Genomic DNA, 57,671 nt, shown 5'->3' on the forward strand with positions numbered 1-57,671 from the left:
GTCATACTCATAGCGGTAGGCCAACGCGTCCAGCCTATCCTGAGAAATCACTTCCCCCTGAAGGCACGGGGGAAGAACAAAGCGGAGATTGCCGCGGTTGTCGTACACATAGTAGGTGTCGTGGTTCCCGTTGGCGCTGACACGGCGTTGCAATACCCTGCGACCCAGTTTGTCGGTAAATTGATAGGAGGAGTTGCCGTCCTCGTCGGTGGTCTGCAACACTGACAGTTCACCGGAGGCATAGCTGCCGGATGGCACCGGGGAATTGCCGTCGACCTTGTAGCGGATGCAGTCAAGGCGGCTGTCACCCGTCTTGTTTGTCAGGTAAACGGTCTGCACGCGCTTCCGGTTGTCGTGCCACAATTGTCCCGCGCCATACTCCTCGCAAAGGCGACGGTATACCGGCTCCTCATAGGAAGACATATCGTAAGGAGCGGTGTCGCCGTAGCTCGTCCGTGCCTGTGCGGTGACAGAGGAGGGTGCGGTATATGCCCCACCCGCACTGAAAGCCACCGGCAGCCAGTGCTTTTCCGGCACATCAAGGGAAGTGTACTCCTGCAGGCTCACCAAATCCTTTCCCGAAGGAGAGGCGCGGTAGTCTACTTGCTGCGCCGGACGTCCCAGACCGTCCGTATAACAAATGGAGACCTGGACGTTGCCGCTTTCGTAATTGCTGATTGTACCGTTGTTGCAAGCCACGGATGAGACCCCGTTGAGGGGAGTGAGCGTAGCCACATAATTCTTGTCCTTGCTGAAAGAAACTGTTGCGGGATCGGTGCTTTGGGAGTGTATTTCCAAAGAGATGCCCAAAGTGAATATCAATAGTATATATCTTAAAATCTTATTCATGGTCATGTTCTTTTAGGGATTAACGTAATTGTATTCATAGGATTGAAGCACTTTCTTGGAAGAGCCTTCCATGAGCCAGACCTCTGACAGACGACCGAAATTGTCGTAACCGTAATAGGTCGTCGTGCCCGCCGGAGATGTTTCGGTCAGCAGCCCCATTTGAGGCCTATGGGTATAGGTGGTGACATGTGCCTTGCCCAGTTTAGACCTAAGTCCGTCTATCTGTATCATATTAGGGGCAGCAGAGGAAGAAAGTGACTCGGGAGCGACACCTAACGCAGACTTGACTTCATCATACGTGGCATTCTCTATTTTTGCCACCGGATACATGCCTTGGTAACTCCAGAGAAAAGTCACATCTCCCGTTTCATCGGCAGAGACGTGCAGAGGATTGCCATAAGCGTCATATTTATGACAAGTGACACGGGTTTCAAGCGCTCCGCCCGCACCGGTATTCCGTTTGGCGGCAGAGAGACGAGGGATATTGCCAAACAAGGCATATTCATAAGAGACCTGTTTCAAACTTCCGTCCGACTCCTCATTTACCTCCACCGGTTCAAGGATGCGGTTATCATCGGCCAGACGTTTCATCACGGCATCCCCCGGCTTGTCAAACGGATAGGTGTACTCCGTACGTTTCAATGTCTCTCCATCCGAAACCAAAGTCTCGCTGGTATTCAGGAAGTGCACCGGGTCCTGTTCGTAAGTAGTCACAAGAGTAAACTGCCCGTTATCCTCATACCGGGTTTCCATCTTCTTATTCAGCATCTTCTGCATCGGACGGATGGCAGGATAGAGGTAGCCATTGGGAATCTTGGTATTCAATGCACTGCCGGCATCCGAGCCATAAATGTCGACAAGGGTTTTCATGGCATTTTCTTCGTAACAAACGGGAGAGTTCTCACGCCCGTTTGCCAGTATGGGAGCCTTTTGGATACCCCATATAATGTAAGGGCCGTCACCCAGTCCTCCATACGTATAGACCGTTTCACGCTTCTTGGTGTAACTGCCGTTCTTGTAGGCATATACCACCTCCTTCAGCAAAGTGCCGTTTTCCGAATATTTATAAGCGCCCACGCCCTGCGGGTTTTCATCCTTGGCTTCTATGCCCGTACCGTAGGGGAGTCTGTCGTCCCACCAGCTGTAGCATAAGTGCTTGTCGGGAATGTTCATGTAGTGGTATTCCTGCAGGCCAACCTTGTTTCCGTCCTTGTCAAAGTCTTCTGTGTAGACAGTGCTGTAACCCACGGAATAGCCGTCTTCCCGGAATCCGTTGATACCCGTAGAACGGTAGTCCTTCTTATAGCGCGGATAGGCCATCAGACGACCGGAGGTGTAATAGTCGGCAAACGAGTTGTTGGTGCTGTAATAATGCTTTTTCGTATGCAACACTTTATTGTCCGTATCCCGGTAGCAGATTTCTTTCACACGGAGACCTCCGCCAATGCTATAAGGGTGGGTGGCGATATAGTCGTCAGGATAAGTGACCAACTTTCCGGACGCCTCGACTGACTTCAACTGTTTCAACAGCGAACCACCCACATAAAGGACATAAGTACCGGCAGGCAGCGTGATATTGCTCCAATAATTAGTCACCAGAGTATCGCGTGTGGCATGCTGCGGGTTAGGCAGATTGGTAGAATTATAGCCATACTTCCACAAAGGAGATGCATCATTCACATTCCTTCGGATGCTTATCTCCAGTTCTGTAATGCCGCCATAGAGGCTGTGGTCTGTCAGCATCTTGATAGAGAGGGGGAAAGGCTGATTGTTTTTGGATATGGTGAACGAAGTAGTGACAAAGGGGATATTGTTCAACCCTTGTTGCTGGTTGCCCGATACCACGACTTCTTGCAAATGGTACATCAAATCCTTTTTATAGGGGTCTTGCTCAAAGTCGTCCGTCTTATATACATTCGATTCAAAAACGAATTCGGCCGTTCCTCCGGTCGGGTAGGTTATCTGCTGTAACTGGAATGCCTGTGCGTATGCCGGATTGGGTTCGCGGTCGGCACTGCTCCATAATTCAAGATGATGGAATTGTCCTTTTGATTGCTGTTATAGCAGTAGGTGGGAATCAGGCTTTTATTGTTTGCACCGTTATAATACCCCCAATGATCGCGGGCCGCCGACAGCTTGGTGGGCAAAGCTGCTTCATTGTAGGAAAAAGAGTAGGATTCGGGGGAAGACACACCGCTTGCCGTATGTTTAAGCCCGGTCAATTTCAGCCTTTTGGTGTTCCAGTCCTGTGTAAACATGCCGTTGTTCCAGGTCGAGTTGTAATAAACGTGGCTGGACAACCTGCGATTCAGTTGGTCAAGGGGGGGCACATCTGACCCGCGATTGGAATTGGAAACAAAATACCCTTGGGTCAACTCCCATTTGCTTAGATTGTTGCCCGAAGCATCATTGATACAAATGGCCGACAAACGCACTTCCGGACTATAATCCAAACGGTCGGCAGCATACTCAAAACTGATGCAGCCACCCGGATAACTGATTTTATCCAGATAGGCCACATCATAATAGGCCATATCGGTGGTGATATATTGCTCCATCAGGTCATCCTCAATATTGGAGAAAGAAGCCAAATAGCGTTTTTCAGTCTTGTAACTAAGTGTGGCAACAGCTCCGCCCGCAGTCTTTATCTGTGTCAGATAGAAAGCGCTGAAATAGCTTTCCGCACGCGGACGGTCCGCAAAAACAGTCTGCTCGGTCTGTTCAAAGCGATATTCAGTGCCATCGGGAGCAGCCATTATCCAGCCAATCAGTTTGGGATGGCCCATAGCATCATTTTCCTTAAGTGGCGTGATGCGCACATTATCTTCTTTTTCCTTCACAATATTGCCCGAATGAGAAAATATGAACTTTCCCGAATATCCCGGAAACTGATAGTGAAAGATGTCAGGAGCCAGTTCCGTACCGCCACACTCAACGTATTTCTCGCTCGTCAAGGCTCTGTACAGAGTCTCATGGCTCATGCCTTGGGGCAGGGCAAACGGCAAAGAAGTGCCTGCTCCCTGCGTAAGGTAGGTATCCATGTGATAGATATTCTTGATGTCTTGCAGTTGGTTATCCGGTGGGCTATTGAAATAAGCCCATTCGCAGAAGTCTTGATAGCGCCCTCTCACAGTATGAGTCACAACTCCACCGGCATTCAATGTCCAGCCCAGCCCCACCCGGGTGGCCTCCTCATTTACCTTGATGCCTGAGGCATTGTAGGAAAGAGAGACGGGAAAAGAAAAATCTTTCAGTCGGATGGTATGAAGGGGGATGGTAATGTCCGGTACCCCTGTATGCCTGGACACCGGAAAATGTCCTACCTTCAGCAGACTTTGTGCATGAGGGGAGGGTGGAGTCACATTAGAGATAAGAATATTGTCTGACTGCGCAAACGTGGCAATTGTATGCCATAGGCAGATAAATAGAATGTAAATTGTTTGCTTCATGTTTTTTTGTATTTTCCAATGAGTAAAAGTTTTGAGTCTTGCAAATCCAATGATTTGCGTTCAATGGAGGACATGCGAAACTTGAACGAATGTTCTTTTTTATAAAACTGCCCCGCTGATAGCTTTGCATGCCAAACTGTAGGCAGGGCAGTTGTCGTTCAGTTTCTTACAGCGGCATCGCCTGCACACCCAGCACGCTGGCGATGGTGGCAACGATGGTACCCACAATCTTCAGGATTTCTTTCCAGGTTTCTTTGCTTATTTTCATGATGAATAATGGTTAATGATTAATGGTTAATAAGGTCTTACAGCTCCTTCGCCACGTCGAAGCACGGGCACTGCTTCACCCACTCCCTCGGCTCCACCGTCCCGTCTCCGTCCAGGTCGGGGCTGAGGTCGCGGTGGCCGCAGACACGGGCGTTGCGGAACTGCTGTAGCAGCTGGTGCACCAGCAGGCGCAGGGCCGAGCGCTGTTCCGGGGTCCGGGTGTCCTTGGGGCGGCCCGCAGTGTCCAGTCCGCCTTCGTAGCAGATGCCGATGGAGTGCTTGTTGTAGCCTTTCGCGTGCGCCCCGGCAAGCTCCAGAGGGCGGGTGGGGACGGTGGCGCCGTCGCGGCGGATGTAGTAGTGATAGCCCGTCGTGCGGAAGCCGCGGCGGCGGTGCTCTGCTTCCAGAGCCTCGGGAGTAAGCGTGCAGCCCTCCCGCGTGGCGCTGCAATGCACCACGATGTAGTCTATTTTTCGCATGATATTCAGTTTGTGTTTAAACCCTCGATTCTCCGGAGGGGAAGGAGAAAACTCCCGCACATCTCTTACACGTGCTTGATGGGTGGGGATTATTCCCCTCTCCCTCAGGGGAATGGGGGAGAGAATGTGTTTGTGTTGTAAGGTTTATCCCAACGGGTTGTCCGTCTGGTCACCGTCTATGCCGCCGCCATCGGGAGTGTTGCCTCCGGCAGAGGCGGTGTCCTTGCTGTAGGGCACGCACTTCACACCGGTCATCAGCGCACGGGTGGCAGTGGTGCGGTCCTGGTTCTTGGTGCTCGTGGGGGTGAAGCGCACGGCAAGCAGGGCTTGGGCGGCGGTTACCTCGGCGGCGGTGGCAGCTCCCTTGCCGCGCGAGCGGAGCACGAGTCCGAAGGTGCCCAGCCCTTCCACCGTGACCGATTCGGAAGATTGCAGGTGCTTGGTCATCACCAGCACCAGGTTGTCGATGGTGTTCTTCACATCGCCGGTGGAGAGCGATGAGTATTCGGCTATCTCCTTGGCAAGCTGGATGGTGCCCACCGTGCCTACGTGTACCACACGGGGGTGGAAAAGTTTCTGGTTCTCTTTGTTCTCTTTCTTCGATTGGAATGTCTTGTAAAGTACTGGCATAATCTTTAGGTTTTAAATTGTGAATGATTTTGTGTTTTGTGTATTAAGCTTAACCACATTGCAAATATACGGAACAAATCCGCACCGGAAGAACGGATTCCGCAAAAGCGTTCAACAGAATGAAAACTTTTTCATTTTCCCCGCAGCCTGCCCGGCTATTTGCAGAGGCTCAGCAGATAGTGCCCCGGCAGGCGTATCTTGCCGTGGCTTTCGCGCAGGGCATTGAAGCCCTTCCACATGGGGTGGCCTATCACGCCGAAGTTGCTCTTCAGGATGATGGCATACTGCTCGCGGGGCGGGACGTTGAACTGGCGCAGGCTGATCCGCAGCCCGTCCAGGTTGCGCCGCTGGCCGTCGGAAGGGGCTTGCAGGCGGTCGATGTCGGCAAGGGTCCACTCGCGGGGAACCGTGCGGCGGGACTTGTCCGAAACGGGGTGCCCGGCATCGGTCGCTCCGGGAGGAGCCGTTACAGCGGGAACAGTCCCGAAAAAAGCCGTTCCGGCATCAGCTCTCCCGCCCAGGGCTTTTCCCGAAGAATCGTCCTCCCCCCTTCCGGCAGGCTCTTCCCTCCCCCTTGCAGCCGCAGGCCCACCGCCCCCGGTTTCGGGGGAGACGTTGAGGAGGGGGTGTTCTTTGCTTTGCTCTGCTGCGCTATGCTCTGCTTTGCTTTGCTGTTCTTTGCTATCCTGTTCTATGCTATGGGTACCAAAATGCGCTTTTCCGTCGTTTTCGGTCGAAAATGTGACGTTTTCGGTCTGAAATGTGACACTTTCGGGTCTGTTTTGTCCCATTTCATCGAGAACGGGTGTGACTTTTTCGGGCGAAGATGTGACATTTCCGGATACAGATTCGGAGGCAGATGTAACACTTTTCCCGGAAAATGTTACATCTTTTGAGACATTTTCCCCCGATTTTGAGACACTCTCCGGAGCAGGACAATCGCCTTCATCTTCGCTTTCACTTCCGCATTTGCTTCCGCCTTCGCCTTCCGTTTCGCCCTCGGCGGGCAGCAAGCGGTAGCGCGGGTCTATGCTTTCGGGCGTGCGCCTTCTCTTGCTGAAGAGGAATTGCCGTTGGATGTCGGCTGAAGTAAGGATGCCGTACCGGCTGAAGAGCGCGGCATCGAACAGTCCGTATTCCACGGCAAGGGCGATGATACGCTCCACGGCGTCCGGCTCCAGGCGGTAGAAGCAGTCGGCAAGGTCGTCGTAGAAGAGGGAGTCGGCCACAACGTAGTAGCCCTCGCCGGCATAGACGGCCGAATATACTTGCAACAGCGCGGTGGGAGCCACATCGCCCTCGCGCTTCATGATGCGCCGCATCAGGCGGCTTTGCAGGAAGTCTGTGTTGACGGGGAAGTAGTCGAGCCCCCGTTTCTTGATTTTTGCCATGTTGATAAGAATTAAGATTCCAAATATTCAATATGCGGTAACTGCATGTCCGCATGATTATGGGGTTTCAAACTCGCGCAGCTCGCGTTCGTGCAGTTTGTCCCGGTATCGCTTCTTACGCTGGCGGATGGTCTCCAAAGCGTTGATGATGAGAGGAAGCCGCTCGCTGCGGTTCTTCAAGTTGGTGATGACCACATAGCGGGGCTCCGGTGATGCGGCATCCGGGCATCCGCCGGAGAGTTCCTGGGAGAGCCGGCGGCGCTTGCGGTTCTTGCGGTTGGCGGCACGGCGGCACTCTTTGCAATAATGGTCGGCCACACGGCCTTGGCGGTCGGCATAGAAGGCTTCGGCAGGAAGCAGCCGGTGGCACCCGCCGCAACGGTGCAACGGCAGGGCGGGTTGACAGACACCGGATACTGACGTGTCAAAGTCCGGTACTTGACGTGTCAGAGTCCGGACGCTGACGGCTTGGAATCCGGTGTCTGACAACCCGGACGTTTCGGATAAGTGACCTTGTTCTCTTGTTTTTGAATAATTTTCCATAATATCATCTCTTTTTGTTTGCATAAAATAAACAAACCGATTATCTTTGTTGCGGCAAAGATAAAAATGTTTTCTTGATTAAAACAAATATTTTATAGGAATCCATTCAACGAAAACATCAACAGAGTAAGATACAACGGATTACAAGACAGACATTGAAACAATATAACGGTATGAGCGAAAACAACAAAGGCACGATGTTCTGCGCCGCAGACATCATCAGGCGCGCCAAGCGCGTGAACGATTTCAAGTCGGACAGCCAGTTGGCCGACTTCCTGGGCATATCGCGTTCCACCCTGAGTAACTGGGGCGCACGAAACAGCATCGACTTCCCCCTGCTGCTGGGCAAATATCCCGACGTGGACTACAACTGGCTGCTCACGGGCAAGGGAAGCCCCGCCCGCCAGCGGAAGAGCTGCAAAAGCGAACTGATAGACGGTGAAGTGGAAATACTTCACACACCGAAAACATCCGACCCCGTGGACGACCGCAGCGTCACCCTCTACGACATATCTGCCGCCGCCAACCTGAAGACACTGCTGGCAGACCGCCCGCAGTACGCCTTGGGACGGATTGTAATTCCCAACATCCCCGTGTGCGACGGTGCCGTCTACGTCTCGGGCGACTCGATGTATCCCATCCTCAAGGCGGGCGACATCGTAGGCTTCAGGTCCATCCGCGACTTCACCGACGTCATCTACGGTGAAATGTATCTCGTTTCCTTCCAGCGCGGCGGCGACGAATACCTGGCAGTGAAGTACGTCAACCACTCCGAACAGCCGGACTGCATCCGCCTGGTGAGCTACAACACCCACCACGACCCCATGGACCTGCCGCTGGCGGCCATCAACGCCATGGCGATAGTGAAGTTCTCGATAAGGAAGAACATGATGATGTAGAGGGCGGCATTATCACCGGAAGTTTCGTAAGAACACTCCCGGCAAGGATTATTTAACAAGTAGACAGAAGAATTATACAAATGGAAAATTTGTAATTTATGCTTTTTATCTTATTTTTGCGATGTCATAGGCATAATAATAGTATCCGGAAAAAGAAAAACATGCTTATTCCATCCAACAGAGCAAAGGGAAAGTACATTCTTTCAAGGTTATGTTTCCTGGTGCTTTCGGCATGGGTATCACTACCTTCCGCAGCACAGGACAATCCCTACAAGATAGACGATGCACTCTACCCCATCTACCAGCGGGCTTCCAAGCAGGCACGCCAGCAGGAAGGGTTGCTGGTGGCCGACACTTTGTATCAGCAAGCTCTGAAACTTGGTGACAAAAAAGCACAATGCCTGGCATACACCATCCCCCTGCAGTTCTATATGTCTCAAAAAGACGATAGTAAAATAGAAGAGGCATCCACTAACCTGAAAGAAATTTCACGCGCCAATAACTATCTGCAATATTATTACTACGCTTGGAGCAGCGAAATAGTTTATTTCCTGAACCAACAACGCTCATTGCTCGCCTTGCAGAAAGCGGAGAAAATGAAAAAGCAAGCTTTTGCCGACAGATACCCTTACGGCATCTTCAGCTGTATCCGTTCCATGGGGCACATCTACAAATCACGCGGAAACTCCGACCTCTCTGCCCAATACTATCAGGAAGCCTTGGACTATATGCTGAAGAATATGCCCGACCAGGATCCCAGCCAGCTATACTCGCACCTTGCCGAATATTACCGCTCCACCCGGAAAGACTACACCACCGCACTGGACTATTGCGAAAAAGCCTTGAAGAGCGCCAAAACGGAACGGAACACAGCCCAAGCAATGATAGAGAAATGCCTGGTACTGTTCAAGCAGGAACGTATGGATGAATTCAACGACTGCTATAAAGAAGCCGTGCAAATGGCGGACTGCTGCAAGCTCTCTGCCAACGCTTCCCTGCAAATAGCCCACATCTACAGGAACATACTGGACAAACAGTATGGACAGGCCCATGCCCACGCCGACCTATTGCCCAACAAAGGCCCGCAATACCATGCGTACATTTACGAATACACCAAAGACTATCCCAATGCCATCAAATATCTGAAAGAATACCACCAGCAGCAAGATTCGACGAACAATCTCCTGCAACTGTCGGACATCGCCGAACTGAACACCCAGATAGGTGCCGAACGCCTGAAAATGGAAAACATGCAGACCGCCTCGCGCTACCGCATCACTCTTTTCAGCATTATCACCGGCTTCTTGCTGTTATCCCTGCTTTTCCTGATGCTTTACCTCCAACGCAAACGTAAAGTCAACCTCGAACTATGCCACAAGAACGAGGAACTTCTGGAAGCACGCGACCAAGCCGAAACTGCCAACAAAGCAAAAAGCATTTTCCTGCAGAACATGAGTCACGAAATACGCACACCGCTCAACTCTATCGTGGGCTTCTCACAACTCATCACTTCCTCCGATACGAACCTTTCCCAAGAAGAAAGACAGGATTTCGCCCACCTCATACAGCACAATTCCGACCTCCTCCTCACACTGGTGGGGGACATCCTCAGCGTAGCCGAGCTGGAAAGCAACAGATACACCATGAAGATAGCGCCGCACAATTGCAACAAACTCTGCCGGGAATCCATAACCACCGTTGAATACCGCAAGCCCGAAGGCGTAAACCTCTACTACACCTCCGAAGTGGACGACTGCTACGAACTGAGCACCGACGGGCAACGCGTGTGCCAAATACTCATCAACTTCCTTACCAATGCCGAGAAACACACCACCCGGGGCGAAATCCATCTGCACTGCTCTCTCACGGAGAATCCCGGATACGTCACCTTCTCCGTCACCGATACCGGTACCGGCATTCCCCCGGAATACTCGGAAACCATCTTCGAACGCTTTGAAAAGGCCGATAACTTCGGGCAAGGCACCGGCCTGGGACTCAACATCTGCCGCCTCATCGCCGAACGGCTGAAAGGGAAAGTGCTGCTGGACAAGGAGTACAAGGAGGGGGCAAGGTTCGTGTTTATCTTGCCCGTCCGCCAGTCTGCCGAAGAGGAAAGATGACGCCGATTTCTCAATATTCTTATCCGCTGAATCCGCTTTATCCGCGTCGAAGCGATAGCAGATATAAGTTCCCGGGCAGGACGGAGAGGGCTTACTGCCTCTTTATCGCCGTTCCCTTCACGGAGACAGCGCTTACGCGGAAACAACCGTAGACATTGCCGCCGCTGATGTTGCTCCTGATGTCGGACGGCATGGGCGTATAGGCGCCACCGTCCGTGCGGAGCTGGTCTATCATCCGGTGATAGACATCGTAGCAGCTCTTCGAGATGGTCTGCGCCATGACGAATATGGAATCGCTGGCAAAGTAATTCCATCCGGGACCATAACCGTAGGCGTTTTCCCCGTCGGCGATGATGAAGTCCTTCACCTCCTCCTCCAGATAGTCGTCCTTCACGATGGAATAGGTCCAGAACTTCCCGCTGTCCAGGAGGCGGTAGAACCTGGATTCCCCGTTGGACAACCTGAACGGGTACATGTCATGGTCGAACAGATAGTAGTTGGGGCCCGGAGGGTTGGTGAAACTGATGCAGGGAGCGGGACTCTTGCCCTTTGCACCCAAGTCCACCAGCTGATATGTCATGTCGGTGATGTCGAGGGCAGGTTCCATCTTCTGCACGTCCGACCGGTAGTGCTTGCCGCCGTGGTAAATGTCCAGCTTGTAGGAGTGCCCCTCCGTGCCACGGATTTTGGTGGTGACGTAGATGCCGGCACGGGGATGCACGACTTTGCTGTGCACCCAAAGCGTGTCGTTGGCCTGTGTGAAGTAGTTGTAATAATGAAAATAGACTCTGCCCCAATCGCTCTGATAGGAAGAGACAAGCGCAAGCGTGTCCTCGACATCTTCCGTGACATCCGTCAGTACCATCATGGCATCGTCGATGCTTCATAAGGAGTATCGTCGCTTGCCGAGAGGCTGAGAGGCCTCGTCAGACGGAAAAAGCAGGGAACGGATTCGTTCGTGACAACGCCCTCGAAGACAACAGCATCCGGCAGATACTCCGCAACATCCATGTCAATCGGCTCTTCGCAGCCCGCCAGGAAAGTGCAAAGAAAGAACCCTGCCGGAAGAAGGGAACGTTTCATCATACGCAGATTCTTTTTCATATCATGTAAGAGATTCATATCGGGTAAAAGATTCATATCGGACAAAAGATTCATATCGGGTAAATGTTTATGCCATCAGAATTTAAAAGTATATACCAGAGAAGGAACAATGCCATACAAGTACATCTTGTAGATGCGGGAACTGCCCATAGAGTCGCCGTCTCGCCCGGCATAGACCGAAAAAGCGTTCTTGCGGTTGTATACGTTGTTCACCGAAAGCGTCAGGCTACTGCGGCCCGGCTTCACCCGGTAGGTGGCGGCAAGGTTCAGCTCGTGGAAAGCGGGAGCACGATAGCCGCCACGACCGGAATAGATGTAGAACACGGCCTCCTGGAAATGATATTTCCCCACGGGCAGCGTCAGGTTCATGCCCGAAGCGTATGAGAAGGTGGAGGAGAACGACCAGCGTTCGTCCATCTTCCAGTCCAGAAACAGCTTCAGATTGTGCGAGCGGTCATAGGCCGGACGGTATTCTTCGCCGCCTATGTGGTTGCGGGCACGAGACAACGTGTAGCTCAGCCAGCCGGTCAGGGCGCCCCGGTTCTTCGACAGATAGAACTCCACGCCACATCCTTCGGCCCAACCGCTTTCCACTTCCGTCTCTATCTGCTCGTTCTGGAAGATGTCGGCATTCTCCTTATAATCCACCACATGCCGCGTGCGGCGCGCATAGGCTTCTACCGAAAGGGTGTAGCTCTTCTGTGCAAGACTGTACTCATAGCCCACGGCAGCCTGCCTCATTACCGCCGGTTGCAGCAGCGCATTGGCAGGCATCCACATGTCCGACGGCAGCCCCACGGACGAGGTGGAGAGCATGTGTATGCTTTGTGCCGCCTGCGTGTACGAGAGCGTGAAGCGATGGGAGGAATTGGGGGTATAGGAAAGTTCGGCACGAGGCTCGGGCACCACATAGGTCTTCGATTCATAGGCAGATGCAGCCGGTGCATGGAGCATCGAGAACCGCAGGCCGGCATCCAGCCGGAAGTGCGGCAAGAACCGGTAACTCCCCTCGGCATAGAGCGCGGCATCCCACAACTTCCTGTCGGAAAGCCGCGAAGGGATTACGTTTGAATCATCACCGTATTTCTCCACCGCCCCGGGCATGGTGGTAAATGCGTGCAGGTTGATGCCCGACTTCAGGCTGAACGTATTGCTGAAGTGCGTCTCCCAGTCCGACTTCAACTGGTAGGACTGCATGTTCGACTTCCACAGATAATGCAGGCCGTCGGAAAGAGACTTGTAGCGGTAATAGTAGTTGCTGAAGACGGCGCTTGTGTTCACGTTCGTGCGATTACTGAGCACGTGGTTCCAACGCAAGGTAGCGGTGGTATTTCCCCAATCCATGCCGTAGCCCTTCACCAGCTTGTGGAAAGACGTGTGGTCGCCGCCGCTATAGAGCGAGAGGAAAATGCGGTTGCGGTCGTTCCATGCCCAGTTCACCTTGGCATTGACATCGTAGAAGAGCATCTCCGGCTTCGATGCGAGGTCACTGCCCAGCAAGCCGGCCACCGGCCCCGGATAACCGAAGCGGCCCGAAACCAGGTAAGAGCTTTTGCCCTTCTGCAACGGCCCTTCCAGCAGGAGCTTGGAGGCTATCAGCCCGATGCTGGCACTCCGTTCGCTCTGCTTGCTGTTGCCCTCGCGCATACGCACGTCTATCACCGACGAAGAGCGCCCGCCGTACTTCAGCGGGAAGAATGATTTATAGAGATTCACCTTCTGGATGGCATCGTTGTTGAAAACGGAAAAGAAAGACAAGGCATGCGTGGGGTTATAGACCACTGCCTCGTCCAGCAGCACCAGGTTTCCCCATTGCCCGCCACCCCGCACGGAGATATTGTTTGCTCCCTCGTTGCCGCTTTGCACGCCCGGCAGGAATTGCAGGGTTTTCATCAGGTCGGCCTCGCCGCCCACCGCGGGCAGGGCTTGTATCTCACCCGACTCCAAGGCAAACTGTCCGCTATGCCTGCGGTTTCCCACCACTTCGATGCCTTTCAGCAGATATTCGTCGGGGTGCAGAGCAATGTTCACCACCATGTTTCCGCTCAAGGTGAGCGTATCTTTCCAAGTGACGTAGCCCAGCATGGAGCATTGCAATACACATTTTCCTTCAGGGAGCGAAATAGAGTAGAGCCCGTATGTATTGGTAGCCTTTCCCGTCCCCGACTCCCGTTCCAGCACGTTGGCATCCGGAAGCATCTCTCCGGTCTTGGCATCCGTGACGCGGCCCCGGACGATAACTTTCTGGGCAGTGGCAAGCTGGCACTCCCCCAATAGAATGCAGAGAAAAATCAATAGTTGCTTCATTCGTTTTGCAGTTCTTGGTTCACTGATTAATTCAATGATTTCGAGACGAAGGAAGATAATTTTCTTATATCGGCAAAAGGAAAAGAGGTAACAGAGGTTACAAAAACAGGTAACAAAAGTAACAAAATACAAGATATACCTCTGATTATCAATAGTCAAAAATACGAAGAAACATATCGCCCTCAATCTTTCCCTTAATGCGGCTTTTCCTTACTTTTATGGCATCTGCGGAAACATTGGTGATATGCAGAATGACATCTTTGGGACAACGGAGCAGAGACAACACACAATAAAGAAGGTCGTCATTCGTCAAATTAGGGCAACGTTCTTTTAGGTCGCCCATGACATCGGCAAATGATTTCCGGATATTACTTACAATCAATGCCCTGCATGTATCTGCTATCTTGATTTGCATGGAAGGAGTGGCCTTCTTCAATTCATCCAATTTCCTGCTCCCCGCTGTTGTTTCAAACAGGGACAGACAAATCCGGAAACGTTCTTTTTCCAATTTCTCCAGTTCTGCATTCCTATCATCGGAAGATGCTTCAGTGGCTTCGCTCAGGAATATAGCCTCTGCACGGTTTTCCATCAACCGTTGCTGCAAATCTACATATTTCTTTTTCCTACGACCATCGCGCCACAGATAAAGAATAATCAATATCGCCACCAGAACAAGAAAAGCAACCACCAAACCTGCAATTATCTGTTGATTTCTGGCAGACAATTCGCGTTTATGAAGTTCTACCAAATGATTATCCATCAGTTTATCAAGCTCTGCACGGTCATTCATCGCTTGGATGGAATCGTAATAGACAAAGAAAGAATCGGCATAACCAATGGCCTCTTCCCAACTCTGCCTTTTCTGATATTCTTTGTATAAATGATGATAAGACGACGTCTTCACATATATATTAGGTGATGTGGCTCCTATGTTCCAATAATAAATAGCAGAATCACTCTGATTCAAATTTCCCAAAATATCACCTTTAGTTGAACAAGCCAGAATATAGCCATCCTCGTTTGATTGATATTGCAATGCTTTTGATATGCAAACTTCAGATTCTGCATACCGACCTTGTTCATTATAAATTGCAGCAATGTCATTATATATAGTAAACAACAAATTAGTATGCTGAAGAACAGAAGCTATATCCAATGCCTGCTGATAATATATCAAAGCGCTATCTATCTGATAATCTGAAAAAAAAGCATCTCCCAAATCATTTAAGATATAACAAGCACGCGTAGAATCCCTTTCTATATATAGGGTATACCCTTTTTTATACATTTTTCTTGCCGTAGAATATAAGTCTTGCTCATTATAGCAATTTCCCAAATGGCTATACACCATTGCCCTAAATATGGAATCTTTCCCCTCCGGCATCAACTCCAGCGACTTCAGATAAAGTTCTATCGCCTTCGGCAGCTCCTTCTTTTCCACATGCACACATCCCCAGTAAAAGTACGCTTGCGCCAGCCGTTCTTTTTCCCTACCTCCTTTATAATAGTTCACCGCTATCCGTATCAGCGAATCATTCTCCAGCGGCACACAACTCTTGTAGCGGGCTTGCGTCAGCAGCAGTGCATACAAGGCACGTTCTTCTCCCTGCAATTCACGGGAAGCCGATATCTGTTCAAGCACCAGCAGGGCACTATCGGGATTGCTCCACATCATGGAGTCTGCCGCCACGAGCATGGGCCGCGCGGCAGTAGTCTCCTCCTTGCACGACTGGCATAAAACGGAAGCGGCTAAAAAGAAAGAAAAGGCAAGCAGCAGGTATCTCATAGTTCAGACTTACATTCTTTATTGCATACAAAGGTACACCATTTAGAGGAAATTACCAAAAACGCAAAAGCCGCCTCTTCTGCATATACCGGAGTTTCCGGAGATGCAGAAGGGCAGCCTTCTATATAAATAGCCGTAAAGCTATGCTGATTATAACCCGAATGCGGCCTTCACCTTGTCCACATAGTCCAGCTTCTCCCAGGTGAAGAGCTCCACTTCAATGTCCTTGTTGCCTTCGTAGCGGCTCTTGAAGTGCTTGACGATGGTCTGCGGCTCGCGGCCCATGTGTCCGTAGGCAGCAGTCTCCTGATAGATGGGGTTGCGCAGTTTCAGGCGGTCTTCTATCGCCTTGGGGCGGAGGTCGAACAGCTCGTCAATCTTACGGGCAATCTCGCCGTCGCTCATATTGACGTGGCTGCGGCCATAAGTATCTACGAAGATATTGATGGGGCGTGCCACACCGATGGCGTAACTTACCTGCACCAGCATTTCGTCGGCAACACCGGCAGCTACCAGATTCTTGGCAATGTGGCGGGCAGCATAAGCTGCGCTGCGGTCTACCTTAGAGGGGTCCTTTCCGGAGAAAGCGCCGCCGCCATGGGCACCCTTGCCGCCGTAGGTATCTACGATAATCTTGCGTCCCGTCAGCCCGGTGTCACCGTGAGGACCACCGATTACGAACTTGCCCGTGGGGTTGACGTGGTATGTGATATGGTCGTTGAACAGTGCCAGCACCTTTTCATGATGGATGGAAGCAATGACACGCGGCATCAGAATCTCGATTACATCCCGGCGGATTTGGGCGAGCATTTCCTCGTCGGCCTTCAGCTGGGCGGCATCACTGTCGTCGGCAGGCTGGACGAAGTCGTCGTGCTGGGTGGAAACTACGATGGTATCGATGCGTACGGGTGTGCCGTTGTCATCATATTCGATGGTAACCTGGCTCTTGGCGTCGGGACGGAGGTAGGTCATCACCTTGCCTTCGCGACGGACATCTGCCAGCACTTGCAGGATGCGGTGTGCAAGGTCCAGTGAAAGCGGCATGTAATTCTCCGTCTCGTTGGTGGCGTAACCGAACATCATTCCCTGGTCTCCGGCGCCTTGTTCCATGGGGTCCTGTCGCTCCACGCCGCGGTTGATGTCGGGGCTCTGCTCGTGGATGGCGCTCAGCACGCCGCACGAATTGCTCTCGAACATATACTCGCCTTTGGTATAGCCGATTTTCTTGATTACTTCGCGTGCGATGAGAGGCATGTCAACGTACGCTTTGGTTTTCACTTCTCCAGCCAGCACTACCTGACCGGTAGTAACCAGAGTTTCGCAAGCTACTTTCGAACTGGGGTCGTAGGCCAACAGTTTGTCAAGCACAGCGTCCGATATTTGATCGGCCACTTTGTCGGGGTGTCCTTCAGACACCGATTCGGATGTGAATAAATATCCCATTTCAGTTGAGAATTGATAGTTGATAATTGACAATTCAACGAATGGCAGAGGGAGGTGTGTGGAGTAGATGCATCCGGCACACAAACGTGCCGTCAGAAAAGGATGTGTTTTAGCATTTTTTTCTGTGGTTGCAAGCTACTCAAATCTCTCCACATATCGTTTTCGGGGGCAAAGATAGTGCAAACCGAACGCAGAACAAAATGAGCTTGCTCATTTTTTATGCTGAGGTGCAGCCTATCTTCGCTTTCCGGAGGCAAAGATAAAAAAGAAATCTTGTATCTGCGCTACAGATAGCAGAGATTAACACTGATTTTGCAACAATTCCCCGATTGTCTTTCCCAATACCGGATGCACCACGCCTGAAGCAATCTCCGCCAACGGCTCCATCACGAAACGGCGTTCCTGCATCAGCGGATGAGGAAGTTTCAGTTCGGGCGTATCCAGCAAAACGGGAGTACCGTCATCGGCAAAACAAAGCAGCAGGTCGATGTCTATCACACGGTCGCTATACACTGCATTGACAGACTTGTGCGTACGCCCCATCTCCCGCTCGATTTCCTGCGTCGTTTGCAACACCTCCAAAGGTGCCAAAGCAGTGTCTACGCAGAGTGCGGCATTCAGAAAAGTATTATCGGAAGAAAAGCCCCACGGGGCAGTAGCATAAAAAGCAGATAGGGAAATCACTTCCCCTATCTGCTTTCTTATCTTTTGGACGGCCATGCGGAGGTTCTGCTCCTTATCGCCGAGATTGGTACCAAGACTGAAATAAACAACCATAATTACCGGTCTGTAATCAGCATTGCATCTCCATACGTACCAAAGCGGTACTCTTCCTTCAATGCCACATTGTATGCCTCCATCACCTGCTCGTAACCACCGAAAGCGGCAACAATCATCAGCAGGGTACTGAGCGGCATGTGGAAGTTGGATATCATGCATTGGCCACGGTAAAGTCGTACGGCGGGAAGATGAACTTGTTGGTCCAACCCTCGTATTCCTTCAAATGTCCGTCGGTGCTGACGGTGCTCTCGATGGCACGCATCACGGTGGTACCTACGGCACAGACTTGGCGGTTCAGGTCTTTGGCATGGTTCACAATCCGCACGGCTTCCTCGTTCACAATCATCTGCTCGGAGTCTGTCTTGTGCTTGGTGAGGTCTTCCACATCAATGTCACGGAAGTTACCCAAGCCGGCATGCAGGGTGATGTAGGCAAAGTCAATACCCTTGATTTCCATACGCTTCATCAGCTCGCGGCTGAAGTGCAGGCTGGCGGTAGGCGCCGTAACAGCTCCTTCGTTGCGTGCAAAGATGGACTGGAAACGTTCGGCATCGTCCGGCTCTACGGGACGGTTGATGATGCTGTGGGGCAGCGGCGTTTCGCCCAGCGCATAGAGTGCCTTCTTGAACTCATCGTGCGGACCGTCGTAAAGGAAACGAAGCGTACGCCCACGCGAAGTGGTGTTGTCGATAACCTCGGCCACCATGGAGTCGTCGTCACCGAAGTAGAGCTTGTTGCCGATACGTATTTTACGGGCAGGGTCCACCAGTACATCCCACAACCGGAGCTCTTCGTTCAACTCACGCAACAGGAACACTTCAATACGCGCACCGGTCTTTTCCTTGTTGCCGTACAAGCGGGCAGGGAAAACCTTGGTGTCGTTGAAGATAAACACATCTTTGTCATCAAAATAGTCCAGAACATCCTTGAACATCTTGTGCTCAATCTCACCCGTCTTACGGTGCAACACCAGCAGACGTGACTCGTCTCTGTACTTCGTGGGGTGCAAAGCTATCTTCTCTTCGGGAAGCTTGAATTTGAATTGCGACAGTTTCATAATTAGTTATGAGTTATAAGTTATGAGTTATTTATTATTTATCTATCTCCTGCGCGTCTATCCACTCTTTGAAATCGAGGGGATTGAGGCAGTCTGTCAGCCGGACGTCGCCTACACGGGTACGCTCCAAGGCGGTGAGGTGGGCGCCGCTCTGCAGGGCTTCGCCGATGTCACGTGCCAGGGCGCGGATATAGGTTCCTTTGCTGCATACTACGCGTACTTTTATCCACGGTTCGGCAATGCCCAGCCCGTCGTCCAGCAGCTCTATCTCGTCGATGACGAGCAACTTGGGTTTCAGCTCTACCTCCTCTCCCTTGCGGGCAAGGTCGTAGGCACGTTTCCCGTTCACCATACATGCCGAGAAGGCGGGAGGCACTTGCTGTATCTCGCCGATGAACTTCTTCAGCGTCTCCTCCACCAGTCCGCGGGTGATGTGCTCCGTGGGATAGGTGGCATCTATCTCATGTTCCAGGTCGTAAGAGGGAGTGGTGGCGCCCAACCGGATGGTGGCGACGTACTCCTTCGTGTGATACTGGAATTCCTCAATCCGTTTCGTGGCCTTGCCCGTACAGACAATCATCACCCCCGTAGCAAGCGGGTCGAGGGTACCGGCATGGCCTACTTTCAGCTTCTTCTCCTTTATCCGCCGGCAGATGTGGTAACGCGCATGTCCCACAACCTTGAACGATGTCCATCCCAGCGGTTTATTGAAATAAAGGACTTCTCCTTCTTTAAAATTCATTGGCCCTCTCCCCTAACCCCTCCCCGGTAGGGAGGGGGATAAAATGGTACAACTTAATATTTTTCTCTTATTGATTTCCGGAGTAATCAGAAACTGTTTTGATTTTATTTTCAGCTTTCTTCTGAGAATTGTTTTTGAGGATTTTCATCTGTTTTACTGAGGAGCATAGCGGGCTATGTGACGAAGAAAAACAGATGAAAAGACCGAAAACAAACTCAGAAGATGCTGAGGAAAACTGAAAAAAGAAAATCAAATCAGTTTCTCAGTCTTTCCCCCACACAAGGAGGGGACTTTAGCTTAATATGAGCGTTATGACACCGGCTATCGCGCAATAGATGGCAAAATAAATCAGTTTGCCCTTCTTCACGATATTTATCATCCACTTGCAGGCCAGGCAGCCCGAAACAAAAGCAGCCAGAAAACCTACCACCAGCGAAAGTGTCGGAATATCCCCTGCAACCGCCTCACCTTTCATCATCTTCATTCCATCCAGCAGTGCCTCGCCCAGAATGGGAGGCATCACCATCAGGAAAGAGAACTGTGCCAGCTTCGCCTTGTTGTCGCCCAGCAACAGACCGGTTGCAATGGTGCTTCCCGAACGGGAAAGCCCCGGAAGCACCGCGCATGCTTGTGCCAGACCGATGATGAAGGCATCCTTCATGCTGATGTTCTCCTTCTGCTTCGGCTTATAATAATAGGAGAAAGACAGCAGCAGAGCTGTCAGCAGCAGGCAGCAGCCCACAACGACCAGTCCCGAACCGAAAATGTCCTCTACTTCGTCCTTGAAGAATACCCCCACAATGCCGATAGGTATCATGGATACCAAGATATTGATGACGTAACGTGTCTCCTCGTTCATCTGCCACTTGAACAGTCCCTTGAAAATCCAGTCAATCTCTTTCCAGAGTATCACCAGCGTACTGAGCACCGTGGCCACATGTACCACTATCGTAAAGGCAAGATTCTCCTCTCCCTCAATGCCGAACAATGCCGAACCGATGGCGAGGTGTCCGCTACTGCTCACCGGCAGATATTCGGTCAGTCCTTGAATAAGCCCAAGGATAAGCGCTTCAAACCATTCCAATTTGTTTAAGTTTTTAAGTTCTTGAGTTTTTGAGTTGCCGAAGAGGCTGTCCGGAAGCTCTGTTACTACTTTCTTTCTGATTATTTTTCAGACGCGGATAACGCAGATGACGCGGATTTCTAATATTCCAATCTGCGCCATCTGTGTAATCCACGTCTGAAAGTTTACTCCTCTGCACGACAGCCTTTAGGCTTGCGCAGCACGGCATATATCATGAACACAAACCCCAGCAGGCAAACTACCGGAGCCACCTTGATGCGTCTCACACTAAAAATGTCCGGCTCAAAGGTCGTCGGGGTAGACACGGGACCGGTCATCAGAAGAAAACCAATGATAACCACCGCCATTCCGATGCCAAGCAGGATAAAATTGGTCTTATCAAAAGCGAATTTCTCTTTACTCATCTATACATTTACTATTTTACTATTTACAATTTACTATTTGGGGGCTGCGATAACAGTACTTTCTCTCTATGCACTTCAAGGCGTTAAATATAATACAGTGTGCTTGCCTTCATCCTCAGATATTTGTTGATGGAAAGCAAAGCGCACAGCCACGTAATAAGTACGCCGAACACCAGCACGGCACCCGACACCAGCACCATCACCTCGGGTGTAATCACCTTGACCAACTCCGGTTCGTAGGACACCAGCCAATAGGCGGCTCCCCACAGAATGCTGTCGGCTATGAAAGCGGCCAGCACACCTATCCAGAAATTGCGCCGCAGAAACGGACGACGGATGAATGCCCAGCTTGCCCCCACCAGCTTCATGGTGTGGATAAGGAAGCGCTTGGAATATATAGCCAGACGGATAGTGTTGTTTATCAGCGCAAAGGAGATAAACGTCAGTATCACAGCCAGCCCCAGCAGCATCAGGCTGATGTTCCTTATATTATCGTTCACGGCATCTATCAAGTCTTTCTGGTAGAGCACTTCCTGGATGTTGGTATTCTTTTTAATCAGTTTCTCTATTTTGGCGATGCTGTCCGAATTGGCATAGTCGGAATGCAGCTTGATTTCGATGGAGGCAGTGAAAGGATTGTAGCCGAGGAACTCTTGCGGGTCCGTACCCATCGCCTCAGTCTGCTCGCGGAGTGCCTGCTTCTTGGAAATGTATTCCGTCTGCTTCACAAAAGCCTCCTTGTCCAGCCTCTTCTGAAGTTTCAGGATGTCGCTCTCCTTCATGTCGTCACTGACAAGCACGGAGAAACTGATGTTCTCCTTGACGTACACGGAAAGATTATGAGCCGCGAGCACAAAGAATACAACCAGCCCCAACAGCAGTAACACCAGCGTCGTACTGATGCTGGACGTAATGAACTGCATGTCAAAATAGGATACCGAGTTATTCTTTGCTTTCATTATATCAATTATAAGTTACGAGTTACAAGCTACAAACTACAAGTCATGTAAATCAGTCGCTATTAATCCCTAATCATTAATCCCTAATCCCTTTTCTCACCCTTTCTTCCTGAACACGTAAATCATGGAACTGCTGCGTTCCTTCTTCACCAACGCGCTGAACCAGGCCAGTGTACCGGTCACCATTCCCCGCAGGAAAGCGCACGAGTGCCTCATGTGCTTTTCTGTCAGCATGGAGACGTAGAAGCATCGAACGGCATGGGATGCCGCTCTGCCATGATGAAGCCATGCTTGGAACCGAATTGCTGGATGGTGCCCGGTGTGAAGTGCCACAAATGGCGGGGCACATCGTAGGCAGCCCAGTAAGCCCCGTATTTCTTTGCGTCGAAAGAGGAGCAGTTGGGCACAGCTACAATCAGCACTCCTTTTTCAGTCAGCAGGGAGTGCAGGGTTTCCCACGTTTCGTTGAGGGGTTCCAGATGTTCCATGACATGCCATAGGGTGATGACGTCGAAACTGCCCGGTGCAAAATCTTTCAATGCCGTATGGGGTTTCACATCCAGATTGAAGTGTTCTTTGGCAAAGGCACGCGCCTGCGCACTCTTTTCCACAGCTTCCACCTGCCAGCCGCGACGCTGCATGGCATCGGCAAAGTAACCGGTCCCCGTACCCAAATCCAGCAGGCGTCCCTCCTTGCGGTGTGCTTCACGGACACAAGGCGTGCCTTGCGTCCCAACATATAGTTGCGCACCCAGTGGTACACGGAGTTCATCGCCCCCTTGCGGGTATCGGTATGTGATATGTAATCAGGAGTTTCGTAGTAACGACCGATTTCAGCCTCCACGGGAAAGTCTTGCGTAAAAAGGAAACCGCAATCCCGGCAGCGGCACAAGTGGAACATTTCGCCCGAGGCATAATGGTCTACACATGTCAGGGCACGCTCAAGGTGCGTTCCACCACACAACGGACAAGCTTTTATAGTGAGTTTATTCATCGAACGTTCTGCCAATAAGGAAGTGCAGTCCGAACCGAACAGACCACACTATACCTAAATTTGGTGCAAAATAACAAATAAAAAGTGATTTATAGGGTTTCCATTAAGGAGATTTAAGAAAACAAACGCTTGCTCCGGCCAGCCGGTGGAACGAATGACCGACTGTTCGATAGTAAGCGGACAACTGTCCGATAATGAACAGTATCCGAAAGCATCTATTCATTGATTATCAACAACTTAAATCTTTGGCATGGGAATTGACTATAATTAGGCGAAGGCGTTTGAGAAAAAGATTAGTTGGAATGCAACTTTTTAATCGGGAACAACGTCTAAAAGAAACAGAGTAAGTAACAACAATTAAAAATAAAGATTATGAAAACTACAAATTTATTCAAAGCAGTCGCATTCGTAGCAATGACTATCGTAAGCGTTATGAATACAGAAGTGAAAGCTCAGGAAAACAACTTCATCACCAATGAAGAAGTGAAAAACGAATTAGTAGTTGCCAAGACCATCTTTAAGCAAGACGGTGCACAACTTTACCGGCACATCCGTTATGAATACTCTTATGACGACCAGAAACGCCTGACCTGCAAGGAAGCCTCCAAGTGGGACGGTGCAAAAGATGAATGGACACCTTACTTTAAGATGACATACCAATATGGTAATGATGAAATCACCATGTCCTACGCACGTTGGAACGAGTCTCACAAGGCTTATGACAAAGACATGAAGAAAAGTGTGTATGAATTGAACGATGAAAACATGCCGGTAGCTTACAGACTCTACAATCAGGACGCACCAAAGTCCGAATTGACCCTGGTAAGCTACAACAGGACTGACTACGTAGCGAATATTCTGGCCATGGCAGAATAAAATTTAAAGTTTATAATATGGAAAGCACGGGCCGCGAGGCTCGTGCTTTTATTCTATATACCGGTGTCGTCATACTGATGTCATCGAGACTTTTCTATCCCGTCAGCCGGCTACCTCTTCTCCTTTCAGCGTAGCCGAACTGGATTCGGTAACCTTCACCATCACAAAATCACCTACACGGTGCGTGCCACGGTCAAACACCACCACACGGTTCTGCTCCGTACGGCCGAACAACTGGTCGCGGCTGCGTTTGGAAACACCTTCCACCAGCACCTCGTACGTCTTGCCCACGCAACGGGCATTCGCCTCGGCAGAGAGACGGTTTTGCAAGGCGATGATTTCATTCAGACGGCGAATCTTCACCTCCTCGGGCACATCGTCCGGCAGGTGCTTGCTGGCATGCGTGCCGGGGCGTTCGCTGTACTTGAACATGAAGGCGGCATCGTATCCGCACTCCTCCATCAGGGAGAGGGAAAGCTGGTGGTCCTCCTCCGTCTCGCTGTGGAAACCGGAGAAGATGTCCGTAGACAAGCCACAATCGGGGATGATGCGGCGAATGGCTGCCACGCGGTCCATATACCACTCGCGGTCGTACTTGCGGTTCATCAGCTTCAGGATGCGGCTGCTCCCACTCTGTACCGGCAAGTGGATGTGGCGGCATACGTTGGGCATGTCGGCAATGACCTGAAGAGTTTCGTCGCTCATGTCTTTAGGGTGCGAGGTGGTGAAACGGATACGTACGCCCGGCGCTGCCTCTGCCACGGTGCGCAGCAGCATTGGGAAAGTAATCGTCTCTCCGTCCGGCTTCTCAAAGCGATAGGAATTGACGTTCTGTCCCAGCAGGGTGATTTCCTTATAACCCTTTGCCACGAGGTCGGCCACTTCACCCAAGATGCTTTCCACATCACGGCTACGCTCACGGCCACGGGTGTAGGGAACGATGCAGTAGGTACAGAAATTGTTGCAACCACGCATAATGGACACGAAGCCGGAGATGTGGTTTCCGCAGATGCGCGAGGGAATGACATCCCGATAGGTCTCTGTAGTGGAAAGTTCCACGTTGATGGCTTTCTCACCAGCCTCTACCGAGGCAATCAGTTCGGGCAGAGTAAGGTAGGCATCCGGCCCCACCACCAGGTCCACATGATGGTTGGTGATTAAGTCGTCCTTCACACGCTCTGCCATACAGCCCAGCACACCCACTATCAGGCCGCGTTTCTTCTTCTTGAGCGAGTGGAAGAACTCCAGACGGTTCAGAATCTTCTGCTCCGCATTGTCGCGGATGGAGCAGGTGTTCATAAACACTGCATCGGCTTCCTCCAGGGTGTCGGCCACCGAATATCCCGCCATCTGCATGACGGATGCAATCACTTCACTGTCGGCCACATTCATCTGGCAGCCGTAAGTCTCGATAAACAACTTCTTGTTGTCATCAGCAGTTGCAGATTTAAAGTCTGCTCCCGTTACTTTTTCCATAATCAGTTCGTTTTTTAATTTATAGTAAACAATAGAAATTTATATCAGAATTGAGATTGTTCAAGATGCCAAAATTGCACCTTCATACAAGCTGTATCTCATTCATAATCTCTTTTCTATTCTATTGACGCTAACACACATTCTTCAATATTCGGAGCGCAAAGATACTTCTTCCCTCCCAATAAACGGATGAAATGAAAGAAAAATGCCATTACAAGTTGTCAATCTGCGCCTTATCAGCTAATTTATGTTAAGAGAGTAAACATTTTCCGAGTGTTAATTTGGCATAGAGCAAATTAATTCACAAATTTGTGGAATGAAAGAAACATTAGATTTTTTCATAGTTAAGGTTTAGGTTAAAAAAATTAAGGGGAGCTGTGAAGCTGCCCTTTTTTATTACCAATTCCTTGGCTGTAATCAGATTAAATAATTAACTTTGCCCAAAAGCAAAGATAAGAGATAATTGCACTATCTTTGGGCAGAAAATCAAAAAGAATATGGAAGATGTCTTCAAGTTTCTGTTAGTTGCGGCTGTCATAGTAATCGGACTCGTCAAGCAGTTTAAAAAAGAAGCCAATAAAAATGCAGACAAGAGTCCCGACATACCTATGCCCGATGCCGACAACCCACTGCCCGAATATTGGGGCGGAGATACTTACGGAGGCTTTATTCCCGAAGGCCCCAAGCCGACAGAAAAGCCAAAGCCGGTATCCAAACCGTCTGCCAAATCCAAGTACACCCCCATAAAGGCTTCCCCTCCCTCCCCGGCATCCCGTCCGCAGGAATCCGATGAAGCAACATCCGAATACGGCATCCACTCGGCAGAAGAAGCGAGGAAAGCCATCATCTGGTCGGAGATACTTCAACGGAAATATTAAAGACAGTCGATAATTGCAGAACCAATTACGAGCCCCTTCAGAATCTTTACACGAAAAAATAACTATTTATATTATGCACTCAATTACATTTCGGCAGCAGAAGCTGCGAGCCTCATCAAACATGGCTACAACATCGGCTTGAGCGGATTTACTCCCGCAGGGACAGCCAAAGCCGTTACGGCTGAATTAGCAAAAATCGCGGAAGCAGAACATGCAAAAGGAAAACCGTTCCAGATAGGTATCTTCACCGGTGCTTCTACCGGAGATTCCTGCGACGGTATCCTTTCACGCGCCAAAGCCATCCGCTACCGCGCCCCCTACACCACCAACGCCGACTTCCGCAAAGCCGTGAACAATGGCGAAATAGCCTACAACGACATCCATCTCTCACAGATGGCACAGGAAGTACGCTATGGTTTCATGGGAAAAGTAAACGTTGCCATCATCGAGGCATGCGAGGTTACTCCCGACGGTAAAATCTACCTGACGGCAGCCGGCGGTATCGCTCCGACTGTCTGCCGCCTGGCCGACCAGATTATCGTGGAACTGAATGCCGCCCACAGCAAGAACGCCATGGGCCTGCACGATGTCTACGAACCCCTCGACCCTCCTTACCGCCGCGAAATCCCCATCTACAAACCGAGTGACCGTATCGGCCTGCCCTACATCCAGGTAGACCCGAAAAAGATTGTCGGCGTAGTGGAAACCAACTGGCCGGACGAGGCACGTTCGTTTGCCGCCGCCGACCCGCTGACCGACAAAATCGGACAGAACGTGGCCGACTTCCTTGCCGCCGACATGAAACGCGGAATCATTCCACCTACCTTCCTGCCGCTGCAATCCGGTGTGGGCAACATTGCCAATGCCGTATTGGGTGCTTTGGGACGTGACAAGACCATCCCTGCTTTTGAAATGTACACTGAAGTCATCCAGAACTCCGTTATCGGACTTATCCGCGAAGGCCGCGTGAAATTCGGCAGCGCCTGCTCACTGACCGTAACAAACGACTGCCTGGAAGGTATCTACCAGGATATGGACTTCTTCCGCGACAAACTGGTGCTCCGTCCGTCGGAAATCTCCAACAGCCCGGAAGTGGTACGCCGACTCGGCGTCATCTCCATCAACACCGCCATCGAAGCCGACATCTACGGCAACGTGAACTCCACGCACATCGGCGGTACGAAGATGATGAACGGCATCGGCGGTAGCGGTGACTTCACCCGCAATGCCTATATTTCCATCTTCACTTGTCCGTCTGTGGCGAAGGAAGGTAAAATCTCGGCTATCGTGCCGATGGTTTCGCACATGGACCACACGGAGCATGACGTCAACATCATCATCACCGAACAAGGTGTGGCCGACCTCCGCGGCAAGAGTCCGAAAGAACGTGCACAAGCCATCATTGAAAACTGTGTTCATCCGGACTACAAGAACATTCTGTGGGATTACCTGAAACTGACCGACGGCAAGTCACAGACTCCCCATGCCCTGCGCGCCGCACTGGCTATGCACGCTGAGCTGGCCAAAAGTGGAGACATGAAGAATGTAGACTGGGCACAGTATAAATAAACTGCTCCCTAAAAAGGCGGAGAAAAACCGCCCGAAAGATATACCGCGTTGCATGTATATTTCCGGTTTGCTGGATCTATATATGCAACGCGTTGCATATATAGATGGAACACGCTGCATCTATAGTTCCAACAACAAGCTATTCCAGCCCGTTCCGGCGCAACAATTCCTCCAGTTCTTTGGTGCTGACACTGGGGCGTTCGGCTTTATCGTAAATGTAAAGCAGATTGATTTCGGCTTCATCGACGGCAATAACGACGGTGAAGGTTATCACCCTTGCACCGCCACTTTTACCTTTGCCTTTTGAAGTGATGCGCATACGGATTTTACGCAAACCGCCACCAAGGTCGGTGCCGGAGAGGGGGATTCTGCTTGAGTTCATTAATAAGATTTTCATAATCTTTTTTATAGCCGAACAGAATTGGTTTGCGAAGAAAAGAGGAGAAGTAAGTTACTCCGTATTTTTTTCGCAAATCATTTCTGTTCTACTATAAATGAAGCATAATGCTTCAACATACGCTTGGCTTCCCGCTCAAACTCTAAAGAAATGCTTGCTTTCATCTGATTATCCTCCTATTCATTGATTAGCAGGAACAAAGGTACCAAAAAGAATGATTATCCGCAATGATAACTGTTAATGATGATTTATTCATCCCTCTACAAAAACGAAAAGGAGCGTCTCAACGTATCACCTCGTCACACACCGCATCCTGGAAAGCGCGTGCTTCCCTGCCCGACAGTGCATTCTGGTTCATGATGGCAAAGGCTATCTCGTGTCCGTTGCGGGCTTTGAGGTAGCCGGCAAGGCAGTTGATGGCAGTAAAGGAGCCGGTCTTGGCATGTACATTTCTGTGGGAAAGGGTGCCTTTCTTCATGCGGAACTCCAGCGTACCATCCACGCCGCCAATGGGCAAAGCCTTATAAAGTTTTTGGAAAACATCCGTACGCGAGTAGGCGTATCGCAGGAAGGAAACCAGAAGCTCCGGAGAGATGTAGTTGTAATTGGAAAGGCCGCAACCATCTGCCAGATTATACCTATCGGGGTTATGTCCCAACTTCTTCATCAGCATACGGATGGCGGAAAGCCCGTCCTCGGCAGAGACGCGCTTCTTTCCGCTGCTCTGCGCACCCAACCGGCAGAGCATGGCTTCGGCATTGAGATTATCGCTCTCTTTCATAATCTCCTTCACTACATCCTGCACAGAAGTTTCGTAGGAAGCCATCCGCACTGAGAGGCTGTCTTGCCGGAACTCACCGAAAAGGTAAGAAGAAGCAGTGGAAGAGGGCTTGCCCGTTTCAAAAGCTTCGGATTCCGCTACTTCATTCTCCGGGCCTTCCGCTTCTGCCGCCGGAATGCACTGGATACCTCGTGCCTGCAACCGTTCCATAAAGGTATGCATGAAGAAGTCCTGCGAAGAAAATATATTGACCGTACCTGCACGGCGGGCATCGACGTTGCCCGTCACGGTGATGTTGTTCCCGTTCACCAGCCAGTCGCGCGACACACGGAAGCGTCCGGCAGAAGGAGTACGGCTTTGGGTCTTGTTCGTCAGTGTATAATAGGAAGAGGCGGGAGTGCATTCAAGGCGTGCGCTGTCGCCCCGTTCGCCGGGTGTGGCGGTAACCTTCACCACTCCTTTATTCAGCATCAGCGGTGAGAGGTAGGGCTGGAAGGAATAGGGAGTATCATCCCACAACCAGCCGCTGCCCCAGTACAAGGAGTCTTTCATGGAAACATCTCCATACACCTTGCCTTTGATGACAGAGAAGGGGAAACGGGCCACGGCAGCCACCAGGGAATCCAATGCCTCTTCATCAAACTCCGGGTCGTAACCGCCTATCACATACATATCTCCCTGCAAAGTATCGCGCTCGATGACGCCCTGATACCACACTTCCGTACGGAACGGCTCGTCGGCTTCAGGACGGGAAAGTGCAGTTATCGTCGTCAGCAGCTTCATGGTGGAAGCGGGACGGGAAAGCTTGTCTGCCTGATAGCCGTACAAGGGCTTTCCGGCAGTCAGGTCATAGACCGAAATACCTACGTTGGAACCTGCGGGAAGTTTGTGTTCTATCAACGCATCAATCCGCGCAGAGAGCGGCTTCACCGGAGTTACCGTCTCTTGGGCCACAAGGGGAGCAGGCAGACGGATAGTAGCAAGTATGATAATATTCTTTTCATGAAAATCCTTATACTTAGACTTTTACTTTATCTTTACTTATGTTTCTATTATGATTCTTCAACTGTTCCTTTCGCCACCGGCTTCTCAAAATGAGTGCCGCACTTGCTGCATACATACTCCCAATGCTCAGTGCCCGGAGGTGCGGCCGACAATGCCGCAATAACAGCAGCCACCATGGCACGCACCCGGTGGTTCTTCTTCAACACGAACTTAATCTCATCCGAACCGCAATGGGGGCAGTACCTCAACTGTTCCGGAATCATCTGGTTCCGTTCAAGCAGACGGAGGGCATCGTCATATTCATCCTCATAGACAAATATATCCACTCCCGTGACATCACGGACATATCCGCGCATCACGGAAGACATGTTTTCATTATGCAAAACAGACGCAATGCCCTCATTCTCCAAGACACCCTGGATGACGTGTGCCTGGAAGGCATCGTCGCAGGTGATTAGCTTTACAGTCTTCATATACAACTATACTTTTATTATCTATCAACGTTTATTTCCTCCTCCAACTTGTCAAGCAGGGAACCCTTGCCATAGCCTCCCCATACGCTCTGTATCTTTCCGCCAGGGGCAATCAATACATAATGGGGATATCCCTTCACTCTATAGGACATGGCAAGACCGGTACCTGCCTTACGAAGCTCATTCCACTGATTACCCTTCATCTGCTTCTTCTCCACAAACGACAGCCATTGCCCCTTGGGATCTACACTGATACTGACAACCGACAACACATCTTTGTATTTTTCGGCAATCTCTTCCAGTTCAGGAAGAGACTCGATGCAAGGACCACAACCGGAACTCCAGAAGTCAAGCAGAATATATCGCCCTTTGAACTCTGCTATATTATGAATTCTTCCCTGAACATCATATAATTCACCGTCTGCCATTTCATCACCTACCTCAACAGCAATTGCAGGATAGAGGTATTGGTATGCTAATCCACCCTCAGGCGTATGCTTCAAGACATCGGACAATCGGGCATATAGTGCTTTCACTTCGTCTGAATAGGGCATGAAACTCTTTGCTAACGTCATCTGTGCATAGGATACCAGTTTCTGCATGTAGACCCTACCCATAGGAGCTGTCACCATATAGTCCAATTCCTTTTTGAAGATAGTACGCATCAGCGGAAACGAATACTGGCGTAGCGAATCCACTTTCGCCCATGCCAGCCGGGAGAATTCTTCATCGCCAGCATGCTCCAACTGCATCTGCCGGAGCCAGCCGCACTCAGCTACATTATACGTCAAATACTCACGGTTCAGCTCACGGGTACACTCTTGGAAAGCATTTTGCTCTTGCTGCTCGGCAATATCACTCTCTACCCGCCAGAGAGGAAGCAACTTATCCTCTCCGGTAACGGTTATCTGACTACCCGGTGCCACCCACACATCCAGCCAATGGGAGGGGAAATCAGGCTCCGAAGAAAGAAGCATAAGGGGTTTTGTGCTGGAAATAGTATCACTAAAGATAAACTTTCCATCTGCAACAGTGTCAAGAACTATCGGCACAATGAGTTGCCCATCCGATTGATACAGACCGATAACTATCCCATCAGGAAGGGTGGAAACCTGCCCGGTGATAGTGAAACGACCGGAACCAGCAGTGTCTCGCGCCCACCCACCACATGCACTGCAAACACACAGAAGAAGGCAGAATAAATACTTTCTCATTACAAATTTTGTTTTGAGTTATCGCTTTTACAACATTTCCTTGAATATCTCTCCCACCGTGGGGTGCGGAAAGACAATCTTCTTCCATTCTCCGGCAGTAAGTTTCAACTCAATGGCCATGCCTGCCAGCGTGATGATTTCCGAAGCGGGATTACCCAGAACATGTGCCCCTAATACGGTACCGTCGCCACCCAACAGTAACTTGCAGACGCCGTTCACTCCTTCGTTCTCTGCCACAAAGCGGCCACTATAGGCCATCGGCAGCTTTACGGCACGATAGGCAATGCCTCTCTTCTGCAGGGATTCTTCTGTCTCGCCCACACCGGCTATTTCGGGATTGGTATACACCACACCGGGGATGGCACGGTAGCTCATGGCATCCTTCTTGCCGATGATGGAGTGTATGGCTACTTCCGCTTCGCGGACGGCTGTGTGTGCCAGCAAGGAATAGCCCGTCAGGTCACCGCAGGCATATACTCCGGGAACGGAAGTCTGCATCTGTGCGTTGACAAAGACATTTCCGCGTTCCGTTCTTTCCAAGCCCAGATTCTCCAAGCCGAAACCTTTCATTACCGGACGGCGCCCGACGCTCATCAGAAGCCGTTCGGCAACGACGGAACCGGGACCGTCGGCAGTTTCATAATTCACTTCTATCAGGGGAGATTTGTTTAGAGGGGATTCACTACCACCCTGCCCTTCGGGCACCCCTCCTTCCTGAAGGAGGGGAACCGGAGATACTTCGGATTCGGAAGGAGAAAGGGAGACGACTTTGGTATTCAGCATGAATTTGATACCCCGCTTGGCATACTCTGCACGGAGTATACCCGCCAGCTCTCGGTCCATACCACCGCCAAGTATCTCGTCCAGCATCTCGATGACGGTTACCTGCACACCCAGACTGTTGAAGAAAGAGGCGAACTCCATGCCGATGACACCGCCACCGATGATGGCGAGTGAGGCAGGCAGTTCTTTGTTATCCAGCGCATCGCGATGGGTCCAATAGGGCACTTTTTCTATGCCGGGAATGGCCGGGACAAAGGTTTCGGAACCGGTACAGAGCAGCAGGTTCTCGCATTCGTAGGCCTCTCCACCGCACTCCACATGGTTCTTGTCCGTCACTGTAGCCTCTCCGCTGACAATCGTCACGCCGTGGGCAGTCAGCTTTCCTTTGACTCCCAATACCAATTTGCGCACTACCTTCTGCTTGCGGGCAATAATCTTGGGCAAATCGAACGATACTTCGGGCACGCTGACCGCATACTTCAAGGCATGGCGGGCTCCGTCATAGGTTTTGGCCGAATACAACAAGGTCTTGGTGGGGATACACCCTTCATTCAGGCACACTCCGCCGAGACTCTGCTTCTCGAACAGTACGACACTCAATCCCGCCTTTCCGGCAGCTTCGGCAGCTGTATATCCCGCAGGACCTCCACCGATAATGGCAACTTGGTATTTCATGGAACTAATGGTTAGTGGTTAATGATTAGCGATTAATTTGTGCGCAAGTTAATAAAACCCGTATTATCCGGCAAAAAAGAGCACTTCTTTCTTTCGGAGAATACAGCGTAAAGAGAAAATAATTACCTTTGTCGTGCAGCATTTACAAAGAATGCCACGTCCAATGGACATAAATCAAATAATAACCAACATGAAAACGACTGACTTATTCCAATCCATTCTTCTGTTCGCTCTTTTTCTTTGCGGCCTGACAGCTTGCAGCAACGACGATGACCTTCACCTCTCGCCCATGCAGGAAACCACCATGGACGGCGATGCCTCCACCCTGCAGATAGACTTGACACGCAGTAACTGGCGCATTGCTCCATCACCACCCTTGGCGGAACCACGATGGTAGACACCAACAACCGCCCCTTACAGTTGGAAGGCTTGGGAAGCCTCCACTTCCGGTGGTTCGACCTCACCCGCGAGAACGAAACCCGGCTCACACTAAAGACTGAAGACAATTTCGACGGAGAAGAACGCGGCTCATCCTCAACCTTGAGATGAAGACGGGCTTCTACAAAGAACAAATCACCATACGGCAAGCGCCATGCGAGAATTTCTATCAGATAGAATCCATCGAATACAGCGTGGAAAGCGATGACGGGGTGGAAGAATCCGGGACGGAACCCGACAAGAGTACCTATAAAGATGAAACTATGGGCAACACAACCGGAAAGCATGACCATTATCCGTTCATCAACAAATGGACAGAATACGCATTCTTGCTCAATGACCACTCCGATGAAGTCTTCAACTGGATAGACCCGGAGAAACGCAGCATCTACCTGCCCGACCGTATAGAAGACGGAAAGGTGGTGATGGGGCAACAACAGTTATTCTTCCTTGCCCGAGGCAAGTACTACAAAGAAGACGAATTGAGATATAAACATTTTGAAATGGATATAGTGGGCATGAAATGGAACATATACACTTCAACCATCTACTACAAACGGCTTCAAGTGACATTCACCGCCACCCTTTCACGTCCTGGTAGCGATACAAAGAAGGTACTCAAGGGGAAATTCATGCAGAGATACCCTTACGACTGCTCGGAAATACATCACGAAGTAAGAGATTCTGTGGATTATTAATCTGCCAGACAAGACTCCACCTCCTCCCTGCTCAATGCCGGAGCTTGCCCATCGGCAAGCTTACGGCATACCAACCGGCCGGCCGCCAGCGCTTCTGCCTTTGTTGCAAACGGCAGGCGACCGCTCAAAGCAGGTATAAAAGGCTGATATATCAGGGTATCGGTTCCATGCAGTACCACATAGCCATAACCGCCTTCCACCCCCATCACCCGGCATTTCAACTCATTGCCGCCACCGGCAACATGGCCCGAACAGCAAGAAAGGCATACCGCCATCACAGCCGGTACACCTATCTTTATCATCATAAACATCAGCTTCATAAGTTCCGTTCAGTTATGGGGCGAATCAGACTTCCTCTTCCTCATCGGGCAGAAGTTCGTACACATCATCAAAGTAGCTGGTGCCGCTTGTTCCCGTCAGCACAAAACCACGTTCGCCGGTAGAGAAACCAACGGCAGCCCTGCGCGAAGAAGCGCCGGAAAGATAATTGTGCACATTTGTAATGGGGGTAAAGTCATCGTCGGAATCGCCGTACCATAAGTCCTTGTCAGGGTCGTACAGCCAGTAGTCGCTGCTCAGGGAAGTGCTGTTACGTATTCCCGTAGCCACAAATCCCCTTCCACCAATGACGAAAGATACGGTTTCGGACCGTGTGATGGCGTAGTCATCGTCATAATCGTTGTCGGAGTCTGTATTGGCAATGTCACGCAACTGAGTCCAGTTGCTTCCATCGAACTTCCAGAAATCCACCAGGTCGGTACTGTTGTTTCGCCCGCAACAGATGTAGCCACCTCGTCGATGACGAATGCCGTACCGAAGTAGCGCTTCTCGCCTCCATACCCGCTCACCGCTTCCCATTGCGAACCTTCGGCACCATTGGGGTTGAAACGGTAGAAGTCCATCTTGTAGGCACTCTCGCTGCCGGTGGCGTCGCTGTTGCAGCCCGTACCGACATAGCCATATCCACCTATACTGAAAGCCAGGGCACCGTCGCGCACCCCGCCTTTGAAATCGTCTTTCCGTGTCCAGGTATCCGTGGCAGGGTCATACTCCCAGGTATCCGCCACACAGTAGGACGAGGAGCCGTCCTTCACGGAACCGGTCGTAATGTATCCCTTGCCATTCACGGCAAAGCCCACGGCAGCCTTGCGCCCGGCAACGGGCATGTCGGCACACTGCGTCCAGCTGTTCCGGCTCATGTCATACTCCCAAAGGTCGTTCAGGTAATCCTTGTTCGCTCCGTAGAAGCCGCCACACAAATACCCATAATTGCCGATGGTGAAGCCGGAGGCATAAGCGCGGTACACACCGTTATAGCTGGCTTTCTTCATCCACTGCCCCTGAGTGTATTCATCCTCGTCCGTACAACTGCCGGCAATGCACACGATGGCCAGCAACATTATTCCTACCAATAGTCTGTTCATTGTTTATTGTTTTAAAGATTAATTTTTCATACCCCTCGTTCCCCTGAAGAGGAAGGAGAATAGTTTTAGTATCGGGATGCCGAAACTATTCCCCTCCTCTTTCAGAAGGGCGGAAGTTCTGCCCGCAAAAGTAAACCGCCGCAACCACACCGGCAAAAATAACCGACGAACAGTTCGAAATTCCCGTTAAACGCCTTTACCGATAAAAACCGTCCGAACGCCGATTTTTATAGGAAGATATAAAAGTTTTGCCTTTCCTTTGCCGCCAACTAAAAGAACAGAAATGAAGAAGTCATTGTACAGCTTATTCGCAGTCCTCGCTATCCTCTGTGCCTGCCAGGACGAGAACTCGCAGCTTGGAAAGAGCCTCGTGGAAAGCTCCTTCTATAATGTATACGTAGACACCTGCTCGGTAGACATCAGCACCATACTGCTGGACTCCATAGAGACCCGGGGCGACAGCATCTGCCAGCTGGGACATTACCGAAGCAGCTCTTGGGGAGATGTATCCGCCACCTACTATGCCGAATACTCCACATCCCACTTCACCCCCAACACAGACTATACCTATACCCTCGACTCCCTCGTACTGCGGATGATACCTTCGGGCCATTTCTGGGGAGATACCCTGACGCAACAGCGCATCTCCATCTACCGGCTGAAAAACCCTATCGTGCTGGACAACGACGAGGACCTTTACAACAGCACCGTACTCCCGACGGAAAATGCCCCACTCTTCAGCTTTACCTTCACCCCCTGCCCGGGGCGGAAGAAGGAAGTAAGCGTCCGCCTGCCCGACTCATGGGGACAGCAACTGCTGAATGACCTCGTGGCCCAGGACGACTACTTCGATACCCAAGACAAGTTCAAGAAGAAATTCCCCGGACTGGTCTTTGTTCCCGAAAACGACGGGCAGTGCATCACCGGATTCATGGTGAATGATTCTGCCATGAGCATCAACCTCCACTACCAGGAAGTCTCCAACCAGCGGACCGGGCAAGTGCTGACTTTCAGTATAAACACCGACTACGCCTATACCGGCATCCGGCACGACCCCACCGGCACCCACCTTGCCTCCCTGAAAAGCGGAATAGAGAACCTCGTCCACTCCGGCGACATGGGTTGCCTAGCCTATATGCAGGGATTGACGGGTTACTACAACCAACTGGAATTCCCCTACCTCAACAGCCTCGGAAGTGCCGGACAGATAGTCTCCATAGAGAGCGCCACACTCTACCTCTATCCTCTGGCCCGGAGCTACAACGAAGTGAGCCAGCTTCCCAATGACATCCGTCTTTATATCACGGACGAGAACAATGTGCTGGAGGACTACGTATACGGCAGCGACGGCGTAACCGTACAGACCGGCAACCTGACCATCGACGAGATGTACGGGAAAGAGACCTACTACTCCTTCGACCTCACCGAATTCATCCGCAACAACTACGGCACTTCGGGCATCAAGCGGCAGAAACTGCTGATGAGTCTGACAGACGAAGAAAGCACCACCACCTTCAACCAGGTAATCTTCACCAACGACCCCGAACAAGAAAACCAATGCAGATTAGACGTAAGATTCAAAATATACAACGAGCAATGAAATACCATCACCGGATTCCTCTTCTGCTGTGCAGTCTGTGTACGGCAAGCCTCACCGCCATGGCACAAAACACCACCAACCTGCCCACCTCCATGTACGGAGTGGGCGAACTGAGTGCCGGCGACGGCGGACGTTATGCCGGCATGGGCAACATCGGCATCGCCCTGAACCGTACCGGATTTCTGAACACGCTGAACCCCGCAGCCATCACCCGCATGGACAGCACCTGCTTCACGTTCGATGTGGGTGCATCCGCCTCGTATGCCCGCTACTCCTTTCTGAGCGAACACAGTTCCAACTTCACCGGTAACCCCAACCGCATCAGCATGGCTTCCGCGTCCTGCCGCGCTGGTATGCCCTTGTAGGTGCAGCGCCATACAGCAGTGTGGGCTACGTCATCCAGACCGAAGAAGAGATAGAGGGAATGCCCGGCAACTACACCTACTCGCTCTTTGAAGGTACGGGCGGACTATACCGGTGCTACGTCACCAATGCCTTTGCACTGAGCAGGCAACTGTCGGTCGGCATCAACCTGGGGATGATAGTGGGCACAGTGATACAGAGCGAAACGCAGGAAAGCGCCATCGTAAAGTACGAATCCTCCAAACGGGCCTTTTATGCGGACTTCGGCATACATTACGAATGGGGTGCGACCGGAAAACGGAAGTGGGCGGCAGGGCTGGTATTTGCTCCCTCCCTTCCCATCAGCCACGACAATACACTGACCTACAGCAACTCATCTACCAGCGAGAACCTCGATAAAGGATACCACAGCCGTACACAATATCTGCCCATGCACCTCGGCACCGGCCTCAGCATGACCACCGAACGCTGGGTGCTGACCGCCGACTATAACTACCTGGACTGGAGCCGCAACTCCTCTTCCTATACCTCCATGAAATATGAGAACCAGCACAAAGTGAACATAGGCGGAAGCTACATTACCAAACCACGCCTGGCACGTTCCACCGAGCTGATGGGCGGAATAGGTTTCGGCAACTCCTATGTCAATCTGAAAGGCGGGAAGATGCAGTATCTGGAAGCCAGCTTAGGGGCGAGCTTCCCCATCCGGTACTCCTATCTCTCGCTGGGCGCCACGTGGCGGAAACAACTGAACTCACGCAGCAATCTGATGCAGGAAAGCCGATTCAGCCTGAATCTGAACTTGACGTTCGGGGAAAGGATTTCGAGAGCAAAACTAAAGTAATACAAGGTTCCGGTTCACCACAGATTACACGGATTTTACACCGAATGATTATCATTTGTTGGATCTATATATGCAACGCGTTCATATATAGATGCAGCACGCTGGAACTATAGATCCAACAAACAAAGTATATAGTATCTGAAAACAGGGTATTACAACACTGCCAGCCTGGACACATACCCTTTCACCCTTTCGCGGTAAGCATCGCCAATGGGGACATCCTTCTGCTCGATGAGCAATGTGCTGCGCCCGATGGCGCTGATGCAGTCCATGCGGACAATAAAAGAACGGTGCACGCGGATAAATTCGTCCGCCGGAAGTTTTTCCTCCATGTACTTCATACTGCATAGGCTCAAGACAGGTTTGGAGGCACCTTTGCAGAAAATCTTGACGTAGTCTCCCAAACCCTCTATGTAGTTTATCCGCTCCAGGTCGAGCCGCATGATGCGGTTGTCACACCGCATATAAATCACCTTCGGAGATTCCTCGGGGTACTGCTGGCATTTGGAACCGGATGTACCGGTATCCTGCAGGGAGAACCAACGCGCCGCTTTGCTGACAGACTGGAAAAACGTGGAGAAACTGACTCCATCCAGCAGATAGTCCAAGGCATCCAGGCGGAAACACTCGGCGGCATACTTGTCGGTATCTGTAATGAAAATGACGCGGGTGGACGAGGACAATAACTTGCAGAAGTCCATCCCGTTGATTCCGCCCTCTTCCACCGGATAGATACCGATAAAATAAACTTCTACTTTCGTCTCATAGTAGTCCTTCAATGCTTCGAGGGGATTGCTGTACTTTCCGTGCAAAGAGAGGAAAGGAACCTTTTCAATGTATTCCTCCAATCTCCCGGCAATCTCCGCATCCGCATGTAAAATGGCGCAATTCAAATTCATGTTCGTTTCTTTTTTTACATGATGGACGCTTGAAAAGCGAAAAGACTGCAAACAAGGACGCTAAAATTAAGCTTTATTTATAGATGGGGAGGGGTTCAGCGGACAGAAGCGCCATATTGCGGGTAAGTTCGCGCAAATGGGCAAAAGATTCGATGATGGCAAGGGTAGTAGCTACTGCACGGGGACTTTTCAGAATAGTGGCAAGCATGTAGAGGCCTTTCTCGGTGAAGGCTTTAGGTACGGCACGTGTTTTAGAAGATAAGTTTGCGGTCGAAAATTTCGACCGCAAATATTGTATCTCTTTATCATTCAACTGAATAATATACCCTTCCGGAAATCTTTCCGGATTATTTTTCACCGCTTCATTCACCCGCTTTGTCTCTACCCCATAGAGCATTGCCACATCACGGTCCAGCAACACCTTCTGCCCTCTTAATTCAATCAGATAAGCTTCTATCTCCTGCTCATGGATAGTTTGTAAATTGTGTTCCATTGTATATTTAAGATTAAGCCTGCAATATACGGGAATTATCCTATCATTGTACCTGTCCCTTGCATTTTTCAAGAATTCTTTTCATTGAAGACGCTCTCTCAATACATCAAAAAAAGATTCATAAGAAATAACCTCCTTAGTCTGAAGGATTTCACAAAAAAAGATTACCTTTGTAGTAATTGTATCAGCCTTGTTCCTTGACATCCGGACAAGGCTCCTTAACTAAAAACAATAAGACTATGAAAGCTGGGAAACTATTTCAACTCGCATTTTCCGTCATACTGATTGCTTGTACAACCGGCTGTTATGACAAAGACGAAGTTCTGGAAGCAGACAATTATCAATCAAAGAAATCAAATATTCTTTTGAAGAAGAAGGAGATGGCTTCAGCACCTATGATGTGGAATGTCCACCTACCATTACAAGAAATAATTCATCTTCCCCAATGACAGTCACAGAACGTCCTTTTGACAATACATGGCAGGAAACAACTTTCCAAAGTAACGATCCCGAAGCATTTGCATGGATGGAGGGTCAGGAACAATATGTCAGTACTCCTTATATGTTCAAAAATGAATTATATTCGGACGGAGCAGACATAAAATATTGCAGCGAAACAATAAAAACTAAAAGTACCAACAACAGCAGCAGTACCATCACCCTACCCCCCTATACCCAACTCACTACCACAGGAATATCACATTATAGCAAAATGGTAGCTACCTATACATTGGTATTCGTAGGCGAACATACGAAAACAGAAAAACAGATAAAAGGAAAGTTCATACAGACAATTCCGGAGTACCATACCGCCAAATATCTGACAGAGGAAATACCGAACTAAAAAAGAGGACAAGACTCTTGTTATTGCCCCATCCGTTTCTCCATCAACCGGATGAATTCCTCCTCTTTGACCGGAAACAATACCTCGCACTTACCCGCTCCATACTTCACCAGTACGTAGCGCATTACTGCAAACCGTCCTATCTGCATGGAAGAGGCACGCTCCACGGAAATGACATCCTTCAGCAGAATCTCCTTGCTGTGCGAGAAGCGACCGAAATACAATTTCAGCTTCCCGTCCGGAGTCACCGTATAGGTAGTATGAATCAGCTTCTCGATGACAACTATCAACCAAAGCATGAAAAGCGCCGCAGGCAGCACGTATTTATCCCACAACATATAAATGGCAAGGCCACTTATCAGAGCCAGAAACAAAAACTGCCCTACAGCAATACGGGCATGAAAGATTCTATTCATTGTGTGCTGATTTTTGCCGCTAAGGTACGCATTTTTATGATAACAACTTCTTCATCAGCATTTCCATTTCCCGATCTTCCATCATATTCAGTTTGCGGCAGACCGAAGCACATAACAATTCTACCCGTTCCGGCGAAAAATAAATCAGTTCTGCAATCTCCTTTACAGACTGTCCAAGAGCCACCAGCATACATATCAGCTCTTCATCCTTATCCACCTCCGGAACAGACTGATGGAGTTTCTCTAAAAAAGAAGGATAATGAAAAATAAAGATTTCACGGAATACAGCCTCACGAGTTCCGGACAACAAAGCCTCCGAAGCATTGGGAGAATCTTCCGAAATCATTTCGCGCAAAGCTCTGGCAATCTCCTGCATATTAAAAGGTGTCACTGTTTTCTTTGTTTTCATTGTATCTTATTTCCCCATTATACATATTTACAATCGTTTTGATACAAATTTGCAAAATATACACAACCTAACCATAAGAATACGATATACAATCTGATATACAATTTCATATTATATTTATTATCAAATAATTAACAAAGAACAAAAAACAAGCCTATTGTTGTAAATTTTAAATTAAGAAATTATATCTTTGCCTTACAAAACAAACAATCCACAAAATATGAATGCCAAAAACCTTTCATTTTTACTTCTGATTCTCGTAGCTGTAGCCTGCACCAACCGCTCCACCTCTTCGGAACAAGACGAAGTGAAGCATTGGAACAATGTACTTCAACAAATCAATGCCTTACTACTCGAAAGAAAAGCGCAACAAACGTTGGAGCTTGCCAGACAGACCTTGCCCGAAATCCTGGAATCGGCAGAAAAAAACGGAACTACAGATACCCTGATTTATTATGCCCGCAAGATATTTAATGCCTGCGGGAACAATTACATAAACACCAAACAACACAAAGCCGGCATCGACTATATGGACAGCATTGGAAATCATCCCCTCATCCGCGAACATTGCCCACACGAACTGCTGAGCTTCAAGGCCGGACTGAACCAACTGTATGGCAATAACCCGGAAGCTATCCGACTGGCAGAAGACTACCTCCGGTTACCGGTCTGTACCAATGCCAATGACTTTATCCGGCAGGCAGAAATCATAAGCGGTGTCTACATGTACTCCGGAAACAATCTGCCCAAAGCCATCCAAATCTTGGAAAAAGCAATAGATGTCTACCGGAAAGGAGGAAATTTCCCGAACATGCTGCGGATGATGTCACGGCTGGGCATCTATTACCACCTCAGCGGTGAATACGAGAAAGCTATAGCCACTAACCAAGAAGCCATAGCCACTTACAACGATAGCATAGCACCTGGAAATGTAGTGATTGCCTACGGAGAACAAGCTAATCTCTACGCCGAACTGGGTATGTACGACAAAGCCCTGGAAATGAACAAAAAAGCCTAATACTACTCCATGCTGAAAGACAGCTTCGGACTGGGAGACTTGTACCGCTACCGTGCCCAGATCTTTCGTAAAATGAATCAAAAAGACTCTGTATTCCACTACCTCAGGCTGGGAGAAAAATTGTCAATGATACAAAACAGCTTTAAGGGCGTATTCGTAAACAAAGTAGAAACGGTAAACAGTTATCTGGACTATCCCGACTCTTTGGAAAAAGCACTGCAACTTGCCCTGAGCATCTGTCCCGATACCACACGGATGCCCCAATGGGCCAAATACCAACTCAACCTCCACCTGGGAAGGGCCTTACTGCAAACCGGGAAGGAGCAAAACGGCATACGCCTGATAGACCGGGCTGCACAAGACCTCATCAACATGAAGCTCATGGAAGGCCGCGATGCCAATGAGATATTAATGGATTACTATCTGCCAAAGGCATGAACGACGATTTTGCCCGTTGCTACATCCGTAACCGGCAGTTTGCCGATTCTCTGGACAATAACGAAAAGAAACGTGCTGTGGCAGCAGCCAACATCCGGTTTGATGCCAACCAAAAAGAGGAAGAAAACAAACTGCTCTCGGCACAAGTGCAATGGCAGCAACAGCAATTGTTCTACAACATCTGTATCTCCATTACATTACTGTTGCTGCTTATCACCGCTACAGCCTATTTCATCATCCGAAGAAAGGCCAACCACCAGCTTATAGAAAACAACAAACGGGAAATACAGACCCTCATCACCCGGCAGCAAGACCTGAACCGCCGCAACGAACAACTGACGGAAGAAATAGAACGGGCCATGGCTACCAATAACCTCAACTCCATTCGCCAGCTCACCGTGCAAAGCCTGCTCAGCAGGGAAGATGAGAACACATTCCGCCGGTCGTTTGCCACCATACATCCTTCTTATCTGCCCAAGCTCCGCGAAAGTTATCCTCAACTGACCCGCAACGAAGAATTACTGGCCATGCTCATCTGCATGAACCAAAGTACCGATGAAATAGCCCTTATCATGGGAATCAACCGGAACAGTGTAAACGTAGTCCGTTCGCGCATGCGCAAGAACATGGAATTGCCCAAAGAAAAATCCCTGGATGAAGTATTGAAACAATACCTTACATAACAAATAAAAATAAGCCCGCTTATTTTGCTCTACGTTTGGTTTACACTATCTTTGCAGCGTTTAATACACAAAACCTATGGTAAGAAAGTTCGATTTTCTCGTTATCGGCTCCGGACTTGCCGGTATGAGTTTTGCGCTGAAAGTAGCGCATAAAGGAACAGTAGCCCTCATCTGTAAGGCAGGTCTGGAAGAGGCAAACACTTATTTTGCACAAGGAGGTATCGCCTCTGTCACCAATCTGGCCGTAGACAATTTTGAAAAGCATATCGAAGATACCATGATTGCGGGTGACTGGATAAGCGACCGTGAAGCCGTAGAGAAGGTGGTGCGCAATGCCCCCGAACAAATCAAGGAGCTCATCAAATGGGGAGTGAACTTCGACAAAAAGGAGGACGGAGAGTTTGACCTCCACAAGGAAGGCGGCCACTCCGAATTCCGTATCCTCCACCACAAGGACAATACGGGTGCAGAGATACAGACCAGCCTCATCGAAGCCGTGAAACAACACCCCAACATCACCGTACTGACCGACCATTACGCTGTGGAAATCATCACCCAGCATCACCAGGGAATCATCGTTACCCGCCACACCCCCGGCATCAAGTGCTACGGTGCTACGTGCTGAACGAAGCGACGGGCGAGGTAGATACCTTCCTTTCCAAAGTCACCATCATGGCAACGGGCGGTTGCGAAGCCGTTTACCGCCATACCACCAACCGCTGGTGGCCACGGGAGACGGCATTGCCATGGTCTACCGTGCCAAGGGAGCAGTGAAAGACATGGAATTCATCCAGTTCCATCCCACAGCCCTTTTCCATCCGGGAGACCGTCCCTCGTTCCTCATCACCGAAGCCATGCGCGGTTATGGCGGCGTGCTACGCACCAAAGACGGAAAAGAATTCATGCAGAAGTACGACCCACGACTCTCATTGGCCCCGCGTGACATCGTGGCGCGTGCCATCGACAACGAAATGAAACAGCGCGGTGAGGACCATGTGTATCTGGACGTCACCCACAAAGACCCCGAAGAAACCAAGAAGCACTTCCCTAACATATATAAGAAATGCCTCAGCATCGGTATCGACATCACAAAGGAATACATACCGGTAGCCCCCGCCGCCCATTATCTCTGCGGAGGCATCACGGTGGATTTGGACGGACAGAGCAGCATCCGCCGTCTGTACGCCATCGGCGAATGTTCGTGCACCGGACTGCATGGCGGCAACCGTCTGGCAAGTAACTCACTGATTGAAGCCGTGGTTTATGCCGACGCGGCAGCCAAACACGCGCTGAGCGTACTGGAACGTTATGACTTCAACGAAGACATTCCCGAATGGAACGACGAAGGTACCATCTCCACCGAAGAACGTGTCCTCATCACACAAAGCATGAAGGAAGTGAACCAGATTATGGAGGCATACGTAGGCATTGTCCGCAGCAATACCCGGTTGACACGTGCCTGGAACCGACTGGACATCCTTTACGAGGAGACAGAAGCACTCTTCAAGCGTAGCAAGGCTACCCGAGAGCTGTGCGAGCTGCGCAACATGATAAACGTAGGATACCTGATAACAAAGCAAGCCATGGAACGCAAGGAAAGCCGCGGACTGCACTACACGATAGACTATCCGCACGCCAAGAAATAAACATAAATCAAAACAAAACGCCCGGATGCTTTCTTCAGAGCATCCGGGCGTTTCCCGTTATCCATACCTGCACAGGCAGGAGGTATTTATCAATAGTTTGACTTCTTCACTTCGAAGTAAGCCTGCGGATGCAAGCAAGCCGGGCATACCTGAGGAGCTTCCTTACCGGTGTAGATGAAACCGCAGTTGCGGCACTGCCATACCACTTCACCTTCCTTGGCAAATACGCTGGCAGTCTCTATATTCTGGATAAAAGCGCGATAACGTTCTTCGTGTCCCTTTTCGGCAATGGCGATGTTACGGTACATAAGAGCGATTTCGGGGAAACCTTCTTCGTCTGCAATATCAGCAAACTTAGGATAATCCAATGACCATTCTTCGTGTTCGCCGGCAGCAGCTTCCTGAAGATTTTCCAGAGTAGTGCCGATAACACCTGCAGGATAAGAAGCGGTGATTTCCACCATACCGCCTTCCAGCCACTTGAACATACGTTTAGCGTGTTCCTTTTCCTGGTCAGCCGTTTCTGTGAAAATAGCTGCGATTTGTTCGTAACCTTCTTTCTTGGCAGCGCTTGCAAAGTAAGTATAGCGCATTCTTGCTTGTGATTCACCAGCGAATGAAGTCAGCAGATTCTTCTCAGTCTGAGTTCCTTTAACACTTTTAGCCATAGTCTCTTTTTTTATTAGTTAATATAATTACGTATAAATATCGTTCGTACTGTTCGTAAACAATACAAAATTACAAATTTAGTTTGAAATAACCACACTTTTGCCTCATCGGATTTATCTATCGTCTTATAGAAAGAATCTATCTTCACCGATAACCCGAAGAGGCATTTTAGACATAATTAATAGCACATATCTGATAAGGAAAACAAAATACACTATATTTGTGTTCACCAATACACTAAAAAAAAACAGGCTATGAAAACGACCGGTAAATTATTCACCCTTCTGTTCGTCCTTGCAGGACTCACTTCATGCTACTCTTCCATCCCTTTGGAGAAGAAACCGTCTGAAAACAACACCACCTACACCGTAAGTTATCTGTTTGAGCACGACGGCTGCAAGGTCTACCGCTTCTACGACATGGGCCATTATGTTTACTTCACTACCCGAGGAGACGTAACTGCCATCAAAAACGATTCGACCCAGCACCGCACCGTCACCATCCGCAAAGAACCATTGGAAATACAAAAAACAGAGTAATCTATACGCTTAATGCATTATTTTATCTACTTTTGCAGGCAATTTGCAATATATACATTACATTCTGTATAAAAAAACGTATAAAAAAGTAGATTATAATGAAAGCGTTCGAATTCAGACCAAAGCTATACACGGCTTTAAAAAATTACTCTAAAGAACTGTTCATGGCCGACCTGATGGCAGGTATCATCGTAGGTATCGTAGCCCTCCCGCTGGCCATCGCATTCGGTATCGCCTCCGGCGTATCACCGGAGAAAGGTATCATTACGGCTATCATAGCCGGTTTCATCATCTCCCTGATGGGTGGAAGCAAGGTACAGATTGGAGGACCGACCGGTGCGTTCATCGTCATTATCTATGGCATCATCCAGCAATACGGTGAATCGGGACTGATTGTCGCCACACTGATGGCAGGCGTACTGCTCATCCTGCTGGGAGTGTTCAAGCTGGGAGCTGTCATCAAGTTTATCCCCTATCCCATCATCGTAGGTTTTACAAGCGGTATTGCCGTCACCATCTTCACTACGCAGATTGCCGACATCTTCGGGCTGACCTTCGGAGGAGAGAAAGTGCCGGGAGACTTTGTAGGGAAATGGATGATTTACGCCCGGCATTTCGATACCGTCAATTGGTGGAACACGATTGTAAGTATTGTCAGTATCTTCATCATTGCCATTACACCGCGGTTCTCGAAGAAGATTCCGGGGTCACTTATTGCCATTATCGTGGTGACAGTGGCAGTCTGGCTGATGAAAACATACGGAGGCATTGACTGTATCGATACCATCGGCGACCGTTTCAGCATCCGTGCCGAACTGCCGGATGCCGTGATGCCTGCCTTGGATTGGGAAGCGATAAAGAACCTCTTCCCCGTAGCCATTACAATCGCCGTGCTGGGTGCCATCGAATCTTTGCTGTCTGCCACCGTGGCCGATGGTGTGATAGGCGACAAACACGATTCCAACACGGAACTGATAGCACAAGGTGTTGCCAATATGGCTACCCCGCTGTTTGGCGGCATTCCTGCCACCGGAGCCATCGCGCGTACCATGGCAAACATCAACAACGGAGGAAAAAGCCCCGTGGCAGGCATCGTGCATGCAGTGGTATTGCTGCTCATCTTGCTGTTCCTTATGCCGCTGGCACAGTATATCCCGATGGCCTGCCTGGCCGGGGTACTGGTCATCGTATCCTACAATATGAGCGGATGGCGCACGTTCAAGGCACTGCTGAAGAACCCCAAGTCGGATGTCACGGTACTGCTGATTACTTTCTTCCTGACCGTCATCTTCGACCTGACTATTGCCATTGAAGTAGGTCTGGTGATTGCCTGCGTGCTGTTCATGCGCCGTGTCATGGAGACTACCGAAATATCCGTCATCAAAGATGAAATAGACCCGAATGCAGAATCGGACATTGCAAGCAATGACGAGCACCTGATAATCCCCGAGGATGTGGAAGTATACGAAATAAACGGTCCTTACTTCTTCGGCATCGCCACCAAATTCGAAGAAATCATGGCGCGGCTGGGCGACCGCCCCAAAGTGCGCATCATCCGCATGCGTAAAGTTCCGTTCATCGATTCTACCGGTATCCATAACTTGACAAGTCTTTGTGAGATGTCTCAAAAGGAAAAAATAACCATCGTGCTCTCCGGTGTCAATGAAAAGGTACATAAGGTACTGGAAAAATCAGGCTTCTATGAGCTGTTGGGCGAAGAAAATATCTGTCCGAACATAAATGTGGCACTGGAAAGGGCCAAAATGATTATCCAACACTAATCCCGGCATGGCACGAAAAAAAAAGAAGCAATCGCAGGGCGTCTATTATCTTATATTGTTTATATGTGCAGTCTGCCTTGCCTATGAACCCGTTGCAAAGATACTTTCGGATGCCAGGCAAAAGAGTTCTACTCCTGCCAAGATAGAACTCCCGGCAGGCACGCGCTTTGAAATACCAGCAAAGCTGAAGAACGTCTCCGAACAGATTCTCCAGCGGAAAGGCTACACAGTATCCTACAACAAGGACTTGAAGATACCCAACTGGGTACCTGGGAACTCACTCCCGACAAACTGGTGGAACGTGAAAGCCGTACAGACAAGTTCCTGCCCGACCCCGACCTGCCGGAGCACGAGGCAGTAACCACCGATGATTACAAGGGAGCCGGCATGGACCGCGGACACATGTGTCCCGCCGGTGACAACCGCTGGCACTGGAAAGCCATGCAAGAGAGCTTCTACATGACAAACATTTGCCCGCAGAACCACAATCTGAACCGTGGCGACTGGAAAGAACTGGAAGAGTCATGCCGCCGTTGGGCACAAGAAGAAGGCAAGATATACATTGTATGCGGCCCTATTCTCTATGACCAACGTCACCGCACCATCGGCAAGAAGCACAAGATTACAGTGCCCGAAGCATTCTTTAAGGTCGTTCTGTGTGCAGACAGCAATCCCCCCAAAGCCATCGGCTTCATTTATAAGAATACATCGGGCAATCATCCGTTAGACAGCTACGTCAATACAGTGGACGAAGTGGAACGGATTACAGGTATCGACTTCTTCCCCGCCCTTCCGGATGAAATAGAAGAGAAGGTGGAAGCCGAGTATGACTTGAAACTGTGGTAAAGGAGTTATTCCTTTACCCAGGCATCTACAATCTCGCTACATAAACCCGGTGCAATCCACCGTGGTCACCGCCATACCAACGCTCGTAGACGGAATGGTCGAGGAAGAGTTCTTCTTTCATATCGGTAATGAAAAGCTTGCGGCACTCCAATCCCAGGCGGTCCTGCTCAAAGAGAATGTTTCCCCGTTCGGTAACGATAGGATTCAGACCAGTTTCCTTTACCTTATCCACTTCCCTACCCGATTTACTGCCACAAAGGTTGTAAATGTTCCGGTTTTCCTTTCCTAAAAAAGAAAGGGTGAAATATTCGTTCTCCTCCATAAACTCATATGTATAGCGCTCGGGACGGATAAAGACAAATACCACCGGCTTGTTCCAAAGCCAGCCAATACCTCCCCAACTGGCAGTCATGGTGTTGAAATGCTCTTTACTGCCTGCCGTAACCAGCATCCACTCTTTGCCTATCACTTCGAAGAAGTTCTCGCTTAAATCTTTAATTGCTATTGATTTCATAAGTATATTATTAATAAGAAACACTTACCGGTATACCCGTTTCACGTATCCGTTCCGCAATACGATCCAGTTCCTCGCGGGTGGTCTTTTGCAAATCATGGTCGGGCGTTTCGCGGTCGATGGTATAAATCATCACTTGGCGGGGAGCAATCTCCTTGACAGCTTCCAGCCAGGGAAGGACAAATTTATCGGATGTATTATCCATATCTTGTCCTTTATAACTTCCTTTGAGAAACATGGTCTGGATAATGCAGTTCCCTTTGAATGCTTTCATTCCTTCTATAATTTCCCGGATGGAATAATGTCCGGTAGGACGGTCAAGTACACGGACATACTCTTCATCCACCGTATCCAGTTTAAGGATGTTGTTGTCAATCTTGTTCAAAGCCTCGAATACGGCAGGACGATGGATAAAGGTAGAATTGCTCAGTACGCTCACCTTTGCATTCGGGAAATACTTGTCGCGCAAGGCAAGTGTATCTTCTATGATTTCGGGAAAACGGGGATGTGCCGTCGGTTCTCCATTACCGGCAAAAGTCAGTACATCCGGTGTAGGCCCGTTTTGCTGCATATCCCGCAGGCGGGCTTCAAGGGCCGAACGGACTTCTTCGCGCGTGGGCAACGGCTGTTTGGGACGATGGTCGGCATTGAAACCACATTCACAATAAATACAGTCGAAGGTGCATACTTTGCCGTCTGCCGGCAATAAATTTATTCCCAAAGATACTCCCAGACGGCGGGAATGAACGGGACCGAATATGGGGGATGGATAAATGACAGTCATACTATTTACGATTTGACGATGTACGGTTTGATTAATGCTTAAACAATCTTACCGCTCCAAAGTTAAGTGAAAACTATGGCATCTGGCAATGTTCGGCTTGCAAAAGTTTACCCATAAAAGAAAATATTCCCTTTACAAAACATGCATTTCATGTTAAAAAAGTAAAGTATACATTACATTTTATCTATTTTGCTTGTTTATATGTAAAGCATACATTACATTTGCAAATAACATCTAAATACATAGTATTATGAGAAAGAACTATTTATTTCCAACCACTTTCAGAAAGATAGGTTGGTGTTTATTTGTCCCATTCGCCATCATGTCCTTCATCTGTCTCTTCGACGGCAGCAATGAAGATTGGTTAAAGGTAAACGTGTTCTCAGCAATTCCCTGGGGTATTATCAAGAACTCCTTATTCGACGAGTTGAGCATGATAGGGCTTACGGTTTCACTCCTATTCATAGCTTTCTCAAAAGAAAAGGACGAAGATGAATGTATTGCCGATATTCGTTCAAACTCTCTTATCTGGGCTACCATAACAGCGTATTCCCTACTGATAGTATGCACTATGCTGATTTATGACATGCAATATCTTAATTTTGTATTCATAGACTTGTTCATGATATTGTTTCTGTTCATCATAAAGTACAACATTGAACTTTATAAATTCAGGAGGAGCAACAATGACTAATACATTAAGGGTAGAAAGAGCCATCAAGCATATGACCCAACAGCAATTGGCTGAAGCCATAGGAGTGAGCCGGCAAACCATCAATGCTATAGAATCGGGAAAGTATGTCCCTTCCACCTTGCTGGCATTGAAAATATCAGAGATATTCGGAAAGACTGTAAATGAAATTTTCATGCTGGAACAAAGTGACAGTTAAAGAGAAAGCTTTTAGAAACTGTTTTAATTTAAACCTGAAAAAATAAAATTAAAACAGTTTCTAAAACTTGATACGCAGTTGCATCTGCAAATCCGCTTTCCTATTTCCCGGTATCTCATCATTGCCCGAACCTATTGTCTCTCTATCCTGGTAAATGGTCTGTCCGAACTTGGCAAGAAACATGAAGTTCTTACTCAAATCATACCGCAGATGAGCAGAGTAACGGAACCCTTTGCCATAGAAGGAAGGGGTATAGAAAGTATATAACAATCCACGCTCGGAGGCGTAAACACGCGAATCGTAATCGTCCGTATGAAACCAGGTTCCCTGCACGGAAACTGACAGAGGGAAGGGGAAAGTGTACGAGCAAAGTTGAGTACACTGATAACCTTGCCGTCTATCGAAGCGATACCCTTCCCCATCCTGCTGGCGGAAGTGATTATAATCTATTGTAGTACGAAAGATATATCTTCCCGGCATATAAGTCAGCCGATAACGGAGTTTATGGTGATAGATAGGTTCGATAACTGCACCGCTTGTACCCGTCACGTCTCTTTCTTTCTGTTTGTACCGATAATTAAGATATACCGAAAAGCTCTTTCGAGGAGTATAAGTAACCTGAAACATGGCATCCACTCCCTTTGAGGGCTTACTTATACGATATTTCCACCAAGGAAAAGAAAACATATCCAGTGAAGCGAAAAACTTCCACCGGGCAAAAGGTGTGGCCTCTGCTGCCAGATACCATCCGTTCTCATTCTGCGGCATACTGCTTTCGCCAAAGGAATGCCCAAACAAAGTCCAATAATCATATGAATAGTACCGGTGAACAAGTAGCAGATGATAATCGGAAGAAAGATTATACTTCAGCCGGTTCAGCAACGCATAGCCTTTACTACCGGTTGCCGCTTCCCCCACCCAGACAAAACGGCCCAGACGATACCTATAATCCATGCCCACGTTATAGAAATCACTTCCATGAAGATTGTACTTTGCATATTTGTTCAACCGAGGCTCGTAAGGACGGTTGAAAAAATAGTAAATCCCCGTCACTCCCACCTTCAGAGAGTTCTTTTCATAGGTCATGTTTCCACCTATTACCTGCAAGGCAAAGGCATTCATTTTATCTGCCTCCTTCTGCGTGCGATGCAATCCCGTCTTGTAAATGGAAGTTATCTCGCCATCCTCCACCACACCGTCCATGGAGCGATGCGAATAGAAAGCCGAAATATCCAGGTAAGGCAATACTCCCATCGTTGCCGCCGCTCCCCGGAAATAATTGTACTCATCCGTAGAACTATGCTTACGGATGCCTCCGGTACGATATTCTGCCGTAGACATAGAGAATGTCTTTCCTAAACGAAAATCCGTGCTAAGTACCAGTCCCTGCCCGAAGCTCAGACGGTAATTACCCAATGCCAAAGCCTTCAGCCGTCCCAGATTCTTTATCAGAAAATAGAAAGAATAGTAATCATAGCCTTTTCCGTTGTGCAGGGCAAAGAAGGGTTCTCCGGCATCCTTCTCTCCCGTCATGCCTATTTGGAGATAATCCCCATAATGAAAATTATAGCGCAAAGAATGATAAAGGGAAGGTCCCAGGTAATTCTTTTCATATCCTTTACGAGTATAAAACGGCACATCCAGACGTGCCAATGCTTCGTGTTTCCCGTATTTCAGTATAGATTTTAAAGCAGGATACCCCCTACCCGCTTTCACTGCCTGCACACAGACAAAGGGCAGCAGTAGGTCGATGGTACGTTTATCCATCTCCTCCACCAGCTGCAATTCATAAATGGTCTGCATCTGTCCGTGTATATAGACATAAGCCAAAAGATTCTCTATCTGTATATCCGTAAGAAAAGGAAACTGCTCCAATTGCCGTTTAGTGGCGGCATTGAGGTTGACAGGCTCTTGCAGACGTCGGGACAACTCCTCCAATTCATCTTCCCAACCGTATTCTTCCTCATTCCCGATGGAGAGTTGTTCCAGATTTTCTTCCAAAAGAAGTAAAGGCTGTTCTTTCTGAAGGCCGGATGTATTTTGAGCTTCAAGCATAGGAGTCATTGACAGCATACTTACAAAAACTCCTATCTTGAGTAATTCCATTAATAGTAGGTCACTTTCATGTTTTGGAAAGCGAAGTTACCTTAAATAAGTTAATTGAGCAAGGAAAAATCAACATGATGCAACAACATTCCACAGAATGGTGTACTTTTGCAACATGAACGCAAGGCTTAACATAGTAATACTCATCATGTTTCTTTCTCTCGGAAGCCTGAAATGTCTTGCACAGCAGCAACCACAGTCTGCTGCGCAAAAGAGTGTCTATCTTACTCCCATGTGCGTTTACGAAGGAGATACCATCCCTTATGTCAAGCTCCCCACTGTCTACATCTTCAAGCCGCTCAAGTTCAAGAACAAGCGCGACATGAACAAGTACTACAAACTCATTCGTGACGTAAAGAAGGTACTTCCCATCTCCAAGGAGATTAACCGTGCCATCATTGAAACCTACGAATACATGATGACCCTGCCCACCGAGAAAGCCCGCCAGAAACACATGAAAGCAGTAGAGAAAAGCTTGAAGGAGCAATACACTCCCCGCATGAAGAAACTGACCTTTGCCCAAGGCAAACTGTTGATAAAACTGGTAGACCGACAGACCAACTCCACCGGATATGAACTGGTAAAAGCTTTTATGGGTCCTTTCAAAGCCGGTTTCTACCAGACTTTTGCCGCACTCTTCGGCGCCAGTCTAAAAAAACAATACGACCCTATGGGAGACGATGCATTGACCGAACGGGTGATACTGATGGTGGAAAGCGGACAACTCTGATAGAGCCGTAGATTTAAAGAGAACTCTATACCAAAAGGCAAAAAAACACTCCAAAGAATAGCAACCACCAATTATAATCGTATTTTTGCAAGTAAAGAACCAAAGGCATTTGTTGCATGTCAAACATTAATGAGTTTTTCCACCCTATCAATCCTAACATGAGTGTTGATGAAAAAGCATACGAGCAACTGCAAGTATGCGTATCAGCCATTGACGCCGTAGCTCGTTCTACCAATCAAAGTATGTATATTATCGATTACAACCGGAAGAATTTTCTATATGTCTCGCCCAACCCCCTTTTCCTCTGCGGATATACCCCGCAACAAGTACAAGAAATGGGTTATCTGTTTTACGAGCAAACCGTCCCTGAAGAAGAAATACAGATGTTGCAGGAAATCAATCTGTCCGGGTTTGACCTATACTACAAACAAGAGAAAGAGAACAGACAAGATATGACGATTCAATACGACTTCCACTTGCAATACGCCAACAAAAAGAAAATACTTATCAATCATAAACTTACTCCTATCCTGCTGAACAAAAACGGTGATATATGGCTGGCTCTGTGTGTCGTTTCACTCTCTCCGCGCACCACAGCAGGCAACGTTATCTTACAGAAAAAAAATGCTCCGGTTCATTATTCCTATTCATTTAACAGCAAGCATTGGAAAGAAATACCCAACATCACTCTGTCCGAACGAGAAACAGATATTCTCCGCCTCTCTGCACAAGGTCATGCCAATAACGAAATAGGAGAACATCTGTTTATAGATGCAAATACCGTGAAATTCCATAAAAAGAATATTTTCCAGAAGTTAGAAGCAGAAAACATTACCGAGGCCATTGCCATCGCAGCCAATCTGCGGCTGATTTGAAATAACTCCTTCTAACTTCCGACAACTCCTTTAAATGAAAAAACGTGAGTCCGACTAATGATTAACCCAAAGAGTCCGATAAGTAACCTGAAAAGGAATATGGTTCCTTCTTTTGTAAAAGATTACTCCAAAAACGGCAATGAAGATTACCAATATACGCACAATATTAACCTCATAGCTGCCTATCGCTCCATTATCGGAAATACTGAAAGCAGTCCAGGCAAAATTCATCAATACATGTAGAGAAATGCTTGCCCACAAATTCTGACCGAATTCCATATAAATCCAGCTAAAGAAGAGACTACCCAAACCTGTAACAGTAACCACCATAACAACTTGCAGAACATCATTTCCTTGAAAAATATGGCCAAAACCAAAGATAATGCCAGTCAACAGCCCTGCAGGAATAAATCCCCATTTTGCATACCTAAATAACTGACCGAACAGTATTCCTCTAAAAAAGAATTCTTCAAAAAATCCGGCAAACAAAGTAGCGTTTACCAATCTCCAACATGTAAGTTCAATATTCCAAGTACCATAAACAATGGAATAAATGAATAATGGCAAAGTGCTGACAAAACCTAAAAGAAGCCCTTTCCCTAAATTTTTCTCCAACCCCAGGGTTTTAAGAAAAGATTTTTTCCCATGGACGAAATACAACACAACCAAAGAGGAAAGACAACACAAAAGATTGAAAAGAAAAAAGGAGGAATTATCAACTGAATATCTGACTATAGGAGTCACCACTCCCAAAAGCATACAATAATACAAGAGAAATATCCCGATTACCAACAACGAAATTAATAGCTTGTTCATATCTTGCCGATTGATTGTTTTACTGATACAAAGTAAACAAGTTGCAAGATACTATGCACTACCCATAAGGGTAGTTTTAAGGCACTAAGAAAATTAATTCCTACCAATGTTTATCTCTGCCTTGCATGCCTGCGAAGGTTGAAACTGCCTCCTGACATGGTTAATATTGTGTTGATAACGATGTTATCAGCACAAATACATAAAACATAATTCACTGATTTACAAAGAAATATAATTATTAATAACAGAATGAACAATTGTTTATTACTACCTATTCGGGTTGTACCTCTCCTGCCATCGGAAGTTCTTTCCAACCTTCACCAAACGCATCATAAGCATCGGTAACCACTACAAAAGCCTTTGGGTCTACTTCCCTTATCTTCTGCTTGATACCTACCACTTCCTTATAACTCACCACAAGAAACAGCATTTCCTTGTCTACATTGGTATAAAGACCACTGCTCTTGATGCAAGTGGCTGTACGGTCCAAATCTTTAAGAATATAGTCGTGCAAAGCAGTAAGGCGCATATCGCTGATGACAAACAGTATCTTGTCATTCTTCTCCCCGTTTATCACATAAGCCAATACCCTCGAAGTGACAAAAATGGCTATCAGTGAATAGAAAGACAAATGCCACGAAGGTTGTGTAGCATCATCCGGATTTCCGATACCGAAACCGATAACCAATAGACCGAATCCCACCACAATACCATCTACCAGCAGTATCGCCTTTGAAAAACGTATATGGCAATATTTCTGCAATATCATCGCCACAATATCCGTACCTCCTGTAGTAGCCCGGCTACGCACTACAATACCACAGCCTATACCGATAACCACCGCACCAATCACAGAGGTCAGCATCAAATGGTCGGACATATTCAGACTGCCACCCAGCAACTGTGTAGGGTCCAACTGATGGAGCGCTTCTTCAGAAGGATAGGAGAGGAGAGACAGCACATTCATGGCAAGCGGAGTGAACAGTGCCGCCACGATAGTACGTGCTCCCAATTTTGCTCCCAGTACCAGCACGGAAATGATAAGCAAAGGAATATCAAACATATAACCGAAAGTACCTACCTGAATAGAAGGGAACAGATTATGAAGCACAATACTGGCTCCATACACCCCGCCGGGAACAAGATTATAAGGATTGATAAAGTAAACAAAACCTGCTGCCAGAATAGTACAACCTACAAAAATGCCTATCCATGAAGATATTATCTTTTTCATATCGATATGATTTATATATATTCAGCAAATATACAAAAAATAAGAAAAGACACCAACTATACAGCAAGTTTTCCACATACAACCGATATGTGTTGAATACATGGTTAACAAAAAGGATAGAGTAGTGGATAAAACATTAATTTACAACGAATAAAGTGGTTGATTATAAAAATAAACCACTGTTCATAAAATCTCTCATCATACCTATATAGAATTAGTTTATTGGATCTATAGATTGAACACGCTGGATCTATAGATGC

General features: G+C 48.8%; 54 protein-coding genes and 8 pseudogenes. 24 read left to right on the forward strand and 38 right to left on the reverse strand.

From position 1 onward, the window contains the following. The 8 genes from JCM16496_RS21875 to JCM16496_RS12350 form a co-directional block, all read right to left on the reverse strand. Positions 1-849 (reverse strand): DUF6443 domain-containing protein (locus JCM16496_RS21875; protein WP_244440356.1); only part of this gene is annotated, 849 nt, incomplete at its 3' end. Positions 850-861: 12 nt separating this feature from the next. Beyond that, positions 862-2,718: an RHS repeat domain-containing protein gene (locus JCM16496_RS12320; RefSeq protein ID WP_128809578.1), complete on the reverse strand. Its 1,857-nt coding sequence runs from the start codon at positions 2,716-2,718 to the stop codon at positions 862-864. A gap of 89 nt (positions 2,719-2,807) precedes the next feature. Next, complete coding sequence (locus JCM16496_RS12325; protein WP_025834602.1) at positions 2,808-4,298, reverse strand: hypothetical protein; 1,491 nt, start codon at positions 4,296-4,298, stop codon at positions 2,808-2,810. A gap of 166 nt (positions 4,299-4,464) precedes the next feature. Beyond that, a complete protein-coding gene (locus JCM16496_RS22705; RefSeq protein ID WP_159102455.1) occupies positions 4,465-4,566 on the reverse strand; it encodes a smalltalk protein in 102 nt (33 codons plus the stop codon). Positions 4,567-4,603: 37 nt separating this feature from the next. Beyond that, positions 4,604-5,044, reverse strand: a complete 441-nt coding sequence (locus JCM16496_RS12335; protein WP_025834604.1) for an N-acetylmuramoyl-L-alanine amidase — start codon at positions 5,042-5,044, stop codon at positions 4,604-4,606. 144 nt (positions 5,045-5,188) lie between these two features. Beyond that, positions 5,189-5,674 (reverse strand): HU family DNA-binding protein, encoded by a 486-nt coding sequence (locus JCM16496_RS12340; protein ID WP_025834606.1) that lies wholly within the window; start codon positions 5,672-5,674, stop codon positions 5,189-5,191. Between the two features lie 155 nt (positions 5,675-5,829). Then, the gene (locus JCM16496_RS12345; RefSeq protein ID WP_025834608.1) at positions 5,830-7,065 is read right to left on the reverse strand and encodes a DUF4373 domain-containing protein; all 1,236 of its coding nucleotides are present in this window, start codon (positions 7,063-7,065) and stop codon (positions 5,830-5,832) included. A gap of 57 nt (positions 7,066-7,122) precedes the next feature. Further along, positions 7,123-7,608: a hypothetical protein gene (locus JCM16496_RS12350; protein WP_128809579.1), complete on the reverse strand. Its 486-nt coding sequence runs from the start codon at positions 7,606-7,608 to the stop codon at positions 7,123-7,125. Between the two features lie 173 nt (positions 7,609-7,781). Between JCM16496_RS12350 and JCM16496_RS12355 the strand changes: the two genes are divergently transcribed. Next, complete coding sequence (locus tag JCM16496_RS12355; RefSeq protein ID WP_025834612.1) at positions 7,782-8,507, forward strand: LexA family transcriptional regulator; 726 nt, start codon at positions 7,782-7,784, stop codon at positions 8,505-8,507. Positions 8,508-8,668: 161 nt separating this feature from the next. Then, positions 8,669-10,627: a tetratricopeptide repeat-containing sensor histidine kinase gene (locus JCM16496_RS12360; RefSeq protein WP_025834614.1), complete on the forward strand. Its 1,959-nt coding sequence runs from the start codon at positions 8,669-8,671 to the stop codon at positions 10,625-10,627. Positions 10,628-10,718: 91 nt separating this feature from the next. On the opposite strand, the gene JCM16496_RS12365 is transcribed toward JCM16496_RS12360, so the two are convergent. The 12 genes and pseudogenes from JCM16496_RS12365 to JCM16496_RS12415 form a co-directional block, all read right to left on the reverse strand. Then, positions 10,719-11,495 carry a DUF4249 family protein gene (locus JCM16496_RS12365; protein ID WP_244440357.1) on the reverse strand — a complete coding sequence of 259 codons (777 nt, stop codon included), beginning with the start codon at positions 11,493-11,495 and terminating at the stop codon, positions 10,719-10,721. Continuing rightward, on the reverse strand, positions 11,492-11,731 hold the full coding sequence (locus tag JCM16496_RS23815) for a hypothetical protein (protein WP_244440358.1): 240 nt from the start codon (positions 11,729-11,731) through the stop codon (positions 11,492-11,494). The genes JCM16496_RS12365 and JCM16496_RS23815 overlap by 4 nt, the downstream gene beginning before the upstream one ends. A gap of 75 nt (positions 11,732-11,806) precedes the next feature. After that, entirely contained in the window at positions 11,807-14,038 is a 2,232-nt protein-coding gene (locus JCM16496_RS12370; RefSeq protein ID WP_025834617.1) for a TonB-dependent receptor, read from the reverse strand. A 148-nt stretch (positions 14,039-14,186) separates the two neighbouring features. Beyond that, complete coding sequence (locus JCM16496_RS12375; protein WP_025834618.1) at positions 14,187-15,824, reverse strand: tetratricopeptide repeat protein; 1,638 nt, start codon at positions 15,822-15,824, stop codon at positions 14,187-14,189. A 150-nt stretch (positions 15,825-15,974) separates the two neighbouring features. Continuing rightward, positions 15,975-17,267 (reverse strand): methionine adenosyltransferase, encoded by a 1,293-nt coding sequence (metK, locus tag JCM16496_RS12380; protein WP_025834620.1) that lies wholly within the window; start codon positions 17,265-17,267, stop codon positions 15,975-15,977. A 300-nt stretch (positions 17,268-17,567) separates the two neighbouring features. Further along, positions 17,568-18,044 carry a 2-amino-4-hydroxy-6-hydroxymethyldihydropteridine diphosphokinase gene (folK, locus tag JCM16496_RS12385; RefSeq protein WP_005825297.1) on the reverse strand — a complete coding sequence of 159 codons (477 nt, stop codon included), beginning with the start codon at positions 18,042-18,044 and terminating at the stop codon, positions 17,568-17,570. A 2-nt stretch (positions 18,045-18,046) separates the two neighbouring features. Beyond that, a pseudogene (gene queA, locus JCM16496_RS12390) lies at positions 18,047-19,104 on the reverse strand (tRNA preQ1(34) S-adenosylmethionine ribosyltransferase-isomerase QueA). 34 nt (positions 19,105-19,138) lie between these two features. Beyond that, positions 19,139-19,846: a tRNA pseudouridine(55) synthase TruB gene (gene truB, locus JCM16496_RS12395; RefSeq protein WP_025834623.1), complete on the reverse strand. Its 708-nt coding sequence runs from the start codon at positions 19,844-19,846 to the stop codon at positions 19,139-19,141. 292 nt (positions 19,847-20,138) lie between these two features. Beyond that, positions 20,139-20,930 (reverse strand): undecaprenyl-diphosphate phosphatase, encoded by a 792-nt coding sequence (locus tag JCM16496_RS12400; protein ID WP_025834624.1) that lies wholly within the window; start codon positions 20,928-20,930, stop codon positions 20,139-20,141. Positions 20,931-21,094: 164 nt separating this feature from the next. Further along, a complete protein-coding gene (locus JCM16496_RS12405) occupies positions 21,095-21,334 on the reverse strand; it encodes a DUF3098 domain-containing protein (protein WP_025834626.1) in 240 nt (79 codons plus the stop codon). Positions 21,335-21,417: 83 nt separating this feature from the next. Beyond that, on the reverse strand, positions 21,418-22,293 hold the full coding sequence (locus JCM16496_RS12410; protein WP_005825286.1) for a cell division protein FtsX: 876 nt from the start codon (positions 22,291-22,293) through the stop codon (positions 21,418-21,420). 96 nt (positions 22,294-22,389) lie between these two features. Next, positions 22,390-23,287 (reverse strand): annotated as a pseudogene (locus tag JCM16496_RS12415) (class I SAM-dependent methyltransferase). A gap of 372 nt (positions 23,288-23,659) precedes the next feature. On the opposite strand from JCM16496_RS12415, the gene JCM16496_RS12420 reads away from it, so the two are divergent. Beyond that, the gene (locus tag JCM16496_RS12420; protein WP_025834628.1) at positions 23,660-24,163 is read left to right on the forward strand and encodes a DUF3836 domain-containing protein; all 504 of its coding nucleotides are present in this window, start codon (positions 23,660-23,662) and stop codon (positions 24,161-24,163) included. A 102-nt stretch (positions 24,164-24,265) separates the two neighbouring features. On the opposite strand, the gene miaB is transcribed toward JCM16496_RS12420, so the two are convergent. Beyond that, entirely contained in the window at positions 24,266-25,639 is a 1,374-nt protein-coding gene (gene miaB / locus JCM16496_RS12425) for a tRNA (N6-isopentenyl adenosine(37)-C2)-methylthiotransferase MiaB (RefSeq protein ID WP_025834629.1), read from the reverse strand. A gap of 497 nt (positions 25,640-26,136) precedes the next feature. Between miaB and JCM16496_RS12430 the strand changes: the two genes are divergently transcribed. Together JCM16496_RS12430 and JCM16496_RS12435 are read left to right on the forward strand one after the other, a co-directional pair. After that, entirely contained in the window at positions 26,137-26,517 is a 381-nt protein-coding gene (locus JCM16496_RS12430; protein ID WP_025834631.1) for a hypothetical protein, read from the forward strand. A 42-nt stretch (positions 26,518-26,559) separates the two neighbouring features. Then, on the forward strand, positions 26,560-28,086 hold the full coding sequence (locus JCM16496_RS12435; protein ID WP_128809581.1) for a butyryl-CoA:acetate CoA transferase: 1,527 nt from the start codon (positions 26,560-26,562) through the stop codon (positions 28,084-28,086). A 139-nt stretch (positions 28,087-28,225) separates the two neighbouring features. Here the strand turns inward: JCM16496_RS12435 and JCM16496_RS21890 are convergent. The 5 genes and pseudogenes from JCM16496_RS21890 to JCM16496_RS12460 form a co-directional block, all read right to left on the reverse strand. Further along, positions 28,226-28,508 (reverse strand): annotated as a pseudogene (locus tag JCM16496_RS21890) (type II toxin-antitoxin system RelE/ParE family toxin). A gap of 258 nt (positions 28,509-28,766) precedes the next feature. Further along, positions 28,767-30,268: pseudogene (locus JCM16496_RS12445) on the reverse strand (D-alanyl-D-alanine carboxypeptidase/D-alanyl-D-alanine-endopeptidase). Between the two features lie 48 nt (positions 30,269-30,316). Beyond that, complete coding sequence (locus JCM16496_RS12450; RefSeq protein WP_025834635.1) at positions 30,317-30,742, reverse strand: putative signal transducing protein; 426 nt, start codon at positions 30,740-30,742, stop codon at positions 30,317-30,319. A 17-nt stretch (positions 30,743-30,759) separates the two neighbouring features. Next, on the reverse strand, positions 30,760-31,956 hold the full coding sequence (locus JCM16496_RS12455) for a TlpA disulfide reductase family protein (RefSeq protein WP_025834638.1): 1,197 nt from the start codon (positions 31,954-31,956) through the stop codon (positions 30,760-30,762). Positions 31,957-31,983: 27 nt separating this feature from the next. Further along, positions 31,984-33,414, reverse strand: coding sequence for a dihydrolipoyl dehydrogenase family protein (locus JCM16496_RS12460; RefSeq protein ID WP_025834640.1), 1,431 nt, complete (start codon positions 33,412-33,414; stop codon positions 31,984-31,986). A 190-nt stretch (positions 33,415-33,604) separates the two neighbouring features. Here JCM16496_RS12460 and JCM16496_RS23820 point away from each other — a divergent pair, with 190 nt between their 5' ends. Genes JCM16496_RS23820 through JCM16496_RS23830 form a run of 3 tightly spaced genes read left to right on the forward strand, consistent with a single transcriptional unit; the run spans position 33,605 to position 34,550 of the window. After that, on the forward strand, positions 33,605-33,811 hold the full coding sequence (locus JCM16496_RS23820; RefSeq protein WP_244440359.1) for a hypothetical protein: 207 nt from the start codon (positions 33,605-33,607) through the stop codon (positions 33,809-33,811). After that, positions 33,805-33,963: a hypothetical protein gene (locus tag JCM16496_RS23825; protein WP_244440360.1), complete on the forward strand. Its 159-nt coding sequence runs from the start codon at positions 33,805-33,807 to the stop codon at positions 33,961-33,963. The genes JCM16496_RS23820 and JCM16496_RS23825 overlap by 7 nt, the downstream gene beginning before the upstream one ends. Then, positions 33,960-34,550, forward strand: coding sequence for a hypothetical protein (locus JCM16496_RS23830; RefSeq protein WP_244440361.1), 591 nt, complete (start codon positions 33,960-33,962; stop codon positions 34,548-34,550). Before JCM16496_RS23825 ends, JCM16496_RS23830 begins: the two co-directional genes overlap by 4 nt. Here the strand turns inward: JCM16496_RS23830 and JCM16496_RS12470 are convergent. Next, positions 34,547-34,870 carry a DUF4907 domain-containing protein gene (locus tag JCM16496_RS12470; protein WP_025834642.1) on the reverse strand — a complete coding sequence of 108 codons (324 nt, stop codon included), beginning with the start codon at positions 34,868-34,870 and terminating at the stop codon, positions 34,547-34,549. The two genes, JCM16496_RS23830 and JCM16496_RS12470, sit on opposite strands and share 4 nt — an antisense overlap. Positions 34,871-34,895: 25 nt before the next feature. Beyond that, positions 34,896-35,974 (reverse strand): annotated as a pseudogene (locus JCM16496_RS12475) (Kelch repeat-containing protein). Positions 35,975-36,257: 283 nt separating this feature from the next. Between JCM16496_RS12475 and JCM16496_RS12480 the strand changes: the two are divergent. From JCM16496_RS12480 to JCM16496_RS12485, 3 genes are read left to right on the forward strand one after another with little or no spacing between them, the layout of a single operon-like run. Next, complete coding sequence (locus JCM16496_RS12480; protein ID WP_025834644.1) at positions 36,258-37,574, forward strand: DUF4270 family protein; 1,317 nt, start codon at positions 36,258-36,260, stop codon at positions 37,572-37,574. After that, on the forward strand, positions 37,571-37,939 hold the full coding sequence (locus tag JCM16496_RS23835) for a BamG-related protein (protein WP_244440362.1): 369 nt from the start codon (positions 37,571-37,573) through the stop codon (positions 37,937-37,939). Before JCM16496_RS12480 ends, JCM16496_RS23835 begins: the two co-directional genes overlap by 4 nt. A 20-nt stretch (positions 37,940-37,959) precedes the next feature. Further along, a complete protein-coding gene (locus tag JCM16496_RS12485) occupies positions 37,960-38,781 on the forward strand; it encodes a BamG-related protein (protein WP_244440363.1) in 822 nt (273 codons plus the stop codon). A 152-nt stretch (positions 38,782-38,933) separates the two neighbouring features. Here the strand turns inward: JCM16496_RS12485 and JCM16496_RS12490 are convergent, their stop codons facing one another. Together JCM16496_RS12490 and JCM16496_RS21895 are read right to left on the reverse strand one after the other, a co-directional pair. After that, on the reverse strand, positions 38,934-39,680 hold the full coding sequence (locus JCM16496_RS12490) for a LytR/AlgR family response regulator transcription factor (protein WP_025834646.1): 747 nt from the start codon (positions 39,678-39,680) through the stop codon (positions 38,934-38,936). Positions 39,681-39,753: 73 nt separating this feature from the next. Next, positions 39,754-40,173, reverse strand: coding sequence for an ORF6N domain-containing protein (locus JCM16496_RS21895; protein WP_128809584.1), 420 nt, complete (start codon positions 40,171-40,173; stop codon positions 39,754-39,756). Between the two features lie 239 nt (positions 40,174-40,412). Here JCM16496_RS21895 and JCM16496_RS23840 point away from each other — a divergent pair, with 239 nt between their 5' ends. Further along, positions 40,413-40,622: a hypothetical protein gene (locus JCM16496_RS23840; RefSeq protein ID WP_244440364.1), complete on the forward strand. Its 210-nt coding sequence runs from the start codon at positions 40,413-40,415 to the stop codon at positions 40,620-40,622. Continuing rightward, entirely contained in the window at positions 40,619-41,017 is a 399-nt protein-coding gene (locus JCM16496_RS12500; protein ID WP_244440365.1) for a hypothetical protein, read from the forward strand. The genes JCM16496_RS23840 and JCM16496_RS12500 overlap by 4 nt, the downstream gene beginning before the upstream one ends. 20 nt (positions 41,018-41,037) lie before the next feature. Here JCM16496_RS12500 and JCM16496_RS12505 read toward each other — a convergent pair whose 3' ends face one another. Both JCM16496_RS12505 and JCM16496_RS12510 read right to left on the reverse strand, forming a co-directional pair. After that, positions 41,038-41,433 (reverse strand): PH domain-containing protein, encoded by a 396-nt coding sequence (locus JCM16496_RS12505; RefSeq protein ID WP_025834649.1) that lies wholly within the window; start codon positions 41,431-41,433, stop codon positions 41,038-41,040. A 34-nt stretch (positions 41,434-41,467) separates the two neighbouring features. Then, positions 41,468-41,842, reverse strand: a complete 375-nt coding sequence (locus JCM16496_RS12510; protein WP_025834650.1) for a helix-turn-helix transcriptional regulator — start codon at positions 41,840-41,842, stop codon at positions 41,468-41,470. Between the two features lie 220 nt (positions 41,843-42,062). On the opposite strand from JCM16496_RS12510, the gene JCM16496_RS25280 reads away from it, so the two are divergent. The 4 genes and pseudogenes from JCM16496_RS25280 to nadB all read left to right on the forward strand — a co-directional run bounded on the left by JCM16496_RS25280 (position 42,063) and on the right by nadB (position 45,627). Further along, positions 42,063-42,860 (forward strand): tetratricopeptide repeat protein, encoded by a 798-nt coding sequence (locus JCM16496_RS25280; protein ID WP_244440366.1) that lies wholly within the window; start codon positions 42,063-42,065, stop codon positions 42,858-42,860. 9 nt (positions 42,861-42,869) lie between these two features. Next, positions 42,870-43,298, forward strand: coding sequence for a hypothetical protein (locus JCM16496_RS25285; RefSeq protein ID WP_244440367.1), 429 nt, complete (start codon positions 42,870-42,872; stop codon positions 43,296-43,298). After that, positions 43,295-43,981 carry a helix-turn-helix transcriptional regulator gene (locus JCM16496_RS25290; protein WP_244440368.1) on the forward strand — a complete coding sequence of 229 codons (687 nt, stop codon included), beginning with the start codon at positions 43,295-43,297 and terminating at the stop codon, positions 43,979-43,981. Before JCM16496_RS25285 ends, JCM16496_RS25290 begins: the two co-directional genes overlap by 4 nt. A gap of 76 nt (positions 43,982-44,057) precedes the next feature. Further along, positions 44,058-45,627: pseudogene (gene nadB / locus JCM16496_RS12520) on the forward strand (L-aspartate oxidase). A gap of 89 nt (positions 45,628-45,716) precedes the next feature. Here nadB and rbr read toward each other — a convergent pair. After that, entirely contained in the window at positions 45,717-46,295 is a 579-nt protein-coding gene (gene rbr, locus JCM16496_RS12525; protein WP_025834652.1) for a rubrerythrin, read from the reverse strand. 255 nt (positions 46,296-46,550) lie between these two features. On the opposite strand from rbr, the gene JCM16496_RS12530 reads away from it, so the two are divergent. The 3 genes and pseudogenes from JCM16496_RS12530 to JCM16496_RS12540 all read left to right on the forward strand — a co-directional run bounded on the left by JCM16496_RS12530 (position 46,551) and on the right by JCM16496_RS12540 (position 49,462). Next, complete coding sequence (locus JCM16496_RS12530; protein WP_025834655.1) at positions 46,551-46,835, forward strand: DUF4884 domain-containing protein; 285 nt, start codon at positions 46,551-46,553, stop codon at positions 46,833-46,835. A gap of 98 nt (positions 46,836-46,933) precedes the next feature. Next, the gene (locus JCM16496_RS12535; RefSeq protein ID WP_025834657.1) at positions 46,934-48,616 is read left to right on the forward strand and encodes a SulP family inorganic anion transporter; all 1,683 of its coding nucleotides are present in this window, start codon (positions 46,934-46,936) and stop codon (positions 48,614-48,616) included. Between the two features lie 7 nt (positions 48,617-48,623). After that, positions 48,624-49,462 (forward strand): annotated as a pseudogene (locus JCM16496_RS12540) (DNA/RNA non-specific endonuclease). A 5-nt stretch (positions 49,463-49,467) separates the two neighbouring features. On the opposite strand, the pseudogene JCM16496_RS12545 reads toward JCM16496_RS12540, so the two are convergent. Beyond that, positions 49,468-49,976 (reverse strand): annotated as a pseudogene (locus JCM16496_RS12545) (flavin reductase family protein). A gap of 10 nt (positions 49,977-49,986) precedes the next feature. After that, the gene (locus JCM16496_RS12550) at positions 49,987-50,760 is read right to left on the reverse strand and encodes a radical SAM protein (protein ID WP_025834659.1); all 774 of its coding nucleotides are present in this window, start codon (positions 50,758-50,760) and stop codon (positions 49,987-49,989) included. Positions 50,761-51,010: 250 nt separating this feature from the next. On the opposite strand from JCM16496_RS12550, the gene JCM16496_RS12555 reads away from it, so the two are divergent. Next, on the forward strand, positions 51,011-51,454 hold the full coding sequence (locus tag JCM16496_RS12555; RefSeq protein WP_025834661.1) for a hypothetical protein: 444 nt from the start codon (positions 51,011-51,013) through the stop codon (positions 51,452-51,454). Beyond that, positions 51,447-51,650, forward strand: a complete 204-nt coding sequence (locus JCM16496_RS12560; protein ID WP_025834663.1) for a helix-turn-helix transcriptional regulator — start codon at positions 51,447-51,449, stop codon at positions 51,648-51,650. The genes JCM16496_RS12555 and JCM16496_RS12560 overlap by 8 nt, the downstream gene beginning before the upstream one ends. Before the next feature lie 60 nt (positions 51,651-51,710). Here the strand turns inward: JCM16496_RS12560 and JCM16496_RS12565 are convergent, their stop codons facing one another. Continuing rightward, complete coding sequence (locus JCM16496_RS12565) at positions 51,711-53,756, reverse strand: helix-hairpin-helix domain-containing protein (RefSeq protein ID WP_025834665.1); 2,046 nt, start codon at positions 53,754-53,756, stop codon at positions 51,711-51,713. A gap of 97 nt (positions 53,757-53,853) precedes the next feature. Here JCM16496_RS12565 and JCM16496_RS12570 point away from each other — a divergent pair, with 97 nt between their 5' ends. After that, positions 53,854-54,486, forward strand: coding sequence for a DUF4294 domain-containing protein (locus JCM16496_RS12570; RefSeq protein WP_025834667.1), 633 nt, complete (start codon positions 53,854-53,856; stop codon positions 54,484-54,486). A 116-nt stretch (positions 54,487-54,602) separates the two neighbouring features. Next, on the forward strand, positions 54,603-55,361 hold the full coding sequence (locus JCM16496_RS12575; protein ID WP_025834669.1) for a response regulator transcription factor: 759 nt from the start codon (positions 54,603-54,605) through the stop codon (positions 55,359-55,361). 54 nt (positions 55,362-55,415) lie between these two features. Here the strand turns inward: JCM16496_RS12575 and JCM16496_RS12580 are convergent, their stop codons facing one another. Then, the gene (locus JCM16496_RS12580) at positions 55,416-55,976 is read right to left on the reverse strand and encodes a CPBP family intramembrane glutamic endopeptidase (protein ID WP_025834671.1); all 561 of its coding nucleotides are present in this window, start codon (positions 55,974-55,976) and stop codon (positions 55,416-55,418) included. A gap of 472 nt (positions 55,977-56,448) precedes the next feature. Then, positions 56,449-57,411 (reverse strand): YitT family protein, encoded by a 963-nt coding sequence (locus JCM16496_RS12585; RefSeq protein ID WP_005825206.1) that lies wholly within the window; start codon positions 57,409-57,411, stop codon positions 56,449-56,451. Positions 57,412-57,671 lie beyond the last annotated feature (260 nt).

It is taken from the genome of Bacteroides rodentium JCM 16496, assembly GCF_000614125.1.
In the GTDB taxonomy this organism is placed as follows: Bacteria; Bacteroidota; Bacteroidia; order Bacteroidales; family Bacteroidaceae; genus Bacteroides; species Bacteroides rodentium.

Bases quoted from the DNA above. Each gene is read 5' to 3' on its own strand.
- JCM16496_RS12585 (WP_005825206.1), bottom strand. From the start codon at position 57,411: ATGAAAAAGATAATATCTTCATGGATAGGCATTTTTGTAGGTTGTACT.
- miaB (WP_025834629.1), bottom strand. From the start codon at position 25,639: ATGGAAAAAGTAACGGGAGCAGACTTTAAATCTGCAACTGCTGATGAC.
- JCM16496_RS12405 (WP_025834626.1), bottom strand. From the start codon at position 21,334: ATGAGTAAAGAGAAATTCGCTTTTGATAAGACCAATTTTATCCTGCTT.
- JCM16496_RS12510 (WP_025834650.1), bottom strand. From the start codon at position 41,842: ATGAAAACAAAGAAAACAGTGACACCTTTTAATATGCAGGAGATTGCC.
- JCM16496_RS12575 (WP_025834669.1), top strand. From the start codon at position 54,603: ATGTCAAACATTAATGAGTTTTTCCACCCTATCAATCCTAACATGAGT.
- JCM16496_RS12350 (WP_128809579.1), bottom strand. From the start codon at position 7,608: ATGGAAAATTATTCAAAAACAAGAGAACAAGGTCACTTATCCGAAACG.
- JCM16496_RS12470 (WP_025834642.1), bottom strand. From the start codon at position 34,870: ATGAAGCTGATGTTTATGATGATAAAGATAGGTGTACCGGCTGTGATG.
- JCM16496_RS12490 (WP_025834646.1), bottom strand. From the start codon at position 39,680: ATGAATTTGAATTGCGCCATTTTACATGCGGATGCGGAGATTGCCGGG.
- JCM16496_RS23840 (WP_244440364.1), top strand. From the start codon at position 40,413: ATGAAAGCTGGGAAACTATTTCAACTCGCATTTTCCGTCATACTGATT.
- JCM16496_RS12500 (WP_244440365.1), top strand. From the start codon at position 40,619: ATGACAGTCACAGAACGTCCTTTTGACAATACATGGCAGGAAACAACT.
- JCM16496_RS25290 (WP_244440368.1), top strand. From the start codon at position 43,295: ATGAACGACGATTTTGCCCGTTGCTACATCCGTAACCGGCAGTTTGCC.
- JCM16496_RS12420 (WP_025834628.1), top strand. From the start codon at position 23,660: ATGAAAACTACAAATTTATTCAAAGCAGTCGCATTCGTAGCAATGACT.
- JCM16496_RS23815 (WP_244440358.1), bottom strand. From the start codon at position 11,731: ATGAAAAAGAATCTGCGTATGATGAAACGTTCCCTTCTTCCGGCAGGG.
- metK (WP_025834620.1), bottom strand. From the start codon at position 17,267: ATGGGATATTTATTCACATCCGAATCGGTGTCTGAAGGACACCCCGAC.
- JCM16496_RS12455 (WP_025834638.1), bottom strand. From the start codon at position 31,956: ATGAGAAAGTATTTATTCTGCCTTCTTCTGTGTGTTTGCAGTGCATGT.
- JCM16496_RS22705 (WP_159102455.1), bottom strand. From the start codon at position 4,566: ATGAAAATAAGCAAAGAAACCTGGAAAGAAATCCTGAAGATTGTGGGT.
- JCM16496_RS12570 (WP_025834667.1), top strand. From the start codon at position 53,854: ATGGTGTACTTTTGCAACATGAACGCAAGGCTTAACATAGTAATACTC.
- JCM16496_RS12365 (WP_244440357.1), bottom strand. From the start codon at position 11,495: ATGATGGTACTGACGGATGTCACGGAAGATGTCGAGGACACGCTTGCG.
- JCM16496_RS12325 (WP_025834602.1), bottom strand. From the start codon at position 4,298: ATGAAGCAAACAATTTACATTCTATTTATCTGCCTATGGCATACAATT.
- JCM16496_RS12340 (WP_025834606.1), bottom strand. From the start codon at position 5,674: ATGCCAGTACTTTACAAGACATTCCAATCGAAGAAAGAGAACAAAGAG.
- JCM16496_RS12460 (WP_025834640.1), bottom strand. From the start codon at position 33,414: ATGAAATACCAAGTTGCCATTATCGGTGGAGGTCCTGCGGGATATACA.
- JCM16496_RS12430 (WP_025834631.1), top strand. From the start codon at position 26,137: ATGGAAGATGTCTTCAAGTTTCTGTTAGTTGCGGCTGTCATAGTAATC.
- truB (WP_025834623.1), bottom strand. From the start codon at position 19,846: ATGAATTTTAAAGAAGGAGAAGTCCTTTATTTCAATAAACCGCTGGGA.
- JCM16496_RS23820 (WP_244440359.1), top strand. From the start codon at position 33,605: ATGAAAACGACTGACTTATTCCAATCCATTCTTCTGTTCGCTCTTTTT.
- JCM16496_RS23825 (WP_244440360.1), top strand. From the start codon at position 33,805: ATGGTAGACACCAACAACCGCCCCTTACAGTTGGAAGGCTTGGGAAGC.
- JCM16496_RS12505 (WP_025834649.1), bottom strand. From the start codon at position 41,433: ATGAATAGAATCTTTCATGCCCGTATTGCTGTAGGGCAGTTTTTGTTT.
- JCM16496_RS12550 (WP_025834659.1), bottom strand. From the start codon at position 50,760: ATGACTGTCATTTATCCATCCCCCATATTCGGTCCCGTTCATTCCCGC.
- JCM16496_RS12360 (WP_025834614.1), top strand. From the start codon at position 8,669: ATGCTTATTCCATCCAACAGAGCAAAGGGAAAGTACATTCTTTCAAGG.
- JCM16496_RS12555 (WP_025834661.1), top strand. From the start codon at position 51,011: ATGAGAAAGAACTATTTATTTCCAACCACTTTCAGAAAGATAGGTTGG.
- JCM16496_RS12410 (WP_005825286.1), bottom strand. From the start codon at position 22,293: ATGAAAGCAAAGAATAACTCGGTATCCTATTTTGACATGCAGTTCATT.
- JCM16496_RS12530 (WP_025834655.1), top strand. From the start codon at position 46,551: ATGAAAACGACCGGTAAATTATTCACCCTTCTGTTCGTCCTTGCAGGA.
- JCM16496_RS12535 (WP_025834657.1), top strand. From the start codon at position 46,934: ATGAAAGCGTTCGAATTCAGACCAAAGCTATACACGGCTTTAAAAAAT.
- JCM16496_RS12565 (WP_025834665.1), bottom strand. From the start codon at position 53,756: ATGGAATTACTCAAGATAGGAGTTTTTGTAAGTATGCTGTCAATGACT.
- rbr (WP_025834652.1), bottom strand. From the start codon at position 46,295: ATGGCTAAAAGTGTTAAAGGAACTCAGACTGAGAAGAATCTGCTGACT.
- JCM16496_RS12480 (WP_025834644.1), top strand. From the start codon at position 36,258: ATGAAGAAGTCATTGTACAGCTTATTCGCAGTCCTCGCTATCCTCTGT.
- JCM16496_RS12370 (WP_025834617.1), bottom strand. From the start codon at position 14,038: ATGAAGCAACTATTGATTTTTCTCTGCATTCTATTGGGGGAGTGCCAG.
- JCM16496_RS12345 (WP_025834608.1), bottom strand. From the start codon at position 7,065: ATGGCAAAAATCAAGAAACGGGGGCTCGACTACTTCCCCGTCAACACA.
- folK (WP_005825297.1), bottom strand. From the start codon at position 18,044: ATGGTTGTTTATTTCAGTCTTGGTACCAATCTCGGCGATAAGGAGCAG.
- JCM16496_RS12560 (WP_025834663.1), top strand. From the start codon at position 51,447: ATGACTAATACATTAAGGGTAGAAAGAGCCATCAAGCATATGACCCAA.
- JCM16496_RS12450 (WP_025834635.1), bottom strand. From the start codon at position 30,742: ATGAAGACTGTAAAGCTAATCACCTGCGACGATGCCTTCCAGGCACAC.
- JCM16496_RS12375 (WP_025834618.1), bottom strand. From the start codon at position 15,824: ATGAGATACCTGCTGCTTGCCTTTTCTTTCTTTTTAGCCGCTTCCGTT.
- JCM16496_RS21895 (WP_128809584.1), bottom strand. From the start codon at position 40,173: ATGGAACACAATTTACAAACTATCCATGAGCAGGAGATAGAAGCTTAT.
- JCM16496_RS23835 (WP_244440362.1), top strand. From the start codon at position 37,571: ATGAAATACCATCACCGGATTCCTCTTCTGCTGTGCAGTCTGTGTACG.
- JCM16496_RS25285 (WP_244440367.1), top strand. From the start codon at position 42,870: ATGCTGAAAGACAGCTTCGGACTGGGAGACTTGTACCGCTACCGTGCC.
- JCM16496_RS23830 (WP_244440361.1), top strand. From the start codon at position 33,960: ATGAAGACGGGCTTCTACAAAGAACAAATCACCATACGGCAAGCGCCA.
- JCM16496_RS25280 (WP_244440366.1), top strand. From the start codon at position 42,063: ATGAATGCCAAAAACCTTTCATTTTTACTTCTGATTCTCGTAGCTGTA.
- JCM16496_RS12335 (WP_025834604.1), bottom strand. From the start codon at position 5,044: ATGCGAAAAATAGACTACATCGTGGTGCATTGCAGCGCCACGCGGGAG.
- JCM16496_RS12355 (WP_025834612.1), top strand. From the start codon at position 7,782: ATGAGCGAAAACAACAAAGGCACGATGTTCTGCGCCGCAGACATCATC.